Origin of the sequence: Pseudomonas sp. S34, from assembly GCF_009866745.1 — a bacterium.
Classification (GTDB): domain Bacteria; phylum Pseudomonadota; class Gammaproteobacteria; order Pseudomonadales; family Pseudomonadaceae; genus Aquipseudomonas; species Aquipseudomonas jessenii.
Genome location: NZ_CP019398.1, coordinates 4,620,540 through 4,678,210, shown reverse-complemented (window position 1 = coordinate 4,678,210; position 57,671 = coordinate 4,620,540). Strand labels below are relative to the sequence as shown.

49 protein-coding genes (2 of these 49 cut by a window edge) are annotated in these 57,671 nt (G+C 59.7%); 35 read left to right on the top strand and 14 right to left on the bottom strand.

All coding sequences use genetic code 11. From position 1 onward, the window contains the following. Positions 1-347, bottom strand: the start of a protein-coding gene (locus PspS34_RS20755) for an electron transfer flavoprotein-ubiquinone oxidoreductase (RefSeq protein ID WP_057713739.1). 1,318 nt of this gene lie to the left of the window's left edge; 347 of the gene's 1,665 nt are visible here — the first part of the coding sequence; its start codon is at positions 345-347; its stop codon lies off the left edge, out of view. A gap of 548 nt (positions 348-895) precedes the next feature. On the opposite strand from PspS34_RS20755, the gene PspS34_RS20750 reads away from it, so the two are divergent. The 10 genes from PspS34_RS20750 to PspS34_RS20705 all read left to right on the top strand — a co-directional run bounded on the left by PspS34_RS20750 (position 896) and on the right by PspS34_RS20705 (position 10,488). Continuing rightward, complete coding sequence (locus PspS34_RS20750) at positions 896-1,645, top strand: electron transfer flavoprotein subunit beta/FixA family protein (RefSeq protein WP_015093946.1); 750 nt, start codon at positions 896-898, stop codon at positions 1,643-1,645. After that, a complete protein-coding gene (locus PspS34_RS20745; RefSeq protein WP_008004325.1) occupies positions 1,646-2,575 on the top strand; it encodes an FAD-binding protein in 930 nt (309 codons plus the stop codon). 198 nt (positions 2,576-2,773) lie between these two features. Continuing rightward, the gene (locus PspS34_RS20740; RefSeq protein ID WP_159390331.1) at positions 2,774-3,613 is read left to right on the top strand and encodes a transporter substrate-binding domain-containing protein; all 840 of its coding nucleotides are present in this window, start codon (positions 2,774-2,776) and stop codon (positions 3,611-3,613) included. Between the two features lie 9 nt (positions 3,614-3,622). Continuing rightward, a complete protein-coding gene (locus PspS34_RS20735) occupies positions 3,623-3,979 on the top strand; it encodes a DUF4398 domain-containing protein (protein WP_056727192.1) in 357 nt (118 codons plus the stop codon). Further along, complete coding sequence (locus PspS34_RS20730) at positions 3,976-4,788, top strand: OmpA family protein (protein WP_057713742.1); 813 nt, start codon at positions 3,976-3,978, stop codon at positions 4,786-4,788. The genes PspS34_RS20735 and PspS34_RS20730 overlap by 4 nt, the downstream gene beginning before the upstream one ends. Before the next feature lie 201 nt (positions 4,789-4,989). Beyond that, entirely contained in the window at positions 4,990-6,429 is a 1,440-nt protein-coding gene (locus tag PspS34_RS20725) for a PLP-dependent aminotransferase family protein (RefSeq protein WP_008050371.1), read from the top strand. An 80-nt stretch (positions 6,430-6,509) separates the two neighbouring features. Further along, positions 6,510-6,989 carry a translation initiation factor 2 gene (locus tag PspS34_RS20720; protein ID WP_154860299.1) on the top strand — a complete coding sequence of 160 codons (480 nt, stop codon included), beginning with the start codon at positions 6,510-6,512 and terminating at the stop codon, positions 6,987-6,989. Positions 6,990-7,155: 166 nt separating this feature from the next. Beyond that, the gene (locus PspS34_RS20715; RefSeq protein ID WP_046037440.1) at positions 7,156-7,410 is read left to right on the top strand and encodes a YkgJ family cysteine cluster protein; all 255 of its coding nucleotides are present in this window, start codon (positions 7,156-7,158) and stop codon (positions 7,408-7,410) included. Between the two features lie 41 nt (positions 7,411-7,451). Further along, positions 7,452-8,057, top strand: a complete 606-nt coding sequence (locus PspS34_RS20710; RefSeq protein WP_057713745.1) for an START domain-containing protein — start codon at positions 7,452-7,454, stop codon at positions 8,055-8,057. A 337-nt stretch (positions 8,058-8,394) separates the two neighbouring features. After that, positions 8,395-10,488 (top strand): LTA synthase family protein, encoded by a 2,094-nt coding sequence (locus PspS34_RS20705; RefSeq protein ID WP_159390330.1) that lies wholly within the window; start codon positions 8,395-8,397, stop codon positions 10,486-10,488. Positions 10,489-10,547: 59 nt separating this feature from the next. Here PspS34_RS20705 and PspS34_RS20700 read toward each other — a convergent pair whose 3' ends face one another. Then, a complete protein-coding gene (locus PspS34_RS20700; RefSeq protein ID WP_172435350.1) occupies positions 10,548-10,706 on the bottom strand; it encodes a DUF3309 family protein in 159 nt (52 codons plus the stop codon). Between the two features lie 277 nt (positions 10,707-10,983). On the opposite strand from PspS34_RS20700, the gene PspS34_RS20695 reads away from it, so the two are divergent. The 3 genes from PspS34_RS20695 to csrA all read left to right on the top strand — a co-directional run bounded on the left by PspS34_RS20695 (position 10,984) and on the right by csrA (position 12,536). Next, positions 10,984-11,799, top strand: a complete 816-nt coding sequence (locus tag PspS34_RS20695) for an SDR family oxidoreductase (protein WP_008048965.1) — start codon at positions 10,984-10,986, stop codon at positions 11,797-11,799. Between the two features lie 64 nt (positions 11,800-11,863). Then, positions 11,864-12,196 (top strand): YnfA family protein, encoded by a 333-nt coding sequence (locus PspS34_RS20690; protein WP_154860297.1) that lies wholly within the window; start codon positions 11,864-11,866, stop codon positions 12,194-12,196. A gap of 154 nt (positions 12,197-12,350) precedes the next feature. Continuing rightward, entirely contained in the window at positions 12,351-12,536 is a 186-nt protein-coding gene (gene csrA / locus PspS34_RS20685) for a carbon storage regulator CsrA (protein WP_154860296.1), read from the top strand. Between the two features lie 5 nt (positions 12,537-12,541). Here csrA and PspS34_RS20680 read toward each other — a convergent pair whose 3' ends face one another. The 5 genes from PspS34_RS20680 to mnmC form a co-directional block, all read right to left on the bottom strand. Beyond that, positions 12,542-12,769: a YheU family protein gene (locus PspS34_RS20680; protein WP_056727184.1), complete on the bottom strand. Its 228-nt coding sequence runs from the start codon at positions 12,767-12,769 to the stop codon at positions 12,542-12,544. 208 nt (positions 12,770-12,977) lie between these two features. Next, positions 12,978-14,168 (bottom strand): osmoprotectant NAGGN system M42 family peptidase, encoded by a 1,191-nt coding sequence (locus PspS34_RS20675; protein ID WP_150726222.1) that lies wholly within the window; start codon positions 14,166-14,168, stop codon positions 12,978-12,980. A gap of 124 nt (positions 14,169-14,292) precedes the next feature. Next, on the bottom strand, positions 14,293-16,041 hold the full coding sequence (ngg, locus tag PspS34_RS20670) for an N-acetylglutaminylglutamine synthetase (RefSeq protein WP_154860295.1): 1,749 nt from the start codon (positions 16,039-16,041) through the stop codon (positions 14,293-14,295). 3 nt (positions 16,042-16,044) lie between these two features. Next, entirely contained in the window at positions 16,045-17,817 is a 1,773-nt protein-coding gene (locus PspS34_RS20665; RefSeq protein WP_154910858.1) for an N-acetylglutaminylglutamine amidotransferase, read from the bottom strand. A 170-nt stretch (positions 17,818-17,987) separates the two neighbouring features. Further along, positions 17,988-19,967 (bottom strand): bifunctional tRNA (5-methylaminomethyl-2-thiouridine)(34)-methyltransferase MnmD/FAD-dependent 5-carboxymethylaminomethyl-2-thiouridine(34) oxidoreductase MnmC, encoded by a 1,980-nt coding sequence (gene mnmC / locus PspS34_RS20660; protein WP_154910857.1) that lies wholly within the window; start codon positions 19,965-19,967, stop codon positions 17,988-17,990. A 207-nt stretch (positions 19,968-20,174) separates the two neighbouring features. Between mnmC and pap the strand changes: the two genes are divergently transcribed. The 3 genes from pap to PspS34_RS20645 all read left to right on the top strand — a co-directional run bounded on the left by pap (position 20,175) and on the right by PspS34_RS20645 (position 24,174). After that, a complete protein-coding gene (gene pap, locus PspS34_RS20655) occupies positions 20,175-21,695 on the top strand; it encodes a polyphosphate:AMP phosphotransferase (RefSeq protein WP_154860292.1) in 1,521 nt (506 codons plus the stop codon). Between the two features lie 102 nt (positions 21,696-21,797). Then, positions 21,798-22,982: a thiolase family protein gene (locus PspS34_RS20650; RefSeq protein WP_154910856.1), complete on the top strand. Its 1,185-nt coding sequence runs from the start codon at positions 21,798-21,800 to the stop codon at positions 22,980-22,982. A gap of 232 nt (positions 22,983-23,214) precedes the next feature. Beyond that, positions 23,215-24,174: a DMT family transporter gene (locus PspS34_RS20645; protein WP_154910855.1), complete on the top strand. Its 960-nt coding sequence runs from the start codon at positions 23,215-23,217 to the stop codon at positions 24,172-24,174. Between the two features lie 130 nt (positions 24,175-24,304). Here the strand turns inward: PspS34_RS20645 and PspS34_RS20640 are convergent, their stop codons facing one another. Continuing rightward, complete coding sequence (locus PspS34_RS20640) at positions 24,305-25,699, bottom strand: class II fumarate hydratase (RefSeq protein ID WP_154910854.1); 1,395 nt, start codon at positions 25,697-25,699, stop codon at positions 24,305-24,307. A 191-nt stretch (positions 25,700-25,890) separates the two neighbouring features. Here PspS34_RS20640 and PspS34_RS20635 point away from each other — a divergent pair, with 191 nt between their 5' ends. The 5 genes from PspS34_RS20635 (at position 25,891) to PspS34_RS20615 (ending at position 30,220) form a co-directional block, all read left to right on the top strand. Next, positions 25,891-26,415: a DUF2059 domain-containing protein gene (locus PspS34_RS20635; protein WP_007997268.1), complete on the top strand. Its 525-nt coding sequence runs from the start codon at positions 25,891-25,893 to the stop codon at positions 26,413-26,415. Positions 26,416-26,427: 12 nt separating this feature from the next. After that, a complete protein-coding gene (locus PspS34_RS20630; RefSeq protein WP_090457159.1) occupies positions 26,428-26,727 on the top strand; it encodes a BolA family protein in 300 nt (99 codons plus the stop codon). A gap of 102 nt (positions 26,728-26,829) precedes the next feature. Continuing rightward, a complete protein-coding gene (locus PspS34_RS20625) occupies positions 26,830-27,771 on the top strand; it encodes a rhodanese-related sulfurtransferase (protein ID WP_090457157.1) in 942 nt (313 codons plus the stop codon). A gap of 3 nt (positions 27,772-27,774) precedes the next feature. Continuing rightward, positions 27,775-28,410 (top strand): DsbA family protein, encoded by a 636-nt coding sequence (locus tag PspS34_RS20620; RefSeq protein WP_159390329.1) that lies wholly within the window; start codon positions 27,775-27,777, stop codon positions 28,408-28,410. Further along, positions 28,403-30,220, top strand: coding sequence for an ABC transporter ATP-binding protein (locus PspS34_RS20615; protein ID WP_154910853.1), 1,818 nt, complete (start codon positions 28,403-28,405; stop codon positions 30,218-30,220). Before PspS34_RS20620 ends, PspS34_RS20615 begins: the two co-directional genes overlap by 8 nt. A 2-nt stretch (positions 30,221-30,222) precedes the next feature. On the opposite strand, the gene PspS34_RS20610 is transcribed toward PspS34_RS20615, so the two are convergent. After that, complete coding sequence (locus tag PspS34_RS20610) at positions 30,223-34,860, bottom strand: hypothetical protein (protein ID WP_224790412.1); 4,638 nt, start codon at positions 34,858-34,860, stop codon at positions 30,223-30,225. 181 nt (positions 34,861-35,041) lie between these two features. On the opposite strand from PspS34_RS20610, the gene PspS34_RS20605 reads away from it, so the two are divergent. Both PspS34_RS20605 and PspS34_RS20600 read left to right on the top strand, forming a co-directional pair. After that, a complete protein-coding gene (locus tag PspS34_RS20605) occupies positions 35,042-37,501 on the top strand; it encodes an EAL domain-containing protein (protein ID WP_159390328.1) in 2,460 nt (819 codons plus the stop codon). A 43-nt stretch (positions 37,502-37,544) separates the two neighbouring features. After that, positions 37,545-38,339 (top strand): iron-containing redox enzyme family protein, encoded by a 795-nt coding sequence (locus PspS34_RS20600; RefSeq protein WP_150812239.1) that lies wholly within the window; start codon positions 37,545-37,547, stop codon positions 38,337-38,339. A 136-nt stretch (positions 38,340-38,475) separates the two neighbouring features. Here the strand turns inward: PspS34_RS20600 and PspS34_RS20595 are convergent, their stop codons facing one another. The 5 genes from PspS34_RS20595 to PspS34_RS20575 form a co-directional block, all read right to left on the bottom strand. Then, positions 38,476-39,402: a GGDEF domain-containing protein gene (locus PspS34_RS20595; protein ID WP_057713764.1), complete on the bottom strand. Its 927-nt coding sequence runs from the start codon at positions 39,400-39,402 to the stop codon at positions 38,476-38,478. Positions 39,403-39,779: 377 nt separating this feature from the next. Then, positions 39,780-40,520: a YciK family oxidoreductase gene (locus PspS34_RS20590; RefSeq protein WP_007999919.1), complete on the bottom strand. Its 741-nt coding sequence runs from the start codon at positions 40,518-40,520 to the stop codon at positions 39,780-39,782. Between the two features lie 170 nt (positions 40,521-40,690). Beyond that, the gene (mupP, locus tag PspS34_RS20585; protein WP_057713765.1) at positions 40,691-41,362 is read right to left on the bottom strand and encodes an N-acetylmuramic acid 6-phosphate phosphatase MupP; all 672 of its coding nucleotides are present in this window, start codon (positions 41,360-41,362) and stop codon (positions 40,691-40,693) included. A 4-nt stretch (positions 41,363-41,366) separates the two neighbouring features. Beyond that, positions 41,367-42,065 carry a bifunctional 2-polyprenyl-6-hydroxyphenol methylase/3-demethylubiquinol 3-O-methyltransferase UbiG gene (gene ubiG, locus PspS34_RS20580; protein WP_008148706.1) on the bottom strand — a complete coding sequence of 233 codons (699 nt, stop codon included), beginning with the start codon at positions 42,063-42,065 and terminating at the stop codon, positions 41,367-41,369. A gap of 58 nt (positions 42,066-42,123) precedes the next feature. Next, positions 42,124-43,458 carry a TRZ/ATZ family hydrolase gene (locus PspS34_RS20575; protein ID WP_154910851.1) on the bottom strand — a complete coding sequence of 445 codons (1,335 nt, stop codon included), beginning with the start codon at positions 43,456-43,458 and terminating at the stop codon, positions 42,124-42,126. A gap of 108 nt (positions 43,459-43,566) precedes the next feature. On the opposite strand from PspS34_RS20575, the gene mtnA reads away from it, so the two are divergent. The 12 genes from mtnA to rfbB form a co-directional block, all read left to right on the top strand. After that, positions 43,567-44,643: an S-methyl-5-thioribose-1-phosphate isomerase gene (gene mtnA, locus PspS34_RS20570; protein ID WP_057713768.1), complete on the top strand. Its 1,077-nt coding sequence runs from the start codon at positions 43,567-43,569 to the stop codon at positions 44,641-44,643. A gap of 446 nt (positions 44,644-45,089) precedes the next feature. Next, positions 45,090-47,744, top strand: coding sequence for a DNA gyrase subunit A (gyrA, locus tag PspS34_RS20565; protein WP_057713769.1), 2,655 nt, complete (start codon positions 45,090-45,092; stop codon positions 47,742-47,744). Positions 47,745-47,981: 237 nt separating this feature from the next. Further along, positions 47,982-49,067 (top strand): 3-phosphoserine/phosphohydroxythreonine transaminase, encoded by a 1,086-nt coding sequence (gene serC / locus PspS34_RS20560; protein WP_057713770.1) that lies wholly within the window; start codon positions 47,982-47,984, stop codon positions 49,065-49,067. Beyond that, complete coding sequence (pheA, locus tag PspS34_RS20555; RefSeq protein ID WP_007939916.1) at positions 49,067-50,161, top strand: prephenate dehydratase; 1,095 nt, start codon at positions 49,067-49,069, stop codon at positions 50,159-50,161. Before serC ends, pheA begins: the two co-directional genes overlap by 1 nt. Before the next feature lie 13 nt (positions 50,162-50,174). Further along, positions 50,175-51,287 carry a histidinol-phosphate transaminase gene (gene hisC, locus PspS34_RS20550; RefSeq protein WP_057713771.1) on the top strand — a complete coding sequence of 371 codons (1,113 nt, stop codon included), beginning with the start codon at positions 50,175-50,177 and terminating at the stop codon, positions 51,285-51,287. A 28-nt stretch (positions 51,288-51,315) separates the two neighbouring features. Continuing rightward, entirely contained in the window at positions 51,316-53,523 is a 2,208-nt protein-coding gene (locus tag PspS34_RS20545) for a bifunctional prephenate dehydrogenase/3-phosphoshikimate 1-carboxyvinyltransferase (protein ID WP_238786611.1), read from the top strand. After that, positions 53,520-54,209 (top strand): (d)CMP kinase, encoded by a 690-nt coding sequence (gene cmk, locus PspS34_RS20540; protein ID WP_007973641.1) that lies wholly within the window; start codon positions 53,520-53,522, stop codon positions 54,207-54,209. The genes PspS34_RS20545 and cmk overlap by 4 nt, the downstream gene beginning before the upstream one ends. 120 nt (positions 54,210-54,329) lie before the next feature. Then, entirely contained in the window at positions 54,330-56,021 is a 1,692-nt protein-coding gene (gene rpsA, locus PspS34_RS20535; protein ID WP_007973639.1) for a 30S ribosomal protein S1, read from the top strand. A gap of 210 nt (positions 56,022-56,231) precedes the next feature. Further along, positions 56,232-56,516 carry a hypothetical protein gene (locus tag PspS34_RS20530; protein ID WP_154860282.1) on the top strand — a complete coding sequence of 95 codons (285 nt, stop codon included), beginning with the start codon at positions 56,232-56,234 and terminating at the stop codon, positions 56,514-56,516. Between the two features lie 149 nt (positions 56,517-56,665). Next, positions 56,666-56,962, top strand: coding sequence for an integration host factor subunit beta (gene ihfB, locus PspS34_RS20525; RefSeq protein ID WP_045060270.1), 297 nt, complete (start codon positions 56,666-56,668; stop codon positions 56,960-56,962). Positions 56,963-56,989: 27 nt separating this feature from the next. After that, entirely contained in the window at positions 56,990-57,229 is a 240-nt protein-coding gene (locus PspS34_RS20520; protein ID WP_159390326.1) for a lipopolysaccharide assembly protein LapA domain-containing protein, read from the top strand. 228 nt (positions 57,230-57,457) lie between these two features. Then, on the top strand, positions 57,458-57,671 hold the 5' portion of the coding sequence (gene rfbB, locus PspS34_RS20515) for a dTDP-glucose 4,6-dehydratase (RefSeq protein ID WP_159390325.1). The gene runs 863 nt beyond the window's last position; the window shows 214 of its 1,077 coding nt (coding positions 1-214); its start codon is at positions 57,458-57,460; its stop codon lies off the right edge, out of view.

Here is a 57,671-nt window from a genome sequence, read left to right as displayed (position 1 = left end):
GAGATGATGTAGTTGCCTTCGTTGTGCATGGTCTTGGGCACAAAGAAGTCTGGAATTTTCTGCGCGCTTTCAGCGTTCTTGAGCACGAAGATGTCGTCGCGGGTGACGGGCGTGTTCAGCGGCGCGCCGAGTTCTTTCCAGTTCGGGAACAGTTCGTTCAGGGCCCGTGGTTCGAACACGGCGCCGGACAGAATGTGAGCACCGACTTCGGAGCCTTTTTCGACCACGCAGACGCTGATTTCCTTACCGGCTTCAGCGGCCTTCTGCTTCAAGCGGCAGGCGGCGGAAAGACCAGCGGGGCCGGCACCGACGATGACCACGTCGAATTCCATGTATTCGCGTTCCACAGGTTATCTCCTACTCAAGGCTCAACAGTTTTTTTTCTAATTTGGAAGTCGGGTGTCGCATCCATGAATTCCGGCGCAACGCCGGAAGAGGACAATCGATTGACCACCTTTCTCTTTTGGTGGCGCATTATATCTACACCACTCTCAGCGTCCAATACAAACGTTTGTTTGAATTGGCTCAAAGCCAGAGAAATCAAAGTCACGCGCCTTATGAACGGCCATTTTGGCGTATTGACCGGAATAGGCGTTCCGGTCAAGATACGGGCGGTTTTGCGCTCGCCGTAGGCTGGCTGTTGGTTTCAAGAGCACCTCTAAAGACAGGGCGATGGCAGTAGAGAGTGATGCGCTGCGCGGGTTTGATGTGCAGTTTACACGCCGCGATGTTGAATGACTCGTCAGTCACCACTGACCAACGGTCATCCAGATCATGAGCGATGGTCACTTGACAGCTTTGCCGGCGTTTTTGGAGGTGCCCTTGCGCCCGATGAGCATCAACCGCCAGGTTCGCCTAGGCGACTTTCTTTTCACCGGAGAGTAACGAGGAATCCATGAAGGTTCTTGTAGCTGTCAAACGCGTTGTGGATTACAACGTCAAGGTTCGCGTCAAGGCGGACAATTCCGGCGTCGATCTTGCCAACGTCAAGATGTCGATGAACCCGTTCTGCGAAATCGCCGTGGAAGAAGCCGTACGCCTGAAAGAGAAGGGTGTTGCGACTGAAATCGTCGTCGTCTCCGTAGGCCCGTCCACCGCTCAAGAGCAACTGCGCACCGCGCTGGCTCTGGGTGCCGACCGCGCCATCCTCGTCGAGTCCGCCGAAGACCTGACTTCCCTGGCTGTTGCCAAACTGTTGAAAGCTGTTGTCGACAAGGAACAGCCTCAGCTGGTGATCCTTGGCAAACAGGCCATCGACAGCGACAACAACCAGACTGGCCAGATGCTCGCTGCATTGAGCGGCTACGGTCAGGGCACGTTCGCTTCGAAAGTCGAAATCAGCGGCGACAGCGTAGCTGTGACCCGTGAAATCGACGGCGGCGCGCAGACGGTTTCCCTGAAACTGCCGGCGATCGTCACCACCGACCTGCGTTTGAACGAGCCGCGCTACGCGTCTCTGCCAAACATCATGAAAGCCAAGAAGAAGCCTCTCGAAGTGCTGACTCCGGATGCTTTGGGCGTTTCCACCGCCTCCACCAACAAGACTTTGAAAGTCGAAGCGCCGGCTGCACGCAGCGCGGGTATCAAGGTCAAGTCGGTGGCTGAACTGGTCGAGAAACTGAAAAACGAAGCGAAGGTAATCTAAATGACTATCTTGGTTATTGCTGAACACGACAACAAAGTGCTGGCCCCGGCCACGCTGAACACCGTTGCTGCTGCCGCCAAAATCGGTGGCGACATCCACGTTCTGGTCGCTGGCCAGGGCGCTGGCGCCGTGGCTGAAGCCGCTGCGAAAGTCGCTGGCGTGGCTAAAGTGCTGGTAGCCGATAACGCTGCCTACGCTCACCAGCTGCCGGAAAACGTCGCTCCTCTGGTTGCAGAACTGGGCAAGGGCTACAGCCACATCCTGGCTGCCGCTACTTCCAACGGCAAAAACATCCTGCCGCGCGTTGCCGCTGCCCTGGACGTTGACCAGATCTCCGAGATCATCTCGGTAGAAAGCGCCGACACCTTCAAGCGTCCGATCTACGCCGGTAACGCCATCGCTACCGTTCAGTCGAACGCTGCGGTCAAGGTGATCACCGTGCGTGCCACCGGTTTCGACCCGGTTGCAGCTGAAGGTGGCTCCGCTGCCGTTGAAGCTGTTGGCGCTGCCCACGACGCTGGCATCTCCAGCTTCGTTGGCGAAGAGCTGGCCAAGTCCGATCGTCCGGAACTGACCGCTGCCAAGATCGTCGTTTCCGGTGGTCGCGGCATGCAGAACGGCGACAACTTCAAACACCTGTATGCCCTGGCCGACAAGCTGGGCGCTGCCGTCGGTGCATCGCGCGCCGCGGTCGACGCAGGTTTTGTACCCAACGACATGCAGGTCGGTCAGACCGGCAAGATCGTTGCTCCACAGCTGTACATCGCCGTCGGTATCTCCGGCGCGATCCAGCACCTGGCCGGCATGAAAGACTCCAAAGTGATCGTAGCGATCAACAAGGACGAAGAAGCGCCGATCTTCCAGGTGGCCGATTACGGCCTGGTGGCGGACCTGTTCGAAGCCATCCCTGAGCTGGAGAAGCTGGTCTAATCCGGCTGCTTCACTTATAAAGAGCCCGGCCTTTTGGTCGGGCTTTTTTTTGCTCTTCATTCTGTAGGAGCGAGCTTGCTCGCGATGGACTCAAATGCGCCGCGTTTTTCCAGAATGAACGCGTCATCGTTAACGTTCATCGCGAGCAGGCTCGCTCCTACAGGGGGGCATAACCAGGTATGAGTGGAGTGTGAAGCGATGGATCTGCGCTGTGTGTGGAGCTTGCTGGGATTGACGCTATTGCCGGCGCTGTCTGTCGCTGCAGGCAAATGCGAGCGCCTTGTGGTAACCGGCAGCCCGGACGCACCGCCGTACCTGTGGCAAGACCCGCACAATCCCAAATACCTGATCGGTGCCAGCGCCGATTTGCTGCAGCAAGTGGCGGGGGAGTTGGGGCTCAAGGTCGAACTGCTTTATGCCGGCAAGCGCGCCCAGGCCCTGGACGAAGTGCGCAGCGGGCGCATGGACATGCTGGCGGACGCGACGTTGACCGTCAGCGAGCTGGAGACCCTGGACTACATCCATCCAGCCTTGCTGGAAAACGACTACCTGGTCTGGACTCGCAAGGACTCGACACTGGTCTACAACGAAGCACAGGACCTGCACGGCCATCCCAGTGCCGTGTCGGAAAAGGCCCGAATGACCCCGCAATTCAGCACCTTTGCCGAACAGCAACTGACCCTCACGCGCACGTCCAACCTGACCCAGGCCTTTCAGAAACTGCTGTTGGGCGAGGTCGAGTTTGTACTGGCAGGGCGTTACTCGGGCATGGCGACCGCGCAGACACTGGGCATGGCCGCTGACCTGGTCGCGCGCTCGCAACCGGTCGACAAATCTGGCCTGTACCTGGCGATTTCCCATGACTCGGCGTGCAACGATCCGTGGTTGCGCGGACAGTTGGCCAAAAAGATGACAGAATTGCCCGCGTCCGGACTGACGGAGGCCGTGCTGATGCGCAATATCGAGCGATGGAAAGCACAACGCTCACAACCACAGCCAAGCCCCCCGCAACAACCCGTCAGTACCCCAAAACAGTAAGGATTTTCAGTGAGTATTCGACCTCTTTTCGCTGCCGTGGCCTTTGCCGCCCTGGCGGGTTGTGCAACCGATCCTGCGCCGAATGAACAGATTCGCCTGACCGAACAGGCACTCGAACAGGCCAAGGCCGTAGGCGCCACCGCCGACGATGTGCCGGAAATGAAACTGGCCGAAGACAAGTTCAACCGCGCCAAGGGCAACATGACCGATCAATCCTTCAAAAACGCACGCATGCGGGCCGAGCAGGCCGAACTCGATGCGCGCCTGGCGGAAGCCAAGGTGTTGACGGCCAAGAGCGAGGAACAGTTGAACGTGCTCAACACCCGCATCGCCCGCCTGCGCAAGCAACTGGGAGATGCCCAATGAGCCTCAAGAGCAAAGCCCTCGGCGGTTTGATCCTGGCAGGCTGCGCGAGCCTCTTTGGCTGCGCCAGCCAGCACAGCGAGTCCGCGTTGCAGCAGGCCGGTGCCGACTTTCAGAAGGTCAAGGAAGACTCCAATGTGCTGCGAATCGCCCCCAAGGACGTGATTCGCGCCGGCGAGTCCCTGGCCCGTGCCGATCGCCTGTCCAGCTATTGGGGCAGCGGTTCGGACGTGGTGCATTACGCCTACCTGAGCCAGCGCTACAGCGCCATTGCCCGGGAGCACACCAATCAGGTGCTCAACGAAGAGCAAGCGGCGAAACTCGAACTGGAACGGCAGCGTCTGCAACTGGCATTGCGTGAATCCAAACTGTTCAGCGTGCAGCAGCAAGGCAAATGGCTCGAGGAGCAGATCCTGGCATTGACGACCAGCCAGACCGACCGCGGTCTGGTGATGACCTTGGGCGACATGCTGTTCGACACCGGCGAAGCGGAATTGAAACCGTCGGCCAACCGTGTGGTGTTGAAGATCGTGCAGTTCCTGCAACTCAACCCCAAGCGAGTGGTGCGGATCGAAGGTTACACGGACAGTACCGGGGGCAAGCAGGAAAACCTCAAGCTGTCCCGCGACCGCGCGCAATCGGTGGCTGACGTGCTGATGGACCTGGGTATCGACGACAAGCGCATCCAGGTCGAGGGTTATGGCGACGAGTATCCGGTGGACGCGAACGCGTCGGAACGGGGCCGGGCGCAGAATCGTCGGGTGGAAATTGTGTTTTCCGACGAAAAGGGCCAGCTCGGCGCTGCCCGCTAAGGGTTGCGTCGCTGGAAAGCCCGGCCTGCCATGCAGTGCCGGGTTTTTTTATGCCTGCCGATTACCGCACAAAACAGTACAGATTTTGCTGACACTGCACTGTACGGTCGACTATTGTGGCAACTGTCCCCGTACACTTCTAAACTGTTCCGGTATTGTTTCACACAAGAATAAAATGCCCGTGAAATCGAGTGCTGCGTCATGACCAATCTTTTGCTCTATCAACGTATTGCTCAACAACTGGCCGAAGACATCCGCCGTGGGGTCTATCAGCCGGGGGAGCGCGTGCCTTCGGTGCGCAAGATGAGCTCGCAGCTCAATGTCAGCCATGCGACGGTGTTGCAGGCGTATGCCAATCTCGAGGATCAGGGGCTGATCCGCGCCCGGCCGCAGTCGGGTTACTACGTGCACCAGACGCCGGCGCTCACCGCGCCGACGCCGGACATCGCCCGGGTCGAGCGCCCCGGGCTGGTCACCCGCAGCAGCATCATTCAGCAAGTCCTGGTCGAGTCCCGTCGTGAAGGTGTCTTCCCGCTGGGCGCTGCGGTGCCGAGTGTCGACTATCTGCCGGTGCGGGCATTGCATCAGCAATTGGCCAAAGTCACCCGTTTCCATAGCCCGCGGGCCTTCAGCTACATGTTCAGCCCTGGTTTCGAGCCGTTGCGCCGACAGGTGGCGATCCGCATGCGCGATGCCGGCGTGGTGGTCGATCCGTCGGAAGTGGTGATCACCCACGGCTGCGTCGATGCGCTGCAGATGTCCTTGCGTGTGCTGACCCGTCCGGGCGATCTGATCGCGGCCGAGTCGCCGACCTATTACGGGTTGCTGCAACTGGCCGACCTGTTGGGGCTCAAGGTCATCGAGATCCCCAGTGATCCAGCCACGGGCATGAGCCTGGAAGCCCTGCAACTGGCGGCCAACCAATGGTCGATCAAGGCGTTGGTGCTGACCACCCGCCTGAGCAATCCGTTGGGCGGCACCATGCCGGAGGAGCGGCAGAAACAATTGCTGCGCCTGGCGTCGGACTTCGATATCCAGATTGTCGAAGACGACATCTACGGTGAGCTGATGTTCGAGCAGGGGCGCACCAAGTCTCTCAAGGCCTATGATCGGCTGGACCGGGTGATCTATTGCTCGAGTTTCTCCAAGACCCTGTCGCCTGGCGTGCGGATCGGCTGGATGATTGCCGGCAAGTATCAGCAGGAAATCCAGCGCTTGCAGACCTTCAGTACGCATTCCGCGTGCAGCGTGACCCAGATGGGCATTGCCGCGTACCTGGAAAATGGCGGGTACGACCGGCATTTGCGCTTCATCCGTCAGGAGTACCGGAAAAACCTCAGTGCCTTCCAATTGGCCGTGCAGCAGTATTTTCCTGAAGGCACGCAGATGACCCGACCTACCGGCGGCTTCATTCTGTGGGTCAGTCTGCCGGGGCGGGTCAATACGCAAGAGTTGCACGTGCGGGCATTGCAGCAGGGCATCAGTATCGCGCCGGGACTGATCTTCAGTAATACCGAGCAATTCAATCACTGCATCCGGCTCAACTGCGGCATCCCGTGGAACCGCGAGGCCGAGCGTGCATTGATGACCCTGGGCATGCTGGCCACCCAACTCTGCCAGGAGATGGCTGGCGGTTTGTAACAGGCTGCGACTGCGCTTGTCTTGTGGGCTGCAACAGGCGAGCATATGCATCTCTGCCGTTTGCACCCACCGTTGGATACATGAAACCGACTTTTCCTGCCGCCTGGCTTTTGCTCTGCCTGATTGCGAGTATTCAGCCGGCATCCGTCGTGGCTGCTACCGAGCAGGATCAGACTACCGGCAGTTTCCACGTCGCACCGATAGAAGCCGCACCTGTCAAAAAAGCCTCGGTGGCCGGTAAGCAGGCTGCGCCCGTGAAAAAGCGTCCGCCCATTGCCTCCAAATCGAAACCGGCCAGCGAGGTGGCCAAGACCGAGCTTCCATCTACCAAACTGGATCTGAGCTTGCCCAAGGATATGGTTCAAGAGCTCAAGCCGGTCGGAACGGTGCCGTTGGTCAGGCGCGAACCGTTGTTACCCCAGATGTTCGGTGACAAAAGCGGCAACAGCGAGTTCCAGCTCAACGGCCGCCTGCTCAGCAACGAAATGCAGCTGCAACTGCGAAATGAAGAACGCCACGAGGTCGAAGGCGCGGCACTGGATTTCGAGTTTAAGCAGTAACCCCGTCAGGATCCGCGAGCCGCAGGCCAGACGCTTTGTCGGAGACTGGCCGGTCATGCTCGTTTGCGTTGAAAAACCCGCTCGCAGGTAATTTAAAACACCTGTTTTAACGGGTACTCTGTGCCCCGTCCATTAACACATTGCTCGTCGCGAGGAGCTTGTCGTCATGAAATGCCGTGAGGGCTGTGGCGCTTGTTGCATTGCCCCTTCCATCAGTTCACCGATTCCCGGTATGCCCAATGGCAAGGCCGCGGGGCAGCGTTGCCTGCAACTTTCCTCCGATAACCTGTGCAGTATTTTCGGCCAGCCGGAACGGCCGGCGGTGTGTTCCGCCTTCGAGGCCGATCCCGAGGTGTGCGGAAGCAGCAGCGAAGAAGCCATCCGGTTGATCGGCTGGTGGGAGCAAATGACGGCGGCGTGATGTGTTCTACGAACGGAACTTCAACAATAAGGAATAAGACTATGGGTTCGCTGCATCGTATGGCTGTGCTGTGTGGTTTGACGGTTGTGCTGGCTACCTCGACGGCCCAGGCCGAAGACTGGAAGGTCAAGAAAGACGAAGACGGCATCAAGATCTCCCTGAGTGAAGTGGCCGGCTCCGACTACAAGGCCTACCAGGGCGTCACGCTGATGAAGACCACCATGGCCAAGCTGCGTGCGTTGCAGGACGACGTGTCCGGAGCCTGCGCCTGGATTCACGAATGCAAAACCCAGAAGCTGCTCAAGCACGAAGGTGAGCAGAGCTGGACCTACACTCAGTTCAACACCCCGTGGCCGGTTACTCCTCGTGATTCGGTGTTGCACATCACCACCATCGAAGGGGCCGATGGCAGCCTGACCCGCAAGCTCGAAGGCGTGCCGAAATACATTCCTGAAGAAAAAGGCTTCGTCCGGGTCACCAAGGTCGACGGTTTCTGGAAGTTCGTACCCAAGGGCGACCAGATCGAAGTGACCTATCAGGTGCACACCGAGCCGGGCGGCAGCGTGCCGTCGATGGTGGCCAACAAGTTCGTGGTGGATGCCCCGTTCAATACCTTGAAAGCCCTCAAGGAACGCGCCGAGAAGTAAATGTGTCACTCTTTTGAGGTGACTTCGTAACGCCCCGACTCGATCGGGGCGTTTGCTTTTTTGAACGACGCTCAGGTTTTAATTTGTTTCCGGATATGCGTTGCACGAAATTTTCACCCACTCTCCAAGACAATTCGCCGCCTCTCCCGTAACGCGCAGCGTATGGCTGAATGCAGGATGAAAGACTCGGGATGAGGGTAGTTATCAATGGCAATGCTGCCGTTGATCGTGCAACATTTGCGCACCGCGCAAACCCCCAGGCCTGGTACGGGCCGAAAAGAGGGCAAGGCGCAGCTGTATTTTTGAAACTTCAACTTCCAATGGGTCCTAAAACGACATGGCAATCCCGGACGCCCTGAGTCAGCAGCGAGCTTCTAGTCGCCTGCTGCAACCGACCGTCAAATCGCATCTGGCCTACACGCTGTTGTGTGCCCTGGTCATGATGGTCATGTTCAGCCTGCTGCGCGTCGCGCTGCTGGCTTACAACAGCTCGATGATCCTCGACACACCGGCTTCGACCTTCCTCGAGGCATTCGCCAACGGTCTGCGTTTCGACCTGCGCCTGGTGGTCTATCTCAGTATTCCGTTGCTACTGGCCTTGTTCAGCGCCCGGGCCATGGCGGCACGCGGGCTGTTCCGACTCTGGCTGACAGTGGTCTCCAGCATCGCGCTGTTCCTGGGCCTGATGGAGATGGACTTCTATCGTGAATTCCACCAGCGCCTCAACGGCCTGGTCTTCCAGTACGTCAAGGAAGACCCGAAAACCGTGGCCAGCATGCTCTGGTATGGTTTCCCGGTGGTCCGCTATCTGCTGGCGTGGGCTCTGGGTACCGTGATCCTGAGCATGGCATTCAAGGGTGCCGACCGTGCGACCCGCCCTCGTGGCCCGTTCAGTGGCGGCAGCATCGGCACACGCAAGGTCGCGCCGTGGTATGCACGCATTGGCGTGTTCGTGGTTTGCCTGCTGATCTGCGTCGTCGCGGCCCGTGGCACCTTGCGCCAAGGCCCGCCGATGCGCTGGGGTGATGTCTACACCACAGATTCCAATTTCGCCAACCAGTTGGGTCTCAACGGTACGCTTTCTCTGGTCGCCGCCGCCAAGAGCCGGATGTCCGAGGATCGTGACAATATCTGGAAAGCCACGCTGCCACAGCCACAAGCCCAGCAAGTGGTGCGTGACATGCTGGTGATGGCGGATGACAAACTGGTGGATGGCGAGACCGCGGCGGTACGTCGCGATTACACCCCGCCAGCCGACAAGACCTTGCCGATCAAGAACGTCGTCGTGATCCTGATGGAAAGCATGGCCGGTCACTCGGTGGGTGTGCTGGGTGGGCCAGGCAACATCACGCCGTACCTCGACAAGCTGTCGAAGGAAGGCTTGCTGTTCGACCGCTTCTTCTCCAACGGTACCCATACCCACCAGGGCATGTTCGCCACCATGGCCTGTTTCCCGAACCTGCCGGGCTTCGAATACCTGATGCAGACCCCGGAAGGCAGCCACAAGCTGTCCGGTCTGCCGCAGTTGCTCAGCGCCCGTGACTTCGACGACGTGTATGTCTACAACGGCGATTTCGCCTGGGACAACCAGTCGGGTTTCTTCAGCAACCAGGGCATGACCAACTTCATCGGCCGTAACGATTTCGTGAATCCGGTGTTCTCTGATCCGACCTGGGGCGTGTCCGACCAGGACATGTTCGACCGTGGCCTGGTGGAGCTCAAGGCGCGGGAAAACGGCAAGCCGTTCTATGCCTTGCTGCAAACCCTGTCCAACCACACGCCTTACGCCTTGCCGACGCCATTGCCGGTCGAGCGCGTGACCGATCGTGGCAACCTGAACGAACACCTGACCGCCATGCGTTACTCGGACTGGGCACTGGGCCAGTTCTTTGAAAAGGCCCGCAAGGAGCCGTACTTCAAGGAAACCCTGTTTGTCGTCGTCGGTGACCACGGTTTTGGTAACGAACGGCAGATCACCGAAATGGACCTGGGCCGCTTCAACGTGCCGATGCTGATGATCGCGCCGGGCATCCAGGAAAAGTTCGGCCAGCGTGACCACACCGTGGGCACTCAGATCGACATCGTGCCGACCATCATGGGCCGCATCGGTGGCGAAGTACGTCATCAGTGCTGGGGACGCGACCTGCTCAACCTGCCGGAAGGCGACGCCGGTATTGGTGTGATCAAGCCGTCGGGCAGCGAGCAGACCACGGCCGTCCTCACCGCGGACCAGATTCTGGTCCTGCCGAAGGACAAGGACATGGCGCCGAAGTTGTATCAGTATGAATTGGGTGCCAACCCTCGCGCCGAAGTCATTGCTGATGCGCCGCGTACCGCCGAGTTGAAACTCAAGCTCGAAGCGTTCCTGCAAACAGCGACCAAGAGCCTGCTGGACAACACCGCCGGTGTCATTGATGGCAAGCCGGACTAAGTTGTGACGCAATAGAAAAGAGGCCCTTCAAGGGCCTCTTTTTTTTGCCTGGCGGATACTTATATTCGGCCAAGCAAGAGCAGGATCAACAGCACCACCAATACGACGCCGATGATACCGGACGGGCCGTAACCCCAACTTCTGGAGTGCGGGAAGACCGGTAAACCACCGATCAGTAACAGGATCAGAATGATGATCAGTATTGTGCCCATGTCTATTTCCTTGTCGAAAATGCAGTGGATTGACCATGCCAATCAAGGTCAGCGGGAATGAAGTAAATTCGAGCTGCTTAAAAATTCGGACTGTTGCGCTTGCAGGAAAATTCCAAGTTTTTTTGAAGTATTTCGCACGGGTTCTTATTTTTTGTAGTTGCCTTGATTGCGTCAGACGCTCCCGCAGTTTGCTCGGGCCATTCAGCAATCTGATGGAGCGTGGGTCGGGCAATTTCCTTCGCTACACTCGGTGCATCTTCCAAGAACAACAAGGCTGTCTGCTATGCAAAATCGCATGATGATCACTGGTGCAGGCTCTGGCCTGGGTCGCGAAATCGCGCTGCGCTGGGCGCGTGAAGGCTGGCAACTGGCTTTGTCGGACGTCAGCGAGCCCGGCTTGCAGGAAACCCTCAAGCTGGTCCGCGAAGCGGGCGGCGACGGTTTCATCCAGCGCTGCGACGTACGCGATTACAGCCAGTTGACAGCGTTCGCCCAGGCCTGCGAGGTCAAACTCGGCGGCATCGATGTCATCGTCAATAACGCGGGTGTAGCGTCTGGCGGGTTCTTCAGTGAGTTGTCCCTGGAGGACTGGGACTGGCAGATCGCGATCAACCTGATGGGCGTGGTCAAGGGCTGCAAGGCTTTCCTGCCACTGCTGGAAAAAAGCAAAGGCAAGATCATCAACATCGCGTCCATGGCCGCGCTGATGCAAGGCCCGGCGATGAGCAACTACAACGTGGCCAAGGCGGGCGTGGTGGCGTTGTCCGAAAGCCTGCTGATCGAGCTGGCGCATCAGGAAGTCGGCGTGCATGTCGTGTGTCCGTCGTTCTTCCAGACCAACCTGCTGGACTCCTTCCGTGGCCCGACCCCGGCCATGAAAGCCCAGGTCGGCAAGTTGCTGGAAAGCTCGCCCATCAGCGCCGCCGACATCGCCGACTACATCTATCGGCAGGTCGCCGCCGGCGAGTTCATGATCCTGCCCCACGAACAGGGCCGCATGGCCTGGGCGATCAAGCAGAAGAACCCGCAATTGCTCTACAACGAAATGACCGCCATGGCCGACAAAATGCGCGCCAAGGCCAGGCAATCCGCAAGCTGATCTTGCCCGCAGGCAACGCTGTGGTTAGGGTGGCCGCCATCGGCCATCCTCGCGAGACGCTTGCATGCTCAATTACCTGTGGTTTTTCGTCGCCGCGCTGTTCGAAATTGCCGGTTGCTTTGCCTTCTGGATGTGGCTGCGCCAGGGTAAAAGCATGTGGTGGGTGGTGCCGGCGCTCCTGAGCCTGACCCTGTTCGCCTTGCTGTTGACCCGGATCGAAGCCACCTACGCCGGCCGCGCCTACGCCGCTTACGGTGGCATCTACATCGTTGCCTCAATCGGCTGGCTGGCCGTGGTCGAGCGGATTCGTCCGCTGGGTTCGGACTGGCTCGGCGTGGCGCTGTGCGTGATCGGCGCGAGCATCATCCTGTTCGGGCCGCGATTCTCCGCGTCCTGACAGATCGGCCCTACAATCAACCGGCCTGTCAGACCTTTCCGTAAGTGGTGTGCGTCAAGGGCTGTCAGTCCGGTCTGGTTTGCTGTCGGAGCATTGTAGGCGTACCGCGGGCCGGGCATCTTCAAGGGCCAGAAACCCCTGAAGGACACTCCTCATGCTCGTACTCACTCGCGTTGTGGGCGAAACCATTTCCATCGGTGACAACATTTCCGTGCGCGTTCTCGCGATCAACGGAAACAACATCCGCTTTGGCGTTGAGGCGCCTCAGGACGTCAATGTGCACCGCTGCGAAATCTACGAACGCATCCAGAACAAACTGGCGAAAACCAAGGGACGCTGAAGACTTCAGTCAAACAGGTGCTTGGGCACATCGTGCTTGAGCATCAGTTGGCACTGCTCGCTTTCCGGGTCGAAGACAATCAGTGCCTGACCCTTGGTCAACGCCTGGCGCACGCGCAGTACGCGGGTTTCCAGGGGGGTGTCGTCACCATTGTCTGTGCCGTCGCGGGTCACGAAATCCTCGATCAGGCGGGTGAGGGTGTCGACTTGAAGTTGGTCGTGGGGGATCAGCATAGGCACCTCGGTTGGATCAATGGCGCGATGCTACGGCGATTGGGCGAGGACAGCCAGCCCGGGATTTTGTGTTGTCTGACAGATTGCCTTCGCGAGCAAGCCCGCTCCCACATTCGACCGCATTTTCCTGGAGTAACCCGGTCAACTGTGGGAGCGGGCTTGCTCGCGAAGGCGTCAGATCAGACACCGAATATCTCAGTGACTCAACTCAGTTCTCCGACCGCTGCCCCACCAGGCTGTCCACCGACGGCACCCGTGTATCGCTTTCCATCTGTGTGTCATGTTCGAGCTGATGGCTGAAGCGGTCCAGTGAGCCCTTGGCCGGTTGTGCATCGCTGGCAAACACGGGCGGGCTGAGGATGTACGCACCGAGCAGGCGGCTCAGGGCGGCGAGGCTGTCGATGTGGGTGCGCTCGTAACCGTGGGTGGCATCGCAGCCGAAGGCGAGCAGGGCGGTGCGAATGTCGTGGCCGGCGGTCACCGCTGAATGGGCGTCGCTGAAGTAGTAGCGGAACAGGTCCCGGCGTGCCGGCAACTCGTTGTCGCTGGCCAGGCGCAGGAGGTGGCGCGACAGGTGATAGTCATACGGCCCGCCGGAATCCTGCATCGCGATGCTCACTGCGTGCTCGCTGGAATGTTGGCCAGGCGCGACCGGTGCGATGTCGATGCCGACGAATTCACTGACGTCCCAGGGCAGCGCAGCAGCCGCGCCGCTGCCGGTTTCTTCGGTGATGGTGAACAGCGGATGGCAGTCGATCATCAGCTCTTCACCACTGTCGACAATGGCCTTGAGCGCCGCCAGCAGTGCGGCCACCCCGGCCTTGTCGTCGAGGTGACGGGCGCTGATGTGGCCGCTTTCGGTGAACTCCGGCAGCGGGTCGAAGGCGACGAAATCGCCGACGCTGATGCCCAGCGACTCGCAGTCGGCACGGGTGGCGCAGTAGGCGTCCAGACGCAATTCGATGTGATCCCAACTGATCGGCATCTCATCCACGGCGGTATTGAATGCGTGCCCGGAAGCCATCAGCGGCAAGACGCTGCCGCGGATCACGCCATTGTCGGTAAACAGGCTGACCCGGCTGCCCTCGGCAAAGCGGCTGGACCAGCAGCCGACGGGCGCGAGGGTCAGGCGGCCGTTGTCCTTTACTGCACGCACCGCCGCGCCGATGGTGTCCAGATGGGCGGAAACGGCGCGGTCGGGGCTGTTCTTCTTGCCCTTGAGCGTGGCGCGGATGGTGCCGCGACGGGTCAGCTCGAAGGGAATGCCCAGTTCTTCAAGACGTTCGGCGACGTAGCGCACGATGGTGTCGGTGAACCCGGTGGGGCTGGGAATGGCGAGCATTTCCAGCAGCACTTTTTGCAGATAGCCGAGGTCCGGTTCGGGGATTTTGCTGGTCATGGAAACTCCTGATTGGTTATCGCCTGTACGGCCGCCTTCGCGAGCAAGCTCGCTCCTACAGTGGAACGCGATCAAAGGTGGGAGCGGGCTTGCTCGCGAAGGGGGCGGTCCAGAAAACACATCACTAAGAGACCACCGGCTGACTGTACGGAAACAACAGATCCACAAACCGCTCCGCCGTCGGCTGCGGTTCGTGATTGGCCAGCCCGGCCCGTTCGTTGGCTTCGATAAACACATAGTCCGGCTGGTCAGCGGCGGACACCATCAAGTCGAGGCCGACCATGGGAATATCCAGGGCCCGAGCCGCGCGGATGGCGGCGTCCACCAGCGTCGGGTGCAGGGTCGCCGTGACATCCTCAAGCACACCGCCGGTATGAAGATTCGCCGTGCGCCGTACGAACAGGTGCTCACCGGCCGGCAGAATGCTGTTGTAGTCGTATCCGGCGGCACGCAAGGTGCGCAGGGTTTCCTGGTCCTGCGGGATCTTGCTTTCGCCGCCCGTGGCCGCCTGTCGCCGTCGGCTCTGGGCTTCGATCAATGCACCGATGGAGTGTTGGCCGTCGCCGACCACTTCGGCTGGCCGGCGAATGGCGGCGGCGACCACTTCAAAACCGATCACCACAATGCGCAGGTCCAGGCCCTCGTGGAAACTTTCCAGCAGCACGCGGCTGTCGAAGTGGCGAGCGGCTTCTATGGCTTGCTGCACTTCCTCTATGGTGCGCAAATCCACCGCCACCCCTTGGCCCTGTTCACCATCCAGTGGCTTGACCACCACGCGCTGGTGTTCATCGAGGAAGGCCAGATTGTCATCGGCGTTACCCGCCAGTTGCTGCGCCGGCAGGTTCAACCCTGCTGCCTTGAGCACTCTGTGGGTCAGGCTTTTGTCCTGGCACAGGGTCATGCTGACGGCGCTGGTCAGGTCGCTCAGGGATTCACGGCAGCGTACCCGGCGCCCGCCATGGCTGAGGGTGAACATCCCGGCGTCGGCGTCATCGACGTGCACATCGATGCCACGACGGTGTGCTTCTTCGACAATGATCCGCGCGTAGGGGTTGAACGCGGCTTCCGGGCCGGGCCCGAGAAACAGCGGCTGATTGATGCCGTTCTTGCGCTTGATGGCGAAGGTCGTCAGGTTGCGAAAACCGAGCTTGGCGTAAAGGTTTTTCGCCTGGCGGTTGTCGTGCAGCACCGACAGGTCGAGGCAGGCGAGCCCGCGACTCATGAAGTGTTCGATCAAATGCCGCACCAGCACTTCACCGACACCCGGCCGCGCACAATGCGGGTCGACCGCCAGGCACCACAGGCTGCTGCCGTTTTCCGGGTCGTTGAAGGCCTTGTGGTGGTTGAGGCCCATGACGCTGCCGATGACCGCGCCGCTGTCCTCGTCTTCGGCCAGCCAGTACACCGGGCCGCCCAGATGGCGCGGCGTCAGCAGGGTGGCATCGATCGGCAGCATGCCGCGGGCCTGATACAGCTGATTGATTGCCTGCCAGTCGGCATCGCTTTGCGCGCGTCGAATGCGGAAACCGCGAAACACCCGGGTCGCCTGACGGTAGTCGCTGAACCACAGGCGCAAGGTATCGGACGGGTCGAGGAACAACTGCGTCGGCTCCAGCCCCAGCACTTGCTGGGGCGCGGCGACGTACAGGGCAATGTCCCGCTCGCCGGGCTGCTCGTTGAGCAACTCCCCGGCCAGGCTCGCGGCATCGGCAAAGGTGTGGCCGATCAGCAAGCGCCCCCAGCCGCAATGCACGGCAATCGGCGCCCCGCCCAGTTCACTGCCATCCTCGGCCAGACGTGCCTGCAAGCGTTCGTAGGAGGGCGACTGGCCGCGCAACAGGCGTTGGCTGAAAGCCGTGGCGTGAGGTTTCATCGGTCAGATTCCTTGTTCGCTGAGCCACAGGTTGAGGGCCGCCAGTTGCCACAGCTTCGAGCCGCGCAAAGGTGTCAATTGCCCCTGTGGATCAGTCAGTAGACGGTCGAGCATCGCGGGGTTGAACAGGCCGCGATCCTGGCTGGGGTCAAGCAGCAGCTCGCGCACCCATTCCAGCGTATCGCCCTGCAAATGCTTGAGGCCCGGCACCGGGAAGTAACCTTTCTTGCGGTCGATCACTTCACTGGGAATCACTTGTCGCGCGGCTTCTTTCAAGACTTGCTTGCCGCCGTCCGGCAGTTTGAAACGCCCCGGAATCCGTGCCGACAGCTCCACCAGGCGGTAATCGAGAAACGGCGTGCGCGCTTCCAGGCCCCAGGCCATGGTCATGTTGTCGACTCGTTTGACCGGGTCGTCCACCAGCATCACCGTGCTGTCCAGACGCAAGGCCTTGTCCACCGCCGCATCGGCACCGGGCTTGGCGAAATGCGCTTTGACGAAGTCACCGGCGGCGTCATTCGCGGTCAGCCATTTCGGTTGCACGGTGGCGGCGTAGTCGTCGTAACTGCGGTCGAAAAACGCTTCGCGGTACGCGGCATACGGATCACTCGCGCCGTCCACTTGCGGATACCAGTGGTAACCGGCGAACAGTTCATCGGCGCCCTGGCCGCTCTGGACGACCTTGCAGTGTTTGGCCACCTCTCGTGACAGCAGGTAGAAGGCGATGCAGTCATGGCTGACCATCGGCTCGCTCATGGCGCGGAACGCGGCGGGTAGTTGTTCGATGATTTCCTTTTCGTCGATGCGCAGTTGATGGTGCTGCGTGCCGTAGTGTCGGGCGATCAGGTCCGAATACTGGAACTCGTCTCCACGCTCGCCGCCGGCATCCTGGAAGCCGATGGAGAAGGTCGACAGATTGTCCACGCCGACTTCCCGCAACAGCCCCACCAGCAGGCTTGAATCGACACCGCCGGACAGCAGTACGCCGACATCCACCGCCGCACGCTGACGAATCGCTACCGCTTCGCGAGTGCTGTCGAGCACACGGTCGCGCCAGTCATCGAGGGTCAGATTCGTCTCATCGGCGTGAGGGCCGTAGGGTAGGGTCCACCAGGTTTTCTGCTCGGTGCGACCATCGGCTTCGATGCGCATCCAGGTGGCCGGCGGCAGTTTTTCAATGCCCGCCAGCAAAGTGCGCGGTGCCGGGACCACGGAGTGGAAGTTCAGATAGTGATTGAGCGCCACGGGATCGAGGAGCGGGTTGATGTCGCCGCCCTTGAGCAATGCCGGCAGCGCCGAGGCGAAGCGCAGGCGCTGACCGGTGCGCGACAGGTACAGCGGTTTCACGCCGAGACGGTCGCGGGCGATGAACAGGCATTGGGCATCGCGCTCCCAAACGGCAAAGGCAAACATGCCGTTGAGTTTCGGCAGCAAGGCTTCGCCCCAGGCGTGATAACCCTTGAGCAACACTTCGGTGTCGCCACCGGAATAGAAGGCGTAACCCAGGCTTTCAAGTTCCGCGCGCAGTTCCGGAAAGTTGTAGATCGCCCCGTTGAAGGCCAGGGACAAGCCCAGTTGCGGGTCGATCATCGGCTGCGCCGAGCCGTCCGACAGGTCCATGATCTTCAGGCGCCGATGGCCCAGTGCTACCGGCCCCTGGCTATGAAATCCCCAGGCGTCGGGGCCGCGGGGGGCCAGGTGATGGGTGATTCGTTCAATGGCTGCAAGGTCTGCAGGTTGATGATCAAAACGTAACTCGCCAGCTAATCCGCACATAAATTCCTTACCGGTTTTTCCGTTGGGGAGGGTCGATCGATACCGCGCCGAAACGGCGGGTACTCAGAAAGTGACCCTCCTCGGTAAGGGGAGTTTTAGATCGATGAGTTATATGCGGGCCAGACCACGGCCGAATCGCCCCGTGAGGGCGACTTCGGCTGCTGTATCGACTACTTGCCCCGGATCAGGCGTCGCAGGGCAAATCGGTTGGGGTGACAGGCTTCGGCCACGCTTCTGGGCAACGGCAGGGGTTCGTTGTCCAGCCAGGCTGCCAGCAGTTCTGCGGACAGCGGCGCAGTGATCAGGCCGCGCGAGCCGTGACCGCTGTTGACGTACAAACCGTCAAGCCATGGGCATTCGACGTCCGGCACCTGCCGGGCATCCTTGCCCAGCGCCGCATACGCCTGAGTGAACGCCTGGGTGTCGGCCAAGGGGCCGACGATTGGCAAGTAGTCGGGGCTGGTGCAGCGAAAAGCGGCGCGCCCCTGGAGACTTTCAGGCGCAAGTTTATCGGCCTGTAAACGCTCGACCAGATCGTGGGAAATCTCTTCGAGCATGGCCAGGTTGCCCAGGTGTTCTGCCGTGGTCGGTGTCAGGTCATCGCTCTTGAAATCGAAACTGGCCCCCAGGGTGTGTTCGCCCAAACGGGCGGGGGCGACATAGCCTTCGGCACACACCACGGTGCTCAGGGCCTGGCTTTGCGGAGTTTGCGCCAAGCGGGTGATTTGCCCGCGAATGCGCTTGAGCGGCAGCTCGGCGCTCTCGGGGAAGCGCTGGATTTCGGCGGCCCCGGCGAGCACCACCACGGGAGCATCGGCAAGCAATCGCTCGCCGTCCCAGGCTTGCCAACGGCCTTCAACCTTGCGCAGTTCCAGCGCATCGTGATGGGTGAGCAATTGAATCAGTGGATGCGCAGCCTGCCACTGGCACAGCGCCGGTGGGTGGACCCAGCCGCCTTCGGGATAGAACAGGCCGCCGTGTTCCAGTCCGATACCGGCCACGGCCTGTGCCTCGGATTGATCCAGCAGGTGCAGCAAGTCCGCTGGAAACGCCGCGGCCAATTGCGCCTGGCGTTCGGCTTCCTTGGCATTGAAGGCCAGTTGCAGCACGCCGCAATCGTCCCAGTCGCGGCCCCGTTGCAAGTGTTCGAGCAGGCGTCGGGTGTAGCCGAATCCACTGACGATCATTTGCGACAGCGCCGTGCCATGGGCGGATAACTTCAGGTAGAGCACACCCTGCGGGTTGCCCGAGGCTTCCCGGGCGATGGCGTCGTGGCGCTCCAGCAATGTCACTTGCCAGCCCCGCGCGGCGAGGCTGGCGGCGCTGGCACAACCGGCCAGGCCGGCACCGATCACCAGTGCCTGGCGCTCGCCGGTCAGCGGGGCCGGGCGGGCGAACCAGGGTTTATCCTGGGCCGGGGCCGGCGTTTCCCGGGGCCAGCCGAGGAACTCGCCGCGCAGGATCTCCCATTTGTGGCCGATGCCGGGGGTGCGTTTCATCTTGAAGCCGGCGGCGTTGAGCAGACGCCGCACCCAGCCGGTGCTGGTGAAGGTGCTGATGGATGCACCGGGAGCGGCCAGGCGAGCCAGCTCGGCAAACAGTTCGGCGGTCCACATGTCGGGGTTTTTCGCCGGGGCGAAACCGTCGAGGAACCAGGCGTCGATTCGGGCATCGAGTTGCGGCAGTTGCTCCAGTGCATCGCCGATCAGCAGCGTCAGGGTGACGCGGCCGTGGTCCAGCGTCAGGCGCTGAAAACCCTGATGGATGGCCACGTATTGCTCAAGCAGTTGATCGGCAAATACCTTGAGTTCCGGCCACAGCGCCAGGGCCCGTTGCAGGTCGGCCGGGCTCAACGGGTATTTCTCTACGCTGACAAAATGCAGCCGCGCTCCGGCCGCTGCGTGTTGCTCGAACACCTGCCAGGCGCACAAAAAATTCAGCCCGGTGCCGAACCCCGTCTCACCGATGACCAGCCGCCCACCCTTGGGCAAGGCGGCAAAGCGTTCGGCCAGTCGATTCTGCTCGATGAATACATAGCGGGTTTCATCCAGCCCTGACTTGTCGGAGAAGTACACATCGTCGAACACTCGCGAATACGGGCGACCTTGGTCGTCCCAGTCGAGCTGGGCGTGGGGCAATACAGGTTTCATGGCAGGCTCGGCAACGGCAAGGGCGCCATTCTAGCCGATCGACGGTGTGGTGCTTGATCCGTGGCAAGGTATGAACGGGCTGAAACCGGGAAAATCATCAACCTGCACAAAGCCCCCTTGCCACAGGAATCCGCAACCATCCGGAAAATCTCCACTGACCTTCAGGTCCATCCGCTAGTCTTGCTCACATCTGGAAGGGAGCCGCCCATGTTTGAATCCGCCGAAATCGATCACGCGATCGACAAAGAAACCTACGACGCCGAAATCCCGGCCCTGCGCGAAGCGTTGCTCGAAGCGCAATTCGAATTGCAGCAGCAACGCCGCTTTCCGGTGATCATTTTGATCAATGGCATCGAAGGTGCCGGCAAGGGTGAGACGATCAAGGTGCTCAACGAGTGGATGGACCCGCGCCTGATCGAGGTCCGCACGTTCGATCAGCAAACCGATGAAGAGCTGGCGCGGCCACCGGCTTGGCGGTACTGGCGGATGCTCCCGGCCAAGGGGCGCATGGGGATTTTCTTCGGCAACTGGTACAGCCAGATGCTGCAGGGGCGGGTCCATGGCGAGTTCAAGGATCCGCGTCTGGATCAGGCGATCAATGCCGCCGAGCGCCTGGAAAAGATGCTCTGCGATGAAGGTGCGCTGATCTTCAAGTTCTGGTTTCACCTTTCAAAGAAGCAAATGAAGGCTCGCCTCAAGGCACTGGCCGACGACCCGCTGCACAGCTGGCGCATCAGCCCGCTGGACTGGCAGCAGTCGCAAACCTACGACAGGTTCGTGAAGTATGGTGAACGGGCGCTGCGCCGCACCAGCCGCGTTTATGCACCCTGGCATGTGATCGCCGGGGCGGATGCCCATTATCGCAGCCTGGCCGTGGGGCGGATTCTGCTGGCGGGTCTGCAGGGCGCATTGAAGCGACCGAAGATCCATCCGGAAAAGGTTAGCGCCGCGCCAGTGTTCCCCAGTGTCGATCAAGTGAACCTGATCGACAGCCTGGACCTGACCCTGCAGTTGGACAAAGAAGATTACGAAGAACAACTGATCACCGAGCAGGCGCGGTTTTCCGGGTTGATGCGTGACAAACGCATGCGCCGCCACGCGCTGGTGGCGGTGTTCGAAGGCAACGACGCGGCCGGCAAGGGCGGGGCGATCCGCCGGGTAGCGGCAGCGCTTGATCCGCGCCAGTACAGCATCGTGCCGATTGCCGCGCCCACCGAGGAAGAACGGGCGCAACCGTATCTGTGGCGCTTCTGGCGGCACCTGCCGGCCCGGGGCAAATTCACCGTGTTCGACCGCTCCTGGTATGGCCGGGTGTTGGTGGAGCGCATCGAAGGTTTTTGCAGCCCGGCAGACTGGCTGCGTGCCTACGGTGAAATCAACGATTTCGAAGAGCAGCTCACCGACGCCGGTGTGATCGTGGTCAAGTTCTGGCTGTCCATCGACAAACAGACGCAATTGGAGCGCTTCGAAGAACGCGAAAAGATCCCCTTCAAACGCTTCAAGATCACTGAGGACGACTGGCGCAACCGTGATAAATGGGATGACTATCGCACGGCGGTCGGCGACATGGTCGACCGTACCAGCACCGAGATTGCGCCATGGACCCTGGTGGAAGCCAACGACAAACGCTGGGCGCGGGTCAAAGTCTTGCGCACCATCAACCGGGCACTGGAGGAGGCTTTCGAAAAAACCGCCCGGCATGAACGCAAGCGTAAGGACAAGGATTGAGGCCATGGTTACGCATACGCGGGGTGAATGATCGTCGCGGTCGGTGAAGAGCTGGACTTATGCTCGGTCCACTCTCAACCGATAACAACAATGAGGTATGTCATGCGTGAAGTGGTGATCGTCGACAGCGTGCGGACCGGCCTGGCCAAATCCTTTCGCGGTAAATTCAACATGACCCGCCCGGACGACATGGCGGCACACTGTGTCGATGCACTGTTGGCGCGCACCGGTATCGATCCGGCGAGCGTCGAGGACTGCATCGTTGGCGCCGGCTCCAACGAAGGCGCCCAGGGTTTCAATATCGGTCGCAATGTCGCGGTGCTCTCGCGCCTGGGCATCGGCACGGCCGGCATGACCCTCAACCGGTTCTGTTCCTCGGGCCTGCAGGCGATCGCCATTGCCGCCAACCAGATCGCTTCGGGTTGCAGCGACATCATCGTCGCCGGCGGCGTCGAGTCCATCAGCCTGACCATGAAGAGCGTCAACACCGACAACCTGATCAATCCGCTGCTCAAGGAACAGGTGCCGGGCATCTACTTCCCGATGGGCCAGACTGCTGAAATCGTCGCGCGTCGGTACAACGTCAGTCGCCAAGAGCAGGACCTGTATGCGTTGCAAAGCCAGCAGCGCACCGCAGCAGCTCAGGCCGCCGGGCTGTTCACTGATGAAATCGTGCCGATGTCGGTGAAGTATCGCGTCGAAGACAAGGCCACAGGTCAGGCACAGATCCTCGACGGCATCGTCGACCGCGATGACTGCAACCGCCCGGACACCACCCTGGAAAGCCTGGCTGGATTGAAACCGGTGTTCGCCGAAGATGGCTCGGTCACGGCGGGCAACTCTTCACAGCTGTCTGACGGCGCGTCCATGACCCTGGTGATGAGCCTGGAGAAAGCGCTGGAACTGGGGCTCAAGCCGAAAGCGTTCTTCCGCGGCTTTACCGTGGCCGGTTGCGCGCCGGACGAGATGGGCATCGGCCCGGTGTTTTCGGTACCGAAACTGCTCAAGACCAAAGGCTTGCGGATTGACGACATCGACCTGTGGGAACTCAACGAAGCGTTCGCCTCGCAGTGCCTGTACAGCCGCAATCGCCTGGAAATCGACAACGCCCGGTACAACGTCAACGGCGGCTCGATTTCCATCGGTCACCCGTTCGGCATGACCGGCTCGCGCCAGGTCGGGCATCTGGTTCGTGAATTGCAGCGACGCAATCTGCGGTACGGCATCGTCACCATGTGCGTGGGTGGCGGGATGGGGGCTACGGGGTTGTTTGAGGCGGTGAGGTAAACTCCGGTTTTTTGCGTTGTCTGCCAGATAGCTTTCGCGAGCAAGCCCGCTCCCACATTGAACGGTGTACGCGGTCAACTGTGGGAGCAGGCTTGCTCGCGAATGCAGGCGCCGCGGTCTTTCACTTTACGACCCGCACAGTTTCATTCGCGGCCAGACCGAAACTGTGCCTGTGTACGCCAAGGCTCCAGGCCTAGAATGACGACTCCTGTCAGTTGGCGTTGGGGTTCACATGCACATTTCATCGGGTCGCTGGGGTTACGGTCTGTTCCTGGCCTTGTTGACCGCGTTGTTGTGGGGAATCCTGCCGATCAAGCTCAAACAAGTGTTGCTGGTAATGGACCCGGTGACGGTGACCTGGTTTCGCCTGATGGTATCCGGCGGCTGCCTGTTCATTTACCTGGCGGCCACCAGGCGTCTGCCCAGCCGCAAGGTGCTCGGTCCTCGTGGTGGCTGGTTGGTGCTGATGGCGGTGCTCGGCCTGGTCGGTAACTATGTGTTGTATCTGATGGGCCTGAACCTGCTCAGCCCCGGTACGGCGCAACTGGTAGTGCAGATGGGACCGATCATGCTGCTGATTGCCAGTCTGTTTGTGTTCAAGGAGCGTTTCAGCCTGGGGCAGGGGATTGGCCTGCTGGTGCTGCTGATCGGCTTTGCGCTGTTTTTCAACCAGCGCTTGAGTGAGTTGCTCACGTCTCTGACCGACTACACCGCCGGTGTGCTGCTTGTGTTGCTGGCGTCCACGGTCTGGACCTTCTATGCCCTGGGGCAGAAGCAATTGCTGACGGTGTGGAATTCGCTGCAGGTGATGATGGTGATCTACCTGTTCTGCGCGGCGCTGTTGACGCCGTGGGTGCATCCGCTCGAAGCGTTGCAATTAAGCCCCTTGCAGGGTTGGCTGCTGCTGGCGTGCTGCCTCAACACCCTGATTGCCTATGGCGCGTTTGCCGAGGCCCTGGCCCATTGGGAAGCCTCCCGGGTCAGCGCGACGCTGGCCATCACGCCGTTGGTGACCTTTGCCGCGGTTGCCATGGCTGCGTGGCTGTGGCCCGACTATGTGCATGCCGAGACGATCAATGGCCTGGGATATGGCGGAGCGGTGCTGGTGGTGCTGGGGTCGGCGCTGGTGGCGTTGGGGCCTTCGTTGATTGCGGGGCTGAAGGCGCGGAAGGTGCGGATCGCAGCCAGTTAGACCGCGTTATCGTTCATCGCGGGCAAGCCACGCTCCCACAGGTTTCGAGTCGTTTATCAACTTTGTGGACGACGCAAAACCTGTGGGAGCGGGCTTGCTCGCGAAGACTGACTGTCAGACGCTACAGAACTCAGCCCTTGGTGCCAGCCTCCAGCATGTTCTCCGGCCTCACCCACGCATCGAACTCTTCGTCTGTCAGATACCCGAGCTGCAACGCCGCCTCGCGCAAGGTCAGGCCTTCGCTGTAAGCCTTCTTGGCGATCTCCGCCGATTTGTCATAGCCGATGTGCGGGTTGAGTGCCGTCACCAGCATCAAGCCACGCTCCAGGTGTTCAGCCATTTTTTCCGCATCCGGCTCCAGCCCGGCCACGCAGTGCTGCTGGAAGTTGCTGCAGCCATCAGCCAGTAAGCGGATCGATTGCAGCAGGTTGTGGATGATCACCGGTTTGAACACGTTGAGCTGCAAGTGGCCCTGACTGGCGGCAAAGCCAATGGCGACATCGTTGCCCAATACCTGGCAGGCCAGCATCGACAGCGCTTCGCATTGGGTCGGGTTGACCTTGCCCGGCATGATCGAACTGCCCGGTTCATTGGCCGGCAGCCTGACTTCGGCGAAGCCGGCGCGCGGGCCGGAACCCAGCAGACGCAGATCGTTGGCGATTTTCATCAGCGTCACGGCGAGGGTTTTCAGCGCGCCGGACAGCGTGGTCAGCGGCTCATGACCGGCCAGCGCGGCAAACTTGTTCGGCGCGGTGATAAACGGCAAACCCGAGAGGGCGGCCAATTCTGCGGCGATGGCCTCACCGAAGCCGTGGGGTGAATTGAGCCCGGTGCCGACGGCCGTTCCGCCCTGGGCCAGCTCGCAGACCGAGGGCAGTGCGCTGCGGATCGCCCGCTCGGCGTAATCGAGTTGCGCGATGAAGGCCGAGATTTCCTGGCCGAAGCTGATCGGTGTCGCATCCATCATGTGGGTGCGGCCGGTCTTGACCAGTTTCATGTGGCGTGCGGCCAGTTCGGCCAGCCCGCCAGACAGTTCGCTGATCGCCGGCAGCAAGTGCTGTTGCACTGCCTGGACGGCCGCGATATGCATGGCGGTGGGGAAACAGTCGTTGGAGCTCTGGGAGCGATTGACGTGATCGTTGGGGTGCACCGGAGACTTGCCGCCACGGGGGTTGCCGGCCAGCTCGTTGGCGCGACCGGCGATCACTTCATTGACGTTCATGTTGCTCTGGGTACCGCTGCCGGTTTGCCAGACCACCAGCGGAAACTGGTCGTCGTGGTCGCCGGCGAGCACCTCGTCGGCCGCCTGCTCGATCAGACGGGCGATATCGGCGGGCACGTCGCCATTGCGATCATTGACCCGTGCCGCGGCTTTCTTGATCAGCGCCAGGGCATGCAACACGGCCAGCGGCATGCGTTCGTTGCCGATGGCGAAGTTGATCAGCGAGCGTTGCGTCTGAGCGCCCCAATAGGCTTCATCCGGGACTTCAACCTGGCCGAGGCTGTCGGTTTCGATACGGCTCATCTTGCTCACTCCTGTAGGTCCGATTGCGCAGTTTAGGCCGTGATCGACGGCCGTGGTTCCATCAGTCTGAAATTGACCATTCAACCCCTCTAAATCAAGTGCGACAAGGCTTGGGGTTGAGCGACACACTTTTTTAGGCGCAGAATGGACGCCCTTGGGGTCTTACCTCGCCAGCTAAAAAAGGAAACTCGATGACTCGTCTTCGTGCCATCTGTACCGCCGTTGCTTTGGTCTGCGCCAGCGGCCAGGTTCTTGCCGACACCGCCAGCCATAACGCCAGTGCCGAGGCTTTCCTGACCATGGCGCACGCTGACAAACTGGGCACCCCTGTGTACATGCAAGTACAGCAGATGTTTGCCCAGCGTTTCGAACAGACCAAAGCCCCTGAGTCGAAAAAGGCCGTGCTGGAAACCTACCAGGCCAAGGCCAACGCCGCTCTGGACCAGGCCATTGGCTGGAACAAGCTGAAACCGGACATGGTCAAGCTCTACACCACCAACTTCACCGAATCCGAGCTCAAGGACCTGGTTGCGTTCTACCAGTCGCCACTGGGCAAGAAAGTCCTGGAAAAAATGCCTCAGCTGACCCAGCAATCGGCCCAGATGACCCAGGCCAAGCTGGAAAGCGCGGTGCCTGTGGTCAACAAGCTGCTGGCTGACATGACCGCCGAGCTGACGCCGAAAGACGCAGCCGCGCCAGCCAAGAAAAAGCCTTAAGCGGAGTTCGGTATGACCATGCAACAACGCATCGAATCGACGCTGGGCCTGCTTCAGCCCGAGCATCTGCAAGTGCTGGATGAAAGCCACATGCACAGCCGTGGGCTGCAAACCCATTTCAAGGCTGTGGTCGTCAGTACGCAGTTTGAAGGCCTGAACCGGGTCAAGCGCCACCAGAAGGTCTACGGTACGCTCGGCGAGCTGATGGGAGAGTTCCATGCGTTGGCGCTGCATACCTACACGCCAGAAGAGTGGGCACAGATTGACGCAGCTCCGGCCTCGCCGACCTGTGCCGGTGGCAGCAAGCACTAAACTCCGGTTTTTTGTTAGAATGCCCAACGCGCCGCTAACCCGGCGCGTTTTTTTTCGCATCCGGTTCACCCCTTACGAGGGTAGCCACCTGGAGATTTACCCATGACACAACAGATTGTCGTGGCGGCACTGTATAAGTTCGTCACCCTGGAAGATTACGTCGCCCTGCGCGAGCCCCTGCTGCAAGCGATGGTCGACAACGGCATCAAAGGCACCCTGCTGATTGCCGAAGAAGGCATCAACGGCACCGTGTCCGGCAGCCGCGAAGGCATCGACGGGCTGATGGCCTGGCTCAAGAACGACCCGCGCATGGACGACATCGACCATAAAGAGTCGTACTGCGACGAGCAGCCGTTCTACCGCACCAAGGTCAAACTCAAGAAAGAAATCGTCACCCTCGGCGTGGAAGGCGTGGACCCGAACAAAAAGGTCGGCACCTACGTCGATCCGCAGGACTGGAATGCGCTGATCAGCGACCCGGAAGTACTGTTGATCGACACCCGTAACGACTACGAAGTCTCGATCGGTACCTTCGAAGGCGCCATCGACCCGAAAACCACCAGTTTTCGCGAATTTCCCGATTACATCAAAGCCAACTTCGACCCGGCCGTGCACAAGAAGGTCGCGATGTTCTGCACTGGCGGCATCCGCTGCGAGAAGGCCTCGAGCTACATGCTCAGCGAGGGCTACGGTGAGGTCTTTCACCTCAAGGGTGGCATCCTGAAGTACCTCGAAGAGGTGCCGCAGGAAGAAACCAAGTGGCAGGGCGATTGCTTCGTGTTCGACAACCGCGTAACCGTTCGTCACGACCTGAGCGAGGGCGACTACGATCAATGTCATGCCTGCCGCACACCGGTGAGTGTGGAAGACCGCGCGTCCGAGCATTACGTGGCCGGCATCAGTTGCCCGCATTGCTGGGATAAGCTGAGTGAGAAGACCCGTCGCAGCGCGATCGACCGGCAGAAGCAGATCGAACTGGCCAAGGCTCGTAACCAGCCTCACCCGATCGGCTTCAACTACAAGCAAGCATCTTCCGAGGCCTGAACCATGTCTGCGCGCCTGCTCTATGTGATGGACCCGATGTGTTCCTGGTGCTGGGGGTTTGCCCCCGTGGCCAAGTCACTGGTCGAGCAGGCGCAAGCCGCGGGTGTGGATGTGCACTTGATCGTGGGTGGTTTGCGCACCGGTAGCGGTGCGGCGCTGGAGCCGACCACCCGACGCTACATTCTTGAACACTGGCAGGCGGTCACCGAGGCCACCGGCCAGCCCTTCAAGTTTGAGGGCGCGTTACCCGATGGCTTTGTCTACGACACCGAGCCTGCCTGCCGGGCACTGGTGACGGCGCGCGGACTGGCGCCGGATTGTGCCTGGAAGCTGCTCGGGCTGATTCAGCATGCGTTTTATGTCGAAGGTCGGGACGTCACCCGCGCCAGCGTGCTGGTGGAACTGGCCGAGCAGGCCGGCGTGCCGCGCATCGAGTTCGCCGCCGCTTTCGACCGTGCTGACATGCACACTGCGACTGAAGCCGATTTCACCTGGGTCCAGGACCTGGGCATTGCCGGTTTCCCCACCCTGCTGGCCGAGCGTAACGGCCAACTGGCGTTGTTGACCAATGGCTATCAGTCGTTGAGCGAGTTGTCCCCGCTGCTCGGCCGCTGGCTGGAGCGTGCTGCCTGTGCATGACCTGCCTGATGATGTCGCACCCGCTAAACGTGTCGACCGTCTGAGCTGGGCGGAAATCCGCCGCCTGGCCCTGCATCACAAGAAATCCCTGTGGATCGCCAACGGCGTAGCCGTGCTGGCGACCTTGTGCAGCGTGCCGATTCCCTTGCTCCTGCCGTTGCTGGTGGACGAGGTGTTGCTGGGGCACGGTGATGCCGCGCTGAAGATCATGAACCACGCGCTGCCTGAAGGCTGGCAGAAGGCCGCGGGCTACATTGGCCTGATGCTGCTGGTGACCTTGACCCTGCGGTGTACGGCGTTGCTGTTCAACGTGGTGCAGGCGAAATTGTTCGCCGGGTTGGCCAAGGACATCGTCTACCGCATTCGCATACGGCTGATCGAACGGCTCAAGCGTATTTCGCTGGGTGAGTACGAAAGCCTGGGCAGCGGCACGGTGACCACGCATCTGGTCACCGACCTGGACACACTGGACAAATTCGTCGGTGAAACCCTCAGCCGTTTCCTCGTGGCCATGCTGACCCTGGTCGGCACGGCGGGCATTCTGATGTGGATGCACTGGAAACTGGCCTTGCTGATTCTGCTGTTCAACCCGCTGGTGATCTATGCCACGGTGCAGTTGGGCAAGCGGGTCAAGCACCTGAAGAAACTCGAGAACGACAGCACTTCGCGCTTTACCCAGGCGCTGACCGAAACGCTGGATGCCATCCAGGAAGTTCGCGCCGGCAACCGCCAGGGGTTCTTCCTCGGTCGCCTGGGGCATCGCGCCCGGGACGTGCGCGACTACGCGGTGAATTCGCAATGGAAAACCGATGCCTCGAACCGGGCCAGCGGTTTGCTGTTCCAGTTCGGCATCGATATTTTCCGGGCCGCGGCGATGCTCACCGTGCTGTTTTCCGACCTTTCAATCGGCCAGATGCTCGCGGTGTTCAGCTACCTGTGGTTCATGATCGGTCCGGTGGAACAACTGCTGAACCTGCAATACGCCTACTACGCTGCCGGCGGTGCGCTGTCGCGGATCAACGAGCTGTTGTCCCGTGCCGACGAACCCGAATACCCGGGTGGAGTCGACCCGTTCATCGGTCGCGAAACCGTCGGGATCGAGGTTCAGGGATTGAGCTTCGGCTACGGTGACGAACTGGTGCTGAGCCAGATGAATCTCTCCATCGCTCCCGGCGAAAAAGTCGCGATCGTCGGTGCCAGCGGCGGCGGCAAGAGCACATTGGTGCAACTCCTGCTGGGCCTGTACACGCCCTTGGCCGGCACCATTCGTTTCGGTGGTTCGACCCAGCAAGAGATCGGCCTGGAGACCGTGCGGGAAAATGTCGCCGTGGTCCTGCAACATCCGGCGCTGTTCAACGATACCATCCGGGCCAACCTGACCATGGGCCGCGAGCGCAGTGACGAGGTCTGCTGGCAGGCGCTGGAAATCGCCCAACTGCACAACACGGTCCGGGATTTGCCCAATGGCCTGGACAGCATCGTCGGGCGCTCCGGCGTGCGTTTGTCCGGCGGGCAGCGCCAACGCCTGGCCATTGCGCGGATGGTGCTGGCCGAACCCAAGGTGGTAATTCTGGACGAAGCCACCTCTGCGCTGGATGCCGCCACCGAATACAACCTGCACCAGGCCCTGGCGCGGTTTCTGAGCAATCGCACCACGTTGATCATTGCCCACCGCTTGTCGGCCGTGAAGCAGGCCGACCGTGTGCTGGTGTTCGACGGCGGGCAAATTGCCGAAGATGGCGACCACCAGCAGCTGATTGCCGATGGTGGTTTGTACGCCAAGCTTTATGGGCATTTGCAGCGGTTGTAGGTTTAACTCCACAGCACCTGGAGCGCGTTTTCCCCGCCGTCGTAACCAAAATTTTTCATCACGATCGAGCACGATTCGCATGGGGGCATCGTCGTGGCGATATTGACGGACTTGATCGCCTTGGGGTCGGGGTATTTCTCCCGAATCACGTGGATCAACTTGCTTTCGCTGTCCAGTGACGTCGGTTTTATCGACTGCGCTGGCTTGTAGGTGCCGATATCCTTGATGGTCGTCGGCACGGCCAGCAACTTGCCTTCAGCGGTCACATCGAGAGAGGTGTAGGGAAAGCTCTGATTCATGTCGATATTGAAGTAGGTCGATCCACCGACCGGAACTGAATCCGCTCCAAGATGCTGTTTGAACAGCGGCAACTGACCGGTTGCTTGCTGCGAACCGGAAACGCTGACGTAGATTTCCCTCTGCCCACTGCTGGTCATGACATCGGCGTAGGCAATGTTTCTCGGATTGAAGGGGCGTTGGTGCCTGGGGGTCAACTGGTGCAGCTTCTGCATGGTCTGGTTGATCCTCAGCGCGCTGTTGGCCTTGCTGGCGTCAATCGTCGGCTCCATGAACAGCGTATCGAAAATATTGGCGGTGCTTTGACGCAAGTCCTCCGGAGCGTCCTTGCTCCTACTCCATGTCGTGGCGCCTTCAGGCAGTCGAGTGACGATCATTCGGGTTGAATGATCGAACATCAGTGCTTCTCCGGGACTGGTGTCGACCTTCAGGAATTTCATGTTGCCCGGTGGGTTAGGGGCCGTTCCGATCGGAATGGCGATCTCGTCCATGGTTTTCATCGCGAGCTCAAGAGCTTCTTTGTTGTGGATGCGCGCAATGTTGTTGGCGCTCAATGACCCGGTGTACACCGTTAGCAGTTCCGCACCCAAGGTGCCTTCGGCCATGTCAGCTTTCAACAAGCGTTTCAATGTCAGCGGCTCGCTCAGACTTTGTCCCTTGGGTACTGTCGCAACGTAGAACTTGTCGGTATTGATTCGGCTGAAGACATAAGTACTCGATTCATCGATGGCCGGCACCAGAATGGCCCCGATCCGGTGCGGGTCCTCGGCGCCCTCGTAAACCCCCTTGACCTCGATACGGCCATAAATGCCTTTGCGGAACATCAGAGTGCCCGGCATCTCGCGGCGGGGCACCAGCCACTTCCTGGCAAAGCCGAGTTTGGTGATGTCACCTGTGTACAGCGTCGGGATGTTGTCGATGATCTGATAAAGATTGCCCTCATGGGTTACAAACTGACCGTCATGACCTGGCCGGCTAACCGCTTCGGACACCCTGTCGCCAAACCACGGTGCGTAACCTTTGGTTTCGTCGAACGAGCCGACCTCGGGTGTCGGGGCGGGTGTCCCTGTCACAAAACTGTTGAGGCATTCGCTGCCGTTGTTTGGCGCGCGGCGTGGCCGGCAGGGGACTAACGTCAATGCGCTGCTGTCATCGATCATCTCGACGCGGCGCAGTTCTTCGCCGTCCAGGCGGTAGGGGACGTCGTCGATGAAGACTGTCGTGCGCCCATCAATGTCGAACTGGTAGCGAACTTGCGCCTGTTCCGGGAGTTCAAAGAAAACCAGCTCGTCGGTTTTCTTCACGGTGTCGTAGCTTGAGCGGCCGAGTGAAAGTTCATGGTTCTGCGGAGTGAGTCGAGGTCCATAGGGGCGGGTGGACAGCGGGTCAACCAGGTAATGGTGGCCGTCGATCTTTCGTACCGGTACATCTTCGATGCCATTGACAATGCCCAGTTGGTCGGCATCCATCAGCGGTTTCCAGCGTCCCGGTTCGGTGGCCTGAGGCAGGCTGCTGACAAAGTCATAGCTATCGGCTTTACCGGCGAGCTTTTTTAGTTGGAACATCGCCCGTCTTTCCAGGAAGACGACTGCACGTCCGGCGCCTTTTACGCCCCTGCCAACGAGTCGCAGCAGATCCACTGAGCCGTCCAGGGGGTTGAGGTTCTTCAAGCTCGAAGTCAACAGTTTGCCGGACAGCCGCACCATTCGCGGCAATGTCGAGCGAATCCCCACTCCGCCAGCTCGTGCGGCCAGCCTGATGCTTCCTGCGGCGAACTTACCCAAGGGAACTGCAAATGACACGATATCGAGCACCAGGCCGATTGCGCCGAGAACGCGATCACCGAATTTGTCCGATTGAAGGTCTTCGATGCTGCCCCAGAATGGTACGAATCCCTTGAGGTTGTGAAGCCAGTGTTTTTCGTCGAGATGGCGTTCGTATTGTGTCACTCCCCAGGCCTCGCGACGCACCTCCTTTTCATCCAGATAAAGCAGGTGTGTAGCGATGAAGGACGCGATTTGCCGCGTGCGAGGGGATGTCAGCGTGAGGTTGGGGTAAGTGTCGTGATGTGCTGGCGGAATCCGAGTAGGGGGGAGGGCGTCGCCGAGTGGATCAAGAATCGCGAGACAGGTGGCTCCTGATTTCGGCGGCGTGCCGCTTGTATGGGCGTCCCGGTCGAATGGCAGGCGGTGTGCGCGTATGCCGACATAGAAGGCATAGTCCTCCTCGACAAGGCGGTTGACGTAATAATGATTGGCACGGACGCCACCGACGTGGGCTGTCGTCACATCGGTGCGCGGTCTTATGACTCCGGCACGGGGCAGGCACTCGTAGAAGCGCACGGCGTTCCCGTAGGTGGCTTGCAGCACAAAACCCATGCGTGCCCTGAGCGGCAGGGTGTGTGCTGCAGTTTCTTCTTCGGCCTTGCGCCCGGTTTCATCCCTGAGGCCGAGTACCCTGACGTCACCATGCTCCAGTGCTTTGCGATCGGCCCACGGCAGTCTGACCAGCAGGCTTTTGATCAGGACTTCGTAGGCTGCTTTTGATTTGGCGAGGTAGCTTTTGAATTGCTCGTCGAATAGAGCGTCAATATCAGGCAGGGGGTGGTTGGTTGAATAGAAAATCCTAAGGCGATCATCGGGATCTACCGTGCCCGATTCAAACATGCGGTCAGAGGATAGTCTGATCCAATTCCTCGCGGTCTTGCCGTCGTCACTGATGTACCACTTGCTATCAGCGCTCAAGCCGCCCGAGGCGTATACCTCCAGCAAGGGCCAGGTTTTCTGCGGCCCGTCGGGGCCATCCAGGAGGATGCGCTTAACGCGCTTGCCCGCCCGATACAGGTCGCCCATCACGCGGATGCTCAGAGGGTCCAGGCTAGTGCCGGTGGCCAATGCCAGTTTCAGCTGTTGTTCCGCCAGCATTAACCGTTTTTGGGGGGAGACATCGAGTTGGACAATGGCCTCGTTCAACTGCGCCTTGTGGTCCTCCAGCGCTTGCAAGGCTTTCAGTCTGCTTTCCTGAATATCGCCAGTTTGCGCGCTCGGTTCCACTGCACCGGTCGCTTGCGCCCAGGTCAACGCCGCTGGAACACGCGTCAGGGCGATCAACTGGAGCAAGGCGTCGCTGGCGTTCTGGCTTTTTTTCAACGGCAGATCGGTGATTTGCTGGAAGGTCAGTCGTTGCAGCAAGGTCGGGTCCAGGGCATGAGCGAGATGGGCGCCGTGAACGAAATTGACCCAGACGATAGACGTGGCATAGGGCAAGTCGTGAGGAATGTCGCGCACCTGGAATTCGACTGGAAACCCGGCTTGACAGAGCCTGCCCAACAACGCTGTTTCGGTCGGCGTTGTCGCATAAAGTGAGTCCTCCAGGTGTTGCCGGAAGTGCTTGAGAATATCGACGTAGCTTTTGCCGTGGTTGGCGCGATGCTGCAATTGGTAGCCGGCAATGTTGTGTGGCGCATCGGTAAGCGTTAGGTGGTACCAGAGTCGCAACGCTTCCAGCAGCAGTTTTGCGCTGATATCCGGCACTGTTTTTTCATCGGAACTACTGCCGTACCAATTGAGTGTTTCCAGCAGGCGTTGGGCCAGGTCGCGTGCTTTTGGAGTGTCGAGCAAGCGCCCAAGGCAGGCGGTGGGTTGGCTGGCCAGTTGCTGTGGTGTCATCGGTGGTGTGACTTCTTTGGCCAGGGTGTCGATGACGGAGCTGGCTTCATTTGTGACGATTTCGCTGACGACGTTGAGCACCAAGATGTGATCGTGCTGCTCTATCAGTTCACTGATCTGCAGTCCCTGTTCAAGGTTCAATCGGTGAATGGCGCGTTTTTCCTCCACCTCTTCAATCAGTCGGGTCAGGGCGTCTGAGTTTTGTTCAGCAGGCAATGCGAGACCGTAATATTTCAGGACCTGCGGCAGGGGCAACACCCTGTCGCTGCGTATGTATCCACCTATGCCCACAAGCGCTCGCTGAAAGGCGCGAATCTCGCCAGTGGACTTTGTTACATCCTTGATCGTTTGTGTATCGACGGTGCCATCATTGTGGCTCGTCAAAAATACACACTGATCGCCGATACCACTGACTTCCGTCAGGAGTCCTTTAAGTGGTCGAAGATGCACAGACAAGGCGTTGTCACTGGTATCTTCGAAGAACGCGCGCAAAAGCGTTTTCGTGCGCTCGTACTCAAGTGTCAGGGGCGAGTCTGCACAGGGGGACAGGTAGAATCCACGCAGCTCGGAGTTTCTCGTCTTTACGGCTTGTAACGCGGTCAGTATTGCCTCGTACTCGGCCTGTTGGCCGGCATGCCGTTGAGCCGGGGTGGGCGCAGCAGTTGCAGTTTGCATGGGAAAGCGACTCTTCAATGGATGAGAGTCGTCAGTCTCAAAGTTTTGTTCACTGCGGATGCGGTACATATGTAGTGCATGTTGTACCGTGTCTGGCTTGCCGGAAGCGGGATCGCCCCCTAGTCTTGCGGTAGCGAATTCGTCCGGAAGACGAGCAAGCAGTGCCAATACAAGGGACCTCATGAATCAAACGCGGACTCTCGGAACGCCACGGTTGTTGGGCATCGTCTGGCCCTTTATCGCCGTTGTGGTGTTTCAAGCCTTGTTGGGCGGCGTTAGCCTTTACGTGCTGTCGGCGGTTCGCGGCTATGTTGCCGGCGAAAGCCTGTGGTCCAAGGGGCAGAAAGACGCCATCTATTATCTCAATCTCTACGCCGACAGCGCCGACGAAGCGATTTTTTGTAAATACCAGCACGCTATTTCCGTGCCTCAGGGCGGGCATGAGTTGCGCGTGGCGCTGGATCATCAACCGCCGAATATCGAGGCGGCACGTGTGGCGATTCTCAAGGGTGGCAACCACCCGGAAGACGTTTCCAGCCTGATCTGGCTGTACCTCAACTTTCGTCACTTCAGTTACCTCGAAAAAGCCATCAACCTTTGGACCGTGGGGGATGCCTATCTGGTCCAGCTCGATGACGTTGCGCGGGACATGCATCAGCACATCACTGCCGGCCCGGCCTCCGGTACGGATGTACAGCGCTGGAAGGAGCAGATTTTCGCCATCAACGACGGCGTGACGCCGGCGGCAAAGGCGTTCAGCGATGCCTTGGGTGAAGGTTCGCGGGTTATTCTTCGTTTGCTGCTGCTGACTAACCTCGCCACTGCTCTTGGATTGATTGCGCTGGCGCTGATGCGCACCCATAAACTGCTCAAGCAGCGCCATGCGTTCGCCGATGCGCTGCAACTGGAAAAAGAACGGGCGCAGATCACCCTGCAATCAATTGGTGATGGGGTGATCACCACGGATGTTTCCGGTGCAATCGCCTACATGAATCCGGCGGCCGAGGCGATGACCCACTGGAAGGCCGAGCAGGCGACGGGATTGCCGCTGGCGGCGCTGTTCAACCTGTTGGACGAAAATGCCCAAACCGATGGTTTCACCCTGATCGAGCATATTCTGAGCGGCCAGCTCAGTGGCGGCAGTGAACACTCCAAGTTGATTCAACGCCTGGACGGCAGCACGGTGTCGGTCACGCTGGTGGGCGCGCCCATCCGCAATGCCGGAAAAGTCAGCGGGACGGTGCTGGTGCTGCATGACATGACCCAGGAGCGGCAGTACATCGCCAATCTGTCGTGGCAGGCGACCCACGATGCCTTGACCGGCCTTGCCAACCGTCGCGAGTTCGAATATCGCCTGGAACAGGCGCTGCACAACCTGACCCGCCATTCGGGTCGCCATGCCCTGATGTTCCTCGATCTGGACCAGTTCAAGCTGGTCAACGACACCTGCGGCCACGCGGCGGGGGACGAACTGCTGCGGCACATCTGCGCGCTGTTGCAATCGGGGCTGCGCGAAGGCGACACCCTGGCGCGCCTTGGCGGCGACGAGTTCGGCATCCTGCTGGAAAACTGCGCACCGGAAGCGGCGGAGAAAATTGCCGAAAGCCTGCGCCAGACGGTGCAGAATCTGCATTTTGTCTGGAAAGGCCGGCCTTTCGTGACCACTGTCAGTATCGGGCTGGTCCATGTCGCGCAGAACCCGACGACGCTCGAAGCCTCGCTACGTGCTGCCGACATGGCGTGCTACATGGCCAAGGAAAAGGGGCGGAACCGGGTCCAGGTCTATCATCCGGATGACTCGGAATTGTCCCTGCGCTTCGGCGAGATGGCCTGGGTGCAGCGTTTGCACATGGCGCTGGAGGAGGACCGCTTCTGCCTGTACGCCCAGGAAATTGCCCCCTTGGGTCATGTCGATCAGGACGGCGGGCACATTGAAATCCTGCTGCGATTACATGATGAAGCCGGGCGGATGATCTTGCCCGACAGTTTCATTCCGGCAGCTGAACGCTATGGCCTGATGAGCTCGCTTGATCGTTGGGTGGTGCAAAACGTGTTCAAGATCATCGCCCAATGCCGGGCCGAGCAAGGCCACGGACCGCTGGCCATGTGTGCGATCAATCTGTCAGGCACGACGATCGGGGATGAGGCGTTTCTGGACTTCTTGCGCGAACAGTTTGTGACGTATTCGATTCCGCCTGAAATGATTTGTTTTGAAATTACTGAAACCAGTGCCATTTCAAATCTTGGCAGCGCAATTCGATTCATTAATGAACTCAAAGGCTTAGGCTGCCATTTTTCGCTGGATGACTTTTGCGCCGGAATGTCCTCATTCGCGTACCTGAAACATTTGCCTGTAGACTTCCTGAAGATCGACGGGAGTTTCGTAAAGGATATGCTGGACGACCCGATTAACCGCGCCATGGTCGAAGTGATCAATCACATTGGCCATGTGATGGGTAAGCGCACGATTGCCGAGTTTGTCGAAACACCCCAGATCGAGCAGGCATTGCTGGAGATCGGGGTGGATTACGCTCAAGGGTATGTGATTGAACGCCCGCAGTTGTTTACCAGTGATAGTCTGTTAAGTCGTCCCGCCAGGCCTCAACCGCTGTTGTTCAAGGCGCCTGGCACGTTCCGTTGAGACTCCTGCCGGTCTTACAATCACAATCAAAAGGAGCTCGACAGTGATCGATACATTCAACCGAACCGGACCGCTCATGGAAGCTGCAAGTTACCCTGCCTGGGCCCAGCGCCTGATCCAGGATTGCAGCGAGAGCAAGCGCCGGGTTGTCGAACACGAACTGTACCAACGCATGCGAGACAACAAACTCAGTGCGAAGACCATGCGCCAGTACCTGATCGGTGGCTGGCCGGTGGTCGAACAGTTCGCGTTGTATATGGCACAAAACCTGACCAAGACCCGCTTTGCCCGTCATCCCGGCGAAGATATGGCCCGTCGCTGGCTGATGCGTAACATCCGCGTCGAGCTGAACCACGCCGATTACTGGGTGAACTGGAGTCGCGCGCACGGTGTCAGCCTGGAAGAGCTGCAGGCTCAGCAGGTTCCCCCTGAGCTTCACGCCCTGAGCCATTGGTGCTGGCACACCAGTTCAGCCGACTCGCTGATCGTTGCGATTGCCGCCACCAACTACGCCATCGAAGGGGCGACCGGGGAATGGTCGGCGGTAGTGTGTTCCAACGGTATCTACGCCGCCTCGTTCCCCGAGGAAGATCGCAAGCGGGCGATGAAGTGGCTGAAGATGCATGCCCAGTACGACGATGCCCATCCATGGGAAGCCCTGGAGATCATCTGCACATTGGCGGGTACCAACCCCGGCAAATCCCTGCAGGTGGAGTTGCGTCAGGCCGTTTGCAAGAGCTACGACTATATGTACCTGTTTCTCGAACGTTGCATGCAAATGGAGCACGCAGAGCGGGTACCGGTCGTGCGTGAGCGGATGGCATTGGCCGAGAGCTGATCCAGAAATCACGCAATAAAAACTGTGGGAGCGGGCTTGCTCGCGAAGGCGGAATATCAGTGACATCCATGCCACCTGATACACCGCATTCGCGAGCAAGCCCGCTCCCACATTGGTTTGTGTCGTGGCTGAAAAATCAGCCCGCCATCTCCAGCCGGTTACGACCTTCGCGCTTGGCCACATACAACGCGCTGTCTGCCCGTCGCAACAGACTTTCGGCAGACTCGCCGGGCAACAGGGTCGAACAGCCGAGGCTGACCGTCAGCAGGATCCTGTGACCATCGGCCAGGTACTCTTCAGACTGGGCTGCAAACCGCAGCCGCTCACCGACCATGGCCGCGGCCTCGCGACAGGTATTCGACAGCAGGATCAGGAACTCCTCGCCGCCATAGCGGAACACCATGTCCACGTTGCGCAGCTGGTTTTTGATCGTGGCGGCGACCGCCTTGAGCACGTCATCGCCTGTGCTGTGGCCATGGGTATCATTGACTAGCTTGAAATGATCGATGTCCAGCATCAGTACTGACAACGGTTGCAGATGGCGCCGGGACAGTTCGATTTCCCTTTGCAGCGTCTGGTCCATGGCGATGCGGTTACCGGCACCCGTCAGCGGGTCGCGCAGTGCACTTTGGGTGGCGGTACGGTACAGCAGCGCATTGCGCATCGGGAAAAGCAGTGCGGCTAGCAGTGATTCGAGATTGCCCTGATCCTGTTCGCTGAAACGCTGATTGCGACGGAAGATCAGCTCACCCAGGTGTTCGCCTTCGTGGCTGAGGCTGTAACTGATGGAGTGGTGGCCGCGTTGGCCGAACTCCAGGCGCAGGTCACTGCTCTTGTGCTGGTAGCACAAGGCGTCCAACGGTACCAACCGCTGAATCTCGCGATAGAACGTCCCAAGAATGCGTTGCGGCTCCAGACTGGTTTGCAACTGCAGGCTCAGTTGCTGGCGCAATTGCGCAAGACTGACAGGTCTTTCCAGGAGGGGCGGCTGCTGACCAAAGCCCAGGCGCTGCAATTTGGCGCTATCGAAGTCAATTGCGTTGGTCTGGGAAGGTGGTTTCATAAGGCATGCGCCCCTAAGCAGTAAGGCTGTCTTACAAGCAGGGTGAGAGCGGCTTAGGGCTGCGCGTCGTACTGGTCCGTCAGTCCCGTAGGACATTTCGTACAAGTTTAATCCGCTTTGTAGAAGATGAGTAATCTCTGCGCTCAAGCTTCACCCCCGTCTGCTTTCACTTTACGTGTCTGAGCAAACTTAGAGCGAAAGTCGTGCCATTCGGTTCATCCGAATAAAAGCTGTATTAAATCAATGGGTTGTTGGTTGTCTGCTGCCTGTGTGGCGCGGCGTGTGACGTTTGTTTGACAGGTGCCTGGCTCGAACCCGAGAGCCTTCAAGTGCCGCGACAGGAAGCTGGCGCGGCACTAAAAAGCGACGTACGGTCGTTACTGGGCGTTGAACGCCTGGCCATTGATACCGGTGCTGTCCGGGCCCATCAGGTAAAGGTAGACCGGCATGATCTCCTCGGGCGTCGGGTTGTTCAGCGGGTTTTCACCCGGGTAAGCCTGGGCGCGCATGCTGGTGCGGGTGGCGCCCGGGTTGATGCTGTTGGAGCGCACCGGGGCCACAGTATCGACTTCGTCAGCCAGGGTTTGCATCAAGCCTTCAGTGGCGAATTTGGAGACGCCGTAAGCGCCCCAATACGCACGCCCCTTGCGGCCGACGCTGCTGGAAGTGAACACCACCGAGGCATCCTGCGACAACTTGAGCAGCGGCAGCAGGGTGCTGGTGAGCATGAACATGGCATTGACGTTGACTTGCATGACCCGCATGAAGTTTTCGCCGGAAAGCTGCTCGATCGGCGTGCGCGGGCCGATGATCGAGGCATTGTGCAGGAGGCCGTCGAGATGCCCGAATTCGCTTTCGATCATCGCTGCCAGCTCATCGTATTGATGGGGCAGGGCGGTTTCGAGGTTGAAGGGGATGACTGCCGGTTGTGGATGGCCGGCGGCTTCGATTTCGTCGTAGACCTGGGTCAGGTTGGCTTCGGTCTTGCCCAGCAGCAGCACGGTTGCGCCGTGGGCTGCGTAGGTTTTTGCCGCTGCGGCACCGATGCCGCGTCCTGCGCCGGTGACCAGGATGACCCGATCCTTGAGCAGTTCGGGGCGGGCGGAATAATCAAACATAAAAAACCTCTACAAAATTCTTCAGGTCAAGCGCTATCCCTGTAGGAGCGAGCTTGCTCCGGGCGGCGTTCCGACGATGGGCGTAAACGATGACGCGACAAGTCTGGCACCCCGTGGCGCTCTCAGGTTCTTCGCGAGCAAGCTCGCTCCTACAGAGGTCAACGACAGTCTCAGCAGCTACAGAGGGCGCTATCCAAAACCTTGCGCAGCTCCAACGGATGATCGACCACCACGTCCGCTCCCCAGTGTCGCGGGTTGTCATCCGGGTGGATGTAGCCGAAGGTCACTGCAGCGGTCTTGGTGCCGGCATCACGGCCGGACTCGATGTCGCGCAGGTCATCGCCGACGAACAGCACGCTGGCCGGGTCCAGGTCGAGCATCTTGCAGGCGAGGATCAGCGGCTCGGGATCCGGTTTGCTGTTTTTCACATGATCCGGGCAGATCAGCAGCGCCGAACGCTCGGCCAGTCCCAGCTGTTGCATGATCGGCTCGGCGAAGCGCAGCGGCTTGTTGGTGACCACGCCCCAGATCAGGTTGGCCTTCTCGATGTCCGCCAGCAGTTCGCCCATGCCGTCGAACAGCTTGCTATGGACGGCACAACCAACGAGGTAGCGCTCCAGGAACTCCAGGCGCAACTCCTCGAATCCCGGCGATTCCGGGTCCATGGAGAAGGTCACTGCGACCATCGCCTTGGCGCCGCCGGAAATCTCGTCGCGAATGTGCTTGTCGTTCATCGGTGGCAAGCCACGGTCGGCACGCATCGCCTGGCAGATCGCAATGAAGTCCGGCGCGGTGTCGAGCAGGGTGCCGTCCATGTCGAAAAGAACTGCTCTGATTGGCATCGGCTTATTCCTCGCGCAGGGTTTGGATCATGTAGTTGACGTCCACGTCGGAGGCCAGTTTGTAGTGCTTGGTCAGCGGGTTGTAGGTCAGGCCGATGATGTCCTTGACAGTCAGGCCGGCCATGCGGCTCCAGGCACCAAGTTCGGAAGGGCGGATGAATTTCTTGAAGTCGTGGGTGCCGCGCGGCAACAGCTTCATGATGTATTCGGCACCGACGATGGCGAACAGGTACGCCTTCGGATTGCGGTTGATGGTCGAGAAGAACACCTGGCCGCCGGGCTTGACCATGCGGAAGCAGGCACGGATGACCGACGACGGGTCTGGCACGTGCTCAAGCATTTCCAGGCAGGTGACCACGTCGAACTGCTCGGGCATTTCCTCGGCCAGGGCTTCGGCGGTGATCTGCCGGTATTCGACGCTCACGCCCGACTCCAGCTGATGAAGCTGGGCAACCGCCAGCGGCGCTTCGCCCATGTCGATACCCATCACGGTCGCGCCGCGCTGAGCCATGGCTTCGCTGAGGATGCCGCCGCCGCAACCGATGTCGAGGACCTTCTTGCCGGCCAGGTTGACCCGCTCGTCAATCCAGTTCACCCGCAGCGGGTTGATGTCGTGCAGCGGTTTGAATTCGCTTTCGCGGTCCCACCAGCGATGGGCCAGGGCCTCGAATTTGGCGATTTCGGCGTAGTCGACGTTGCTCATGGTTTAAGTCCTCTAAAACTTGAAAAATCCTGTTGCCCCGGATTGTGCTCCAGGGTGCTTACGATTCGGTGCGGCCACTGATGCGCCGGCCCCAGGCCTTCGCGACAGTACTTAGCTGTTGTTCATCCAGGCGTGTCAGGCGACGGTCGTCGAGCAACTGCTTGCCGGCAACCCAAAGGTGTTTCACGCAGTCCCGGCCGGTGGCGTATATAAGCTGCGAAACCGGGTCGTAGACCGGCTGCTGGGCCAGGCCCGAGAGATCGAAAGCCACCATGTCCGCGGCCTTGCCGATTTCCAGCGAACCGACTTCGGCCTCGATACCCAGTGCCCGGGCGCCGTTGAGGGTGGCCATGCGCAAGGCACGATGGGCATCCAGTGCGGTGGCCGAGCCGGCGACAGCCTTGGCCAACAGGGCTGCGGTGCGGGTTTCGCCGAGCAGGTCCAGGTCGTTGTTGCTGGCCGCGCCATCGGTGCCGACCGCGACATTGACCCCAGCCTGCCACAAGCGCTCTACCGGGCAGAACCCGCTGGCCAGCTTCAGGTTCGATTCCGGGCAATGAATCACACTGCTGTTGCTTTCTACCAGCAGCGTCATGTCTTCTTCGCTGATCTGGGTCATGTGAACCGCCTGGAAGCGTGGCCCCAGCAAGCCCAGGCGCGCCAGTCGTGCCAGCGGTCGTTCGCCGCGCTGTTCGACCGATTGCTGCACTTCAAACGCCGTTTCATGCACGTGCATGTGGATCGAGGCGTCCAGTTCTTCGGCGATCACCCGGATTTTTTCCAGATTTTCATCGCCCACGGTGTAGGGTGCATGGGGGCCGAAGGTGATTTTGATGCGCTCGTGGTGCTTGAGATCGCCAAACAACTCGACGCCCTGACGAATGGCTTCGTCCGCTGTAGCGGCGCCCGGAATGGGGAAGTCGAGGATCGGAATCGCGATCTGCGCGCGAATGCCGCTGTTGTGCACGCGCTCGCTGGCAACCTTCGGGAAGAAGTACATGTCAGAGAAACAGGTGATGCCACCTTTGATTTGCTCGGCGATTGCCAGATCCGTGCCGTCGCGCACGAAGTCCTCGTCGACCCACTTGGCTTCGGCGGGCCAGATGTGGTTTTCCAGCCAGGTCATCAATGGCAGGTCATCGGCCAGGCCACGGAACAGCGTCATCGCCGCGTGCCCGTGGGCATTGATCAGGCCGGGGCTGAGCAACATGTCGGGCAACTCGCGGGTTTCGGTTGCGTTAAGCTTCAGTGCGGCGGAACGTGGGCCGATAAACACGATGCGCCCATCACGGATGCCCACGCCGTGTTCCTTGAGGACAACACCAGCGGGTTCGACGGGTACCAGCCAGGTCGGCAGCAATAACAGGTCGAGCGCAGCGGCAGTGTTCGGCATCGAGGGTCGGTTCCAGTGCTTTTGTAAAGGATGGCGAAGTATACCCGAGCGTCTTCGCGGGGGGATCGCTATAATCGGCGGCTTTTGTTCATGAGTGCGGGGTGAGGGATGCGCGATCGACTGTTGGCTGCGGAAAAGGTAAAGGCCATCGATTGGCGTGATGGCGCTCTCCATCTGCTGGATCAGCGCATTTTGCCGTTCGAGGAAACCTGGATCGCCTACACCAGTGCAGCCGGTGTGGCCGAGGCCATTCGCTCGATGGTGGTGCGCGGTGCGCCGGCGATTGGTATCAGTGCCGCTTATGGCATCGTGCTCGCGGCCCGTGCCCGGATTGCCGAAGGTGGCGACTGGTACGCGGCGCTGGAAGAGGATTTCGCGCTGCTGGCCGATTCCCGTCCCACCGCGGTCAACCTGTTCTGGGCGCTGGGACGCATGCACGACCGGCTTGATCGCCTGAAAGACAATGCCGATCCGCTGGAGGTGCTGGAAGCAGAGGCCATCGCCATTCACGAAAGTGATCGCGAAGCCAACCTGACCATGGCGCAACTGGGTGTGGACCTGATCCGCAAGCATCAGGGCAACGCCCAGGCGATCCTGACCCACTGCAACACCGGCGCACTGGCCACGGGCGGCTTTGGCACGGCACTGGGGGTGATTCGTGGGGCTTTCATCGAGGGCATGGTCGAGCGGGTGTATGTCGACGAAACCCGCCCATGGCTGCAGGGCTCGCGGCTGACTGCGTGGGAACTGGCTAATGAAGGCATTCCCGTGACCCTCAATGTCGATTCCGCCGCCGCGCATATCATGAAGACCAAAGGCCCTACCTGGGTCATCGTCGGTGCTGACCGGATTACCGCCAATGGCGACGTGGCCAACAAGATCGGCACCTATCAACTGGCCGTCAACGCCATGCATCACGGTGTGCGCTTCATGGTGGTGGCGCCGAGTTCGACCATCGACATGCACCTGGCCAGCGGCGATGACATTCCGATTGAGGAGCGTGATGGCCGCGAGTTGCTGGAGGTCGGCGGCAAGCGGGTGGGCGCGGATGTCGAAGCGTTCAATCCGGTGTTCGATGTGACTCCGGCGGACCTGATCGATGCGATCGTCACCGAAAAAGGCATCGTCGAACGCCCGGATACGGCGAAGATGGCGCAGTTGATGTGCCGCAAGCGTCTGCATTAAGGCTCTTTGGCGACTGATGAATTGTATTCGCGAGCAAGCCCGCTCCCACATTGGACCAAGTCGGTCGCAAAATATGTACGCGACGCCGATCCAGTGTGGGAGCGGGCTTGCTCGCGAAGAGGCCCGCAAAGTCAACAAATCAGCCTGAATCGAGCCTGAAATCTGCAATCATCAAGCCTCTAAGCCCCTCTCGTCCCCTTCAAGCCTGTCACCGGTCAACTAACTACTCTCCATGCGCATCTGGGGGATAGGTGCGTGGCGGCTCTTGTGATAACATCCGGCGGTTTCCAGGGTTGCCCGAAGTGGCGACCCGTACTGCGCAGATCCATGGCATAACTCGTTGATTTGTCGTAAGTCGGTGCATGGCACTCAGCCTGTATCGGCGAGCTTCGTTGGTCCCATATGGATGTGACGAAGTTTCACCAGAAAAAGGAATCAGGCTTCTCATGGGCGAACTGGCCAAAGAAATCCTCCCGGTCAATATCGAAGACGAGCTGAAGCAGTCCTACCTCGACTACGCGATGAGCGTAATTGTCGGGCGGGCACTGCCGGATGCGCGCGATGGCTTGAAGCCCGTGCACCGGCGCGTGCTGTTCGCGATGAGCGAGCTGGGCAACGACTTCAACAAGCCGTACAAGAAATCTGCCCGTGTTGTCGGTGACGTGATCGGTAAGTATCACCCGCACGGTGATACCGCGGTGTACGACACCATCGTTCGGATGGCGCAGCCATTCTCCCTGCGCTACCTGCTGGTAGACGGCCAGGGCAACTTCGGTTCGGTGGACGGCGACAACGCCGCGGCCATGCGATACACCGAAGTGCGCATGACCAAGCTGGCGCACGAGCTGCTGGCTGACCTGCATAAAGAAACCGTGGACTGGGTGCCGAACTACGACGGCACCGAAATGATCCCGGCGGTCATGCCGACCCGTATTCCCAACCTGCTGGTCAACGGCTCCAGCGGTATCGCCGTGGGCATGGCGACCAACATTCCGCCGCACAACCTCGGTGAAGTCATCGACGGTTGCCTGGCGCTCATCGACAATCCAGAGCTGACTGTCGATGAACTGATGCAATACATCCCCGGTCCGGACTTCCCGACCGCCGCGATCATCAACGGTCGTGCCGGCATCATCGAAGCCTACCGCACCGGTCGCGGGCGCATTTACATGCGCGCCCGCTCGATGATCGAAGACATCGACAAGGTCGGTGGCCGCCAGCAGATCGTCATCACCGAACTCCCTTACCAGCTGAACAAGGCGCGTCTGATCGAGAAGATCGCCGAGCTGGTAAAAGAGAAGAAGCTCGAAGGCATCACCGAGCTGCGCGACGAGTCCGACAAGGACGGTATGCGCGTCGTGATCGAGCTGCGTCGCGGCGAAGTGCCTGAGGTCATCCTCAATAACCTCTACGCCCAGACCCAGCTGCAAGCGGTGTTCGGCATCAACATCGTCGCGCTGATCGACGGCCGTCCGCGGATCCTGAACCTCAAGGATCTGCTGGAAGCCTTCGTCCGCCACCGTCGCGAAGTGGTGACTCGTCGTACCGTGTTCGAACTGCGCAAGGCGCGCGAGCGTGGTCACATCCTTGAAGGTCAAGCGGTTGCCCTGTCGAACATCGACCCGGTCATCGCCCTGATCAAGGCCTCGCCAACGCCGTCGGAAGCCAAGGAAGCGCTGGTCAGCACCCCTTGGGAATCCTCCGCTGTGGTGGCAATGGTCGAACGTGCCGGCGCCGATTCGTGCCGTCCGGAAAACCTCGATCCGCAATACGGTCTGCGCGACGGCAAGTACTTCCTGTCGCCAGAGCAGGCGCAAGCCATTCTGGAACTGCGTCTGCACCGCCTGACCGGCCTGGAACACGAAAAGCTGCTGGCCGAGTATCAAGAGATCCTCAACCAGATCGGCGAGCTGATCCGCATCCTCAACAGCGCCACGCGCCTGATGGAAGTGATTCGCGAAGAGCTGGAAGTGATTCGCGCCGAGTACGGCGACGTGCGTCGTACCGAAATCCTCGATGCCCGTCTCGACCTGACCCTGGGTGACATGATCCCGGAAGAAGAGCGCGTCGTGACCATTTCCCACGGTGGCTACGCCAAGACCCAGCCGCTGGCTGCGTACCAGGCCCAGCGTCGTGGCGGTAAAGGCAAGTCGGCGACTGGCGTCAAAGATGAGGACTACATCGCTCACCTGCTGGTTGCCAACAGCCACACCACGCTGCTGCTGTTCTCCAGCAAGGGCAAGGTGTACTGGCTGAAAACCTACGAAATCCCTGAAGCGTCCCGCGCTGCCCGTGGTCGTCCGCTGGTCAACCTGCTGCCGCTGGACGACGGTGAGTACATCACCACCATGCTGCCGGTCGAGGAATACACCGAAGGTCACTACATCTTCATGGCCACCGCCAACGGCACCGTGAAGAAGACCCCGCTGGAATCCTTCAGCCGTCAACGCAGCGTCGGCCTGATCGCACTGGAACTGGACGAAGGCGACGTGCTGATTTCCGCGGCCATCACCGATGGCGAGCGTGAAGTCATGCTGTTCTCCGACGGCGGCAAGGTCACCCGTTTCAAGGAATCCGACGTTCGCGCCATGGGCCGTACCGCCCGCGGTGTGCGCGGCATGCGTCTGCCGGAAGGTCAGAAGCTGATTTCCATGCTGATTCCGGAAGAAGGCAGCCAGATCCTCACCGCTTCGGCGCGTGGCTACGGCAAGCGCACGGCGATCACCGAGTTCCCTGAATACAAACGTGGCGGTCAGGGCGTTATCGCCATGGTCAGCAACGAACGTAACGGCCGTCTGGTCGGTGCGGTCCAGGTACTCGACGGCGAGGAAATCATGCTGATTTCCGACCAGGGCACCCTGGTGCGTACCCGTGTCGACGAAGTGTCCAGCCTGGGTCGTAACACCCAGGGCGTGACCCTGATCAAACTGGCCAACGACGAAACACTGGTCGGGCTGGAGCGGGTTCAAGAGCCGTCGGAAGTCGAGGGTGAAGAGCTGGAAGGTGAAGAGGGTGAAGGGTTTGTTGGTGAAGTCGTGATCGACGACGTTGCCGAAGACCAGCAACTCGACGCCGCCGCTGACGAAGAACCACAGGAATAAGTGGGCAAGCAGGGGGCGGATGAAAATTCGCCCCCTTGTTGTTTGTCCCTTTAGAAAATTTCGACACCCACGACGATCAAATGTGGGAGCGGGCTTGCTCGCGAATACGGTCTGACATTCAGCACAGATGTCGCCTGAAACACCGCTTTCGCGAGCAAGCCCGCTCCCACATTGGTTCCGTGGTGATTGATGTTGTGATTTATTGCGTGATACCACCAAATCAGAGCGAGATTGGATGTGAGCAAGAGAGCCTATAACTTCTGTGCCGGTCCTGCGGCGCTTCCCGAAGCTGTCCTGCAGCGCGCCCAGGGTGAACTCCTCGACTGGCACGGCAAGGGTCTGTCGGTCATGGAAATGAGCCATCGCAGTGATGAGTTCGTGTCCATCGCCACCAAGGCCGAGCAGGATCTGCGTGATCTGCTGAATATCCCCTCGAACTATAAAGTGCTGTTTCTGCAAGGCGGCGCCAGCCAGCAATTTGCTCAGATCCCTCTGAACCTGTTGCCGGAAAACGGCTCGGCCGACTATATCGACACCGGTATCTGGTCGCAGAAGGCCATCGAAGAAGCTTCGCGTTTCGGCCACGTCAACGTTGCCGCCACCGCCAAGCCTTACGATTATTTCGCCATTCCCGGTCAGAACGAGTGGAAGCTGTCGAAAGACGCGGCCTACGTTCACTACGCGCCGAACGAAACCATCGGCGGCCTGGAGTTTCAGTGGATCCCGGAAACCGGCGATGTTCCGCTGGTGGCCGACATGTCCTCGGACATCCTGTCGCGCCCGGTGGATGTGTCGCGCTTCGGCATGATCTACGCCGGTGCCCAGAAAAACATCGGCCCGAGCGGTATCGTCGTCAACATCGTACGCGAAGACCTGCTGGGCAAGGCCCGTTCCCTGTGCCCGACCATGCTCGACTACAAGGTCGCGGCCGATAACGGTTCGATGTACAACACCCCGCCGACGCTGGCCTGGTACCTGTCCGGCCTGGTGTTCGAGTGGCTCAAGGAACAGGGCGGCGTCGAGGCCATCGGCAAGCTCAACGAAGTCAAGCAGCGCACGCTGTACAGCTTCATCGATGCCAGCGGCCTGTATAGCAACCCGATCAACAAGTCGGACCGCTCGTGGATGAACGTGCCGTTCCGCCTGGCTGATGATCGCCTGGACAAGCCGTTCCTGGCCGGTGCCGACGAGCGTGGCCTGTTGAACCTCAAGGGCCACCGTTCCGTGGGTGGCATGCGCGCCTCCATCTATAACGCCGTCGACATCAACGCCGTCAATGCGCTGATTTCGTACATGGCAGAGTTCGAGAAGGAACACGGCTAATGTCTGAGCAAGAACTCAAGGCACTGCGCCTGCGCATTGATGCCCTGGACGAAAAGGTCCTGGAGCTGATCAGTGAACGTGCGCGCTGCGCCCAGGAAGTCGCGCGAGTAAAGATGGCCTCGCTGGCCGAAGGCGAAGTGCCGGTGTTCTATCGTCCCGAGCGCGAAGCTCAGGTGCTCAAGCGTGTTATGGAGCGCAACCAGGGGCCGCTGGGCAACGAAGAGATGGCGCGGTTGTTCCGTGAAATCATGTCTTCGTGCCTGGCGCTCGAACAGCCGCTGAAAGTGGCTTATCTCGGCCCTGAAGGCACCTTCACTCAGGCAGCGGCCATGAAGCACTTCGGCCACGCCGTGATCAGCAAGCCGATGGCGGCGATCGACGAAGTGTTCCGTGAAGTGGCGGCGGGGGCGGTGAATTTTGGTGTGGTGCCGGTGGAGAACTCCACCGAAGGCGCGGTCAACCACACTCTCGACAGCTTCCTCGAACATGACATGGTGATCTGCGGTGAAGTCGAGCTGCGTATCCACCATCACCTGTTGGTCGGTGAAAACACCAAGACCGACAGCATCAGCCGCATCTACTCCCACGCCCAGTCACTGGCCCAGTGCCGCAAGTGGCTGGACGCCCATTACCCGAATGTCGAGCGCGTGGCGGTGTCCAGCAACGCCGAAGCGGCCAAGCGGGTCAAGGGTGAGTGGAACTCGGCGGCGATTGCCGGCGATATGGCGGCCGGCCTGTACGGCTTGACCCGTCTGGCCGAAAAAATCGAGGACCGTCCGGATAACTCCACGCGCTTCCTCATGATCGGCAACCAGGAAGTGCCACCGACCGGCGACGACAAGACATCGATCATCGTTTCGATGAGCAACAAGCCGGGTGCGCTTCACGAGTTGCTGGTGCCGTTCCACGACAATGGCATCGACCTGACGCGAATCGAGACTCGTCCGTCGCGCAGCGGTAAATGGACCTATGTGTTCTTCATCGACTTCGTCGGCCACCACCGCGACCCCTTGGTCAAAGGTGTGCTGGAAAAGATCAGTCAGGAAGCGGTGGCACTCAAGGTGCTGGGTTCCTACCCGAAAGCAGTTCTCTAAGGGGCGGTAGCAAATGAGTGGCAATTTCCTCGCTCTGGCACAGCCGGGCGTGCAACAACTTTCGCCTTACGTTCCGGGCAAGCCCGTGGACGAACTGGCGCGTGAGCTGGACCTCGATCCAGCCAGCATCATCAAGCTGGCGAGCAACGAAAACCCGCTGGGCGCTGGTCCCAAGGCGCTGGCGGCGATCCGCGATGCGCTGGCCGAGCTGACCCGTTATCCGGACGGCAACGGTTTTGCCCTCAAGAGCCTGCTGGCCGAGCAGTGCCGCGTCGAACTCGATCAGGTCACGTTGGGCAACGGTTCCAACGACATCCTGGAACTGGTTGCGCGTGCTTATCTGGCACCGGGCCTGAACGCCGTGTTCAGCGAGCATGCGTTCGCTGTCTACCCGATTGCCACCCAGGCGGTCGGCGCACAGGCCAAGGTGGTTCCGGCCAAGGATTGGGGGCATGACCTGCCTGCCATGCTGGCGGCGATTGATGCCAACACCCGCGTGGTGTTCATCGCCAACCCGAACAACCCGACCGGGACCTGGTTCGACGCCGAGGCGCTCGACGAATTCCTGCAGGATGTGCCGGAGCATGTGCTGGTCGTACTGGACGAGGCTTACATCGAATACGCCGAAGGCAGCGATCTGCCGGATGGCCTGGATTTTCTGGCGGCTTATCCGAACCTGCTGGTTTCCCGCACCTTCTCCAAGGCCTATGGCCTGGCGGCGCTGCGCGTGGGTTATGGCTTGTCCACGGCGGTGGTCGCAGACGTGCTGAACCGTGTACGCCAGCCGTTCAACGTCAACAGCCTGGCCCTGGCCGCGGCCTGTGCGGCGTTGAAGGACGAAGAGTATCTGGCGCAAAGTCGTCAGTTGAACGAGTCCGGCATGCAGCAGCTGGAGGCCGGTTTCCGTGAGCTGGGGCTGAGCTGGATACCATCCAAAGGCAATTTCATTTGCGTCGATCTCGGTCAGGTTGCGGCCCCGGTGTTCCAGGGCTTGCTTCGTGAAGGCGTGATCGTGCGTCCGGTGGCCAACTACGGCATGCCAAACCACCTGCGCATCACCATTGGCCTGCCGGCAGAGAACAGCCGCTTCCTTGAGGCGCTGACCAAGGTTCTGGCTCGTGGTTGATGTCACTGCGCTGCAATCTGCTGAACCTATGATCGGTCGCCTGGTGGTGGTCGGTCTCGGGTTGATCGGCGGTTCGTTTGCCAAGGGCTTGCGTGAAAGCGGTCTGTGCCGCGAAGTGGTCGGAGTCGATCTCGATCCGCAATCGCGCAAGCTCGCGGTCGAGTTGGGTGTGGTGGATCGCTGCGAGGAAGACCTGGGTGTTGCTTGTCAGGGCGCCGACGTCATCCAGCTGGCGGTGCCGATCCTGGCCATGGAGAAAGTGCTTGCGCGTCTGGCGGGCATGGATCTGGGGCAGGCGATTCTGACCGATGTCGGCAGTGCCAAGGGCAATGTGGTGCGCGCGGCCACCGAAGCATTTGGCAAGATGCCGTCATGCTTTGTGCCGGGGCACCCGATTGCCGGTTCAGAGCAGAGTGGGGTGGAAGCCTCCAACGCTGAACTGTTCCGTCGCCACAAGGTGATCCTGACGCCGCTGGAGCAAACCGATCCGGCAGCCCTGGCGGTAGTCGACCGTTTGTGGCGCGAGTTGGGCGCCGATGTCGAGCACATGCAGGTCGAGCGTCACGACGAAGTACTGGCCGCGACCAGCCATCTGCCGCACTTGTTGGCGTTCGGCCTGGTCGATTCGTTGGCCAAGCGCAATGAAAATCTTGAGATCTTCCGTTACGCTGCGGGCGGTTTCCGCGATTTCACAAGAATCGCCGGAAGCGACCCGGTCATGTGGCACGACATCTTCCTCGCCAACCGCGAAGCTGTCCTGCGCACACTCGATACATTTCGCAGCGATCTCGACGCCTTGCGCGACGCGGTCGATGCAGGGGATGGGCACCAATTGTTGGGCGTTTTCACTCGCGCCCGGGTTGCCCGCGAGCATTTCAGTAAAATCCTGGCCCGCAGGGCCTATGTGGACGCTATGAATTCCAACGATCTGATTTTCCTGGCTCAACCTGGTGGCCGCCTGTCCGGTCGGATTCGCGTACCGGGTGACAAATCGATTTCCCACCGTTCGATCATGCTTGGCTCCCTGGCCGAAGGCGTCACCGAAGTCGAAGGTTTCCTCGAGGGCGAAGATGCCCTGGCGACCTTGCAGGCGTTCCGTGACATGGGCGTGGTCATCGAAGGTCCGCACCACGGTCGCGTGACCATTCACGGCGTCGGCCTGCATGGCCTGAAGCCGGCACCGGGCCCGATCTATCTGGGCAACTCCGGTACTTCGATGCGTCTGCTGTCCGGCCTGTTGGCTGCGCAGAACTTCGACAGCACCCTGACCGGCGACGCTTCGCTGTCCAAGCGCCCGATGAATCGCGTGGCCAATCCGCTGCGTGAAATGGGCGCGGTGATCGAAACCGCCGCCGAAGGTCGTCCACCGATGACCATTCGTGGTGGCAACAAGCTCAAGGGCCTGACCTACACCATGCCGATGGCCAGTGCCCAGGTTAAGTCCTGCCTGCTGCTGGCCGGTCTGTATGCCGAAGGCAAGACCACGGTGACCGAGCCTGCTCCGACCCGCGACCATACCGAGCGCATGCTGCGTGGCTTCGGCTACCCGGTAACGGTCAACGGTGCGACCGCATCGGTCGAGTCCGGCAACAAGCTGACCGCGACCCACATTGAAGTCCCGGGTGATATTTCGTCCTCGGCGTTCTTCCTGGTAGCGGCATCGATCGCTGAAGGTTCGGAACTGGTGCTGGAACACGTCGGCATCAACCCGACCCGTACCGGCGTGATCGACATCCTGCGCCTGATGGGCGCCGACATCACTCTGGAAAACCAGCGTGAAGTGGGTGGCGAGCCGGTGGCGGATTTGCGCGTACGTGCAGCTAAACTCAAGGGTATCGAGATTCCCGAGGCGCTGGTTCCGCTGGCGATCGACGAGTTCCCGGTGCTGTTCGTCGCCGCCGCCTGTGCCGAAGGGCGCACCGTGTTGCGTGGTGCCGAAGAGCTACGGGTCAAGGAGTCGGATCGCATCCAGGTCATGGCGGATGGTTTGCTGGCGCTGGGCGTCAAGTGCGAACCAACCCCGGATGGCATCATCATCGACGGCGGCCAGATCGGCGGCGGTGAAGTGCACGGTCATGGTGATCACCGTATTGCCATGGCGTTCAGCGTCGCTTCGCTGCGCGCCAGTGCGCCAATCCGCATTCATGATTGCGCCAACGTCGCGACGTCGTTCCCGAATTTCCTGGCGCTGTGCGCACAGGTCGGTATTCGCGTGGCGCAAGAGGCACAGTCGTGAACAACATTGCACCGGTCATCACCATCGATGGGCCAAGTGGTTCGGGCAAGGGTACGGTAGCCGGGATTCTGGCCAAGCGCCTGGGCTGGAACCTGCTGGATTCCGGTGCGTTGTACCGATTGCTGGCCTTCGCCGCGCATAACCATGGTGTCGACCTGACCAATGAAGAGCTGCTGAAGAAACTCGCCGCTCATCTGGATGTGCAGTTCATCGCGGCGACGGACGGTCAGTTGCAACGCATCATCCTGGAAGGTGATGAAGTCAGCGATGTCATTCGTACCGAAAGCGTCGGTTCCGGCGCTTCCCAGGTGGCTGCGCTGCCCGCTGTACGCGAGGCGCTGCTGCAGCGCCAGCGGGCTTTTCAGGAGGCGCCGGGTCTTGTGGCGGATGGTCGCGACATGGGCACAGTGGTTTTTCCGGACGCACCGCTGAAAATTTTTCTGACCGCCAGCGCCGAGGAACGGGCACGCCGTCGATATTTGCAGTTGAAGGGCAAGGTCGAGGGTGTTAGTCTGTCGAGTCTGCTAGATGAGATACGTGCGCGCGATGAGCGTGACACCCAGCGAGCGGTAGCCCCGCTTAAACCGGCGGCTGACGCCATACAGCTGGATTCCACGGAATTATCCATCGATCAGGTGCTGGAACGCATCATGAGCGAGATCGCCATTCGCGATATCGCCGGGTGACCAAGAAGGCCGCAGGGGACCAGTCATAGTCCTGCGGTGGCTTCTTTTAAATGAAACTAACCCACACCGTCTGGGGTGTGGAGATGGGCGTATTCTTCGCCCTCATCAACAGGAATTAAAATGAGCGAAAGCTTTGCGGAACTCTTTGAAGAAAGCCTAAAAACCCTGAACCTTCAGGCAGGCTCCATCATCACCGGTGTTATCGTTGATATCGATTACCAGGCTCGCTGGGTAACCGTTCACGCTGGCCTGAAGTCTGAAGCACTCATCCCGCTTGAGCAGTTCTACAACGACGCTGGCGAACTGAACATCAACGTCGGTGACGAAGTTCACGTTGCTCTGGACTCGGTTGAAGACGGCTTTGGTGAAACCAAGCTGTCCCGTGAAAAAGCCAAGCGCGCTGAATGCTGGATTGTTCTGGAAGCAGCCTTCGCAGCCGAAGAAGTGGTCAAGGGCGTTATCAACGGTAAGGTTAAAGGCGGCTTCACTGTCGACGTTAACGGCATCCGTGCGTTCCTGCCAGGTTCTCTGGTTGACGTCCGTCCAGTGCGCGACACCACGCACCTGGAAGGCAAAGAGCTGGAATTTAAGGTCATCAAGCTGGACCAGAAGCGCAACAACGTTGTCGTTTCCCGTCGCAGCGTCCTGGAAGCCGAGAACTCCGCCGAGCGCGAAGCTCTGCTGGAATCCCTGCAGGAAGGCCAACAAGTCAAAGGTATCGTCAAGAACCTCACCGATTACGGCGCATTCGTCGATCTGGGTGGCGTCGATGGCCTGCTGCACATTACCGACATGGCTTGGAAGCGTATCAAGCATCCTTCCGAAATCGTCAACGTTGGCGACGAGATCGATGTCAAGGTTCTGAAATACGATCGCGAGCGCAATCGTGTTTCCCTGGGCCTGAAGCAACTGGGCGAAGATCCATGGGTTGCTATCAAAGCCCGTTACCCAGAAAGCACTCGCGTTACCGCGCGTGTAACCAACCTGACCGACTACGGCTGCTTCGCTGAGCTGGAAGAAGGCGTTGAAGGTCTGGTACACGTTTCCGAAATGGACTGGACCAACAAGAACATCCACCCTTCGAAAGTCGTACAAGTCGGCGACGAAGTGGAAGTTATGGTTCTGGACATCGACGAAGAGCGTCGTCGTATCTCCCTGGGCATCAAGCAGTGCAAATCTAACCCATGGGAAGATTTCTCTGGCCAGTTCAACAAGGGCGATAAAATCTCCGGCACCATCAAGTCGATCACCGATTTCGGTATCTTCATTGGTCTGGACGGCGGCATCGACGGTCTGGTTCACCTGTCCGACATCTCCTGGAACGAAGTGGGCGAAGAAGCCGTTCGCCGCTTCAAGAAGGGCGACGAGCTGGACACCGTTATCCTGTCGGTTGACCCAGAGCGCGAGCGCATCTCCCTGGGTATCAAGCAACTGGAAAGCGATCCGTTCTCCGAGTACGTTCAAGAGAACGACAAGGGCGCCATCGTTAAAGGCATCGTGAAGGAAGTTGACGCTAAAGGCGCCATCATCACTCTGGCCGACGATATCGAAGCGACTCTGAAAGCCTCCGAAATCAGCCGTGACCGCGTTGAAGACGCGCGCAACGTTCTGAAAGAAGGCGAAGAAGTAGAAGCCAAGATCATCAGCGTTGACCGCAAGAGCCGTGTAATTCAGCTCTCGATCAAGTCGAAAGACGTTGAAGACGAGAAGGAAGCAATCCAGAGCCTGCGCGACAAGCCAGTAGCTACTGATGCTCCTGTGGCCACCACTCTGGGTGACCTGCTGCGTGCACAAATGGAAAAGCAGAACTAAGTTCTGACTTTCTGTAAAAAAGGGCGACTTCGGTCGCCCTTTTTTGTGCCTGGCGTTTGGTGAATTGCGTTCGGATGTAGTTGCTTGGGTCGTGAACCAAAAACGCCGAAAGAAGGTCTGAATGTTTAGTCGGATCAATCGCTTATTTGCAGCTAGTCTTTAGCCTGAGGCTAATGATCGCCCGATAGGCTTTCTGGCAAAAGGACGTGAATGAACAAGCTCATTGTCGCAGTAGCCGTGCTGGCATTGGCGGGTTGTACCACTAACGCCAAAACTCACGTAGTGCGTGGGGTTAGCGGTATTGAGGTCGATTGCTCGGGGCTCGGTTCGAAATGGGAGAAGTGTTACAAGCGTGCGGCCAGGGAATGCAAGGGGATGGGCTACCAGGTTGTGACAAGGTCTGATGATCTCAAGGAAGAGGAGGAGGAAGGGGGGCTTTTTGGGTTCAATCCGGCAGGTTTTCTGACGCGCACTATGCTGGTGATTTGCCGATGACAGGGTGATCGCCCAGAGTCTTCCTGTTCCGGGAATCAAGCATTTTGGGGGCCTGGGATGGATGGCAAAACTCAGGCTGTTCAAAATCGTGCAGGCATGCTAAAACCTTTGAAGCGCTGATCTAGCTGCTTGAAAAAGAAGGGAAAAATATGACGAAGTCGGAGTTGATCGAACGAATTGTCACCCATCAAGGGCTGCTCTCATCCAAGGATGTGGAGCTGGCCATCAAGACCATGCTTGAGCAAATGTCCCAATGTCTGGCTACCGGGGATCGTATCGAGATCCGGGGGTTTGGCAGCTTCTCTCTGCACTACCGCGCTCCACGGGTAGGGCGCAATCCGAAAACCGGCCAGTCTGTCAGTCTCGATGGTAAGTTCGTCCCGCATTTCAAGCCGGGAAAAGAGCTTAGAGATCGGGTGAATGAGGACGAAGAGGAGGAGGTGTGATGTCTGTAGCACTTCAAGGATTCGTTCATGCGTAACTTCAAGCGTGTACTGCTCGCTGTATTCGTGCTAGTACTGATGCTGGCGTTCCTTGCGTTTATCCTCGAAAATCAGCAATCAATTTCCCTACTGTTCTTTGGATTGGTCGGGCCGCAGCTGCCAGTTTCGTTGCTCATGGTCCTGGCGCTATTGGTCGGCATGGCAATCGGACCGATACTGGGTTGGGTTTTGGGACGAGAGTTCAGATCTTCACGCAAGCGTGTTGTCTGATTGCAATTAACCGAAGATGCTCGTCGAGTTGGACCGCAGCTTGTCTATATCCAATAGTAAAACCTTCATTAAGCTGTAAAATGCTGCGTTTGTTCGATAGTGGCATATGCCCACATCGAATCAGGCTGACTCTGTCAGAAGCCTCAGCAAGCTTGATGGCTTTTGCGTTCATGGATTAGACAGCGCTCGGTTGGCGGCCCTGTCAGTTACTCAAGGGTATGGTTTCGCGTGAAAATTCTAGTAACCGGCGGCGCCGGATTTATCGGCTCGGCAGTCATCCGTCATATCATTTCCAACACTACCGATTCGGTCGTTAACGTCGATAAGCTCACTTATGCGGGCAACCTTGAGTCCCTGGCAGGAGTCAGCCAAGATTCGCGATATGTATTCGAGCGTGTTGATATTTGTGACCGTGAACAGATCGATCGGGTTTTGCGCGAGC

Excerpts from the sequence above, each read along its gene's own strand:
- PspS34_RS20610 (WP_224790412.1), bottom strand. The coding sequence starts at position 34,860 with ATGCAAACTGCAACTGCTGCGCCCACCCCGGCTCAACGGCATGCCGGC.
- gyrA (WP_057713769.1), top strand. The coding sequence starts at position 45,090 with ATGGGCGAACTGGCCAAAGAAATCCTCCCGGTCAATATCGAAGACGAG.
- PspS34_RS20545 (WP_238786611.1), top strand. The coding sequence starts at position 51,316 with ATGATCGGTCGCCTGGTGGTGGTCGGTCTCGGGTTGATCGGCGGTTCG.
- PspS34_RS20575 (WP_154910851.1), bottom strand. The coding sequence starts at position 43,458 with ATGCCGAACACTGCCGCTGCGCTCGACCTGTTATTGCTGCCGACCTGG.
- PspS34_RS20645 (WP_154910855.1), top strand. The coding sequence starts at position 23,215 with ATGCACATTTCATCGGGTCGCTGGGGTTACGGTCTGTTCCTGGCCTTG.
- PspS34_RS20620 (WP_159390329.1), top strand. The coding sequence starts at position 27,775 with ATGTCTGCGCGCCTGCTCTATGTGATGGACCCGATGTGTTCCTGGTGC.
- PspS34_RS20710 (WP_057713745.1), top strand. The coding sequence starts at position 7,452 with ATGGGTTCGCTGCATCGTATGGCTGTGCTGTGTGGTTTGACGGTTGTG.
- PspS34_RS20650 (WP_154910856.1), top strand. The coding sequence starts at position 21,798 with ATGCGTGAAGTGGTGATCGTCGACAGCGTGCGGACCGGCCTGGCCAAA.
- PspS34_RS20590 (WP_007999919.1), bottom strand. The coding sequence starts at position 40,520 with ATGTTTGATTATTCCGCCCGCCCCGAACTGCTCAAGGATCGGGTCATC.
- mtnA (WP_057713768.1), top strand. The coding sequence starts at position 43,567 with ATGCGCGATCGACTGTTGGCTGCGGAAAAGGTAAAGGCCATCGATTGG.
- PspS34_RS20730 (WP_057713742.1), top strand. The coding sequence starts at position 3,976 with ATGAGCCTCAAGAGCAAAGCCCTCGGCGGTTTGATCCTGGCAGGCTGC.
- PspS34_RS20715 (WP_046037440.1), top strand. The coding sequence starts at position 7,156 with ATGAAATGCCGTGAGGGCTGTGGCGCTTGTTGCATTGCCCCTTCCATC.
- PspS34_RS20665 (WP_154910858.1), bottom strand. The coding sequence starts at position 17,817 with ATGTGCGGATTAGCTGGCGAGTTACGTTTTGATCATCAACCTGCAGAC.
- PspS34_RS20740 (WP_159390331.1), top strand. The coding sequence starts at position 2,774 with ATGGATCTGCGCTGTGTGTGGAGCTTGCTGGGATTGACGCTATTGCCG.
- PspS34_RS20705 (WP_159390330.1), top strand. The coding sequence starts at position 8,395 with ATGGCAATCCCGGACGCCCTGAGTCAGCAGCGAGCTTCTAGTCGCCTG.
- PspS34_RS20520 (WP_159390326.1), top strand. The coding sequence starts at position 56,990 with ATGCGTAACTTCAAGCGTGTACTGCTCGCTGTATTCGTGCTAGTACTG.
- mupP (WP_057713765.1), bottom strand. The coding sequence starts at position 41,362 with ATGCCAATCAGAGCAGTTCTTTTCGACATGGACGGCACCCTGCTCGAC.
- rpsA (WP_007973639.1), top strand. The coding sequence starts at position 54,330 with ATGAGCGAAAGCTTTGCGGAACTCTTTGAAGAAAGCCTAAAAACCCTG.
- ubiG (WP_008148706.1), bottom strand. The coding sequence starts at position 42,065 with ATGAGCAACGTCGACTACGCCGAAATCGCCAAATTCGAGGCCCTGGCC.
- csrA (WP_154860296.1), top strand. The coding sequence starts at position 12,351 with ATGCTCGTACTCACTCGCGTTGTGGGCGAAACCATTTCCATCGGTGAC.
- PspS34_RS20690 (WP_154860297.1), top strand. The coding sequence starts at position 11,864 with ATGCTCAATTACCTGTGGTTTTTCGTCGCCGCGCTGTTCGAAATTGCC.
- PspS34_RS20750 (WP_015093946.1), top strand. The coding sequence starts at position 896 with ATGAAGGTTCTTGTAGCTGTCAAACGCGTTGTGGATTACAACGTCAAG.
- PspS34_RS20625 (WP_090457157.1), top strand. The coding sequence starts at position 26,830 with ATGACACAACAGATTGTCGTGGCGGCACTGTATAAGTTCGTCACCCTG.
- PspS34_RS20725 (WP_008050371.1), top strand. The coding sequence starts at position 4,990 with ATGACCAATCTTTTGCTCTATCAACGTATTGCTCAACAACTGGCCGAA.
- ngg (WP_154860295.1), bottom strand. The coding sequence starts at position 16,041 with ATGAAACCTCACGCCACGGCTTTCAGCCAACGCCTGTTGCGCGGCCAG.
- PspS34_RS20720 (WP_154860299.1), top strand. The coding sequence starts at position 6,510 with ATGAAACCGACTTTTCCTGCCGCCTGGCTTTTGCTCTGCCTGATTGCG.
- PspS34_RS20530 (WP_154860282.1), top strand. The coding sequence starts at position 56,232 with ATGAACAAGCTCATTGTCGCAGTAGCCGTGCTGGCATTGGCGGGTTGT.
- ihfB (WP_045060270.1), top strand. The coding sequence starts at position 56,666 with ATGACGAAGTCGGAGTTGATCGAACGAATTGTCACCCATCAAGGGCTG.
- pap (WP_154860292.1), top strand. The coding sequence starts at position 20,175 with ATGTTTGAATCCGCCGAAATCGATCACGCGATCGACAAAGAAACCTAC.
- PspS34_RS20745 (WP_008004325.1), top strand. The coding sequence starts at position 1,646 with ATGACTATCTTGGTTATTGCTGAACACGACAACAAAGTGCTGGCCCCG.
- PspS34_RS20630 (WP_090457159.1), top strand. The coding sequence starts at position 26,428 with ATGACCATGCAACAACGCATCGAATCGACGCTGGGCCTGCTTCAGCCC.
- PspS34_RS20640 (WP_154910854.1), bottom strand. The coding sequence starts at position 25,699 with ATGAGCCGTATCGAAACCGACAGCCTCGGCCAGGTTGAAGTCCCGGAT.
- hisC (WP_057713771.1), top strand. The coding sequence starts at position 50,175 with ATGAGTGGCAATTTCCTCGCTCTGGCACAGCCGGGCGTGCAACAACTT.
- PspS34_RS20635 (WP_007997268.1), top strand. The coding sequence starts at position 25,891 with ATGACTCGTCTTCGTGCCATCTGTACCGCCGTTGCTTTGGTCTGCGCC.
- PspS34_RS20680 (WP_056727184.1), bottom strand. The coding sequence starts at position 12,769 with ATGCTGATCCCCCACGACCAACTTCAAGTCGACACCCTCACCCGCCTG.
- PspS34_RS20605 (WP_159390328.1), top strand. The coding sequence starts at position 35,042 with ATGAATCAAACGCGGACTCTCGGAACGCCACGGTTGTTGGGCATCGTC.
- PspS34_RS20695 (WP_008048965.1), top strand. The coding sequence starts at position 10,984 with ATGCAAAATCGCATGATGATCACTGGTGCAGGCTCTGGCCTGGGTCGC.
- pheA (WP_007939916.1), top strand. The coding sequence starts at position 49,067 with ATGTCTGAGCAAGAACTCAAGGCACTGCGCCTGCGCATTGATGCCCTG.
- PspS34_RS20595 (WP_057713764.1), bottom strand. The coding sequence starts at position 39,402 with ATGAAACCACCTTCCCAGACCAACGCAATTGACTTCGATAGCGCCAAA.
- mnmC (WP_154910857.1), bottom strand. The coding sequence starts at position 19,967 with ATGAAACCTGTATTGCCCCACGCCCAGCTCGACTGGGACGACCAAGGT.
- PspS34_RS20675 (WP_150726222.1), bottom strand. The coding sequence starts at position 14,168 with ATGACCAGCAAAATCCCCGAACCGGACCTCGGCTATCTGCAAAAAGTG.